This is a genomic window from Citrobacter sp. Cf136 (assembly GCF_030333815.1).
GTDB classification, from domain to species: Bacteria; Pseudomonadota; Gammaproteobacteria; order Enterobacterales; family Enterobacteriaceae; genus Citrobacter; species Citrobacter freundii.
In genome coordinates this window covers 286,095-343,765 of record NZ_JAOWFE010000032.1, presented here as the reverse complement: position 1 = coordinate 343,765, position 57,671 = coordinate 286,095, and the positions used below count along the sequence as shown (strand labels likewise).

Below are 57,671 nucleotides of genomic sequence, written 5' to 3'. Positions count from 1 at the left end.
CGATAAAAATTTCCTCGTCTTTTTCTTTTGCTCTTTCCTGTTTGCGATGCCACTGGCGTTCTATTACATCTTCGCCAACGGCTACCTGACAGAAGTCGGAATGAAAAACGCCACCGGTTGGATGACGCTGGGCCAGTTCTCTGAAATCTTCTTTATGCTGGCACTACCGTTTTTCACCAAACGATTTGGCATTAAAAAGGTATTGTTGCTTGGTCTTATTACTGCGGCGATCCGCTACGGATTTTTCGTTTACGGTGGTGCGGAAGAATATTTCACTTACGCCCTGCTGTTTCTCGGCATTCTGCTGCACGGTGTCAGTTACGACTTCTATTACGTCACGGCCTACATCTATGTCGATAAAAAAGCGCCGGTTCACATGCGCACTGCAGCGCAAGGGCTTATCACCCTCTGCTGTCAGGGATTCGGCAGCCTGCTCGGTTACCGTCTGGGCGGCGTGATGATGGAAAAAATGTTTGCTTACCAGGAACCGGTTAATGGTCTCACCTTTAACTGGGCTGGCATGTGGGGATTTGGCGCGGTCATGATTGCCGTCATTGCCGTGATGTTTATGATTTTCTTTCGCGAATCTGACAAAGAAATCACCGCCATTAAGGTGGACGATCGCGATGTAGCGTTGAAACAAGGGGAAGTAAAATGAAAGCAGAACGTATTCTCGGTGCTCTTTATGGGCAGGCGTTAGGGGATGCGATGGGCATGCCGTCGGAACTGTGGCCAAGAACCCGGGTTAAAGCCCATTTCGGTTGGATCGACAGTTTTTTGCCTGGTCCGGCGGAAAATAATGCCGCCTGCTACTTTAACCAGGCAGAGTTTACTGATGACACGTCTATGGCGCTGTGTCTGGCAGATGCCCTGCTTGAGTGCGACGGAGAGATTGTACCCGACGTTATTGGTCGCAATATTCTGGCCTGGGCAGAGCGTTTTGATGCCTTTAATAAAAACGTGCTCGGCCCGACCTCAAAAATTGCGCTCAAAGCCATTCGCGACGGCAAACCTGTCGCCGAACTGGAGAATAATGGCGTGACCAACGGTGCGGCAATGCGCGTTTCGCCACTGGGATGCCTGCTACCCGCCCGCAATCTTGATGCCTTTATCGATGATGTGGCACTGGCCTCCAGCCCGACGCATAAATCGGATCTGGCTATCGCGGGAGCCGTTGTCGTCGCGTGGGCGGTATCTCGCGCCATCGACGGAGGAACATGGTCGGAGATTGTCGACGCACTACCTGCCATTGCCCTGCACGCGCAGCAAAAACGAATCACCACCTTTAGCGCATCGCTTTGTGCACGCCTTGAACTGGCGCTGAAAATCGTCCGTAACGCCGACGGCATTGAGTCCGCCAGCGAGCAGTTGTATCAGGTTGTGGGGGCAGGAACCAGCACCATTGAGTCTGTGCCTTGCGCCATCGCGATGGTCGAACTGGCGCAGACCGATCCCAACCGCTGCGCCATTCTGTGCGCGAACCTCGGCGGCGATACCGATACCATCGGAGCGATGGCAACCGCCATTTGTGGCGCGCTGCACGGCGTCGACGCGATTGACCCGGCATTGAAGCAGGAGTTGGATGCGGTTAATGAGCTGGACTTTACCCGCTACGCCAACGGGTTAATACGACTGCGTGAGCAGCGGGAGGCGCTATGAGCACCATGCGCCTGCAACAACTTCTCTCGCAGTTACGTACACAGCGGCCAGTAACGGTGGTGGGTGCAGCGGTGATTGATGTCATTGCCGATGCGTATGCCCTCCCCTGGCGAGGCTGTGATATCGAACTCAAACAGCAAGGCGTGAACGTTGGCGGCTGCGCACTCAATATTGCCGTAGCGCTCAAGCGTTTAGGTATCGACGCCAGTAATGCGTTACCGCTGGGTCAGGGGGTGTGGGCCGACATTATCCGCAATCGGATGGCAAAAGAGGGGCTGCACAGCCTGATCGACAACGCCGAAGGCGATAACGGCTGGTGTCTGGCGCTGGTGGAACCGGATGGCGAACGTACCTTTATGTCCTTTAGCGGCGTTGAGAATCAGTGGAATGCCGCCTGGCTGGCAAAGCTGGATATCCCGCGTCATAGCCTGGTGTATCTCTCGGGTTATCAGCTAGCGTCCCCGTGCGGTGAATTGCTGGTGCAGTGGCTGGAAGGACTGGAAGAGGTGACACCGTTTATCGATTTTGGCCCGCGCATCGGCGACATTCCCGAGCCCTTACTGGTACGAATTATGGCCTGCCGTCCGCTGGTGTCACTTAATCGTCAGGAGGCGGAAATTGCTGCCGAGCGATTTGCATTGAGTCAGGATGTGGAAGGTTTTGGCGCAGAATGGGTGCAGCGTTTCACCGCACCGGTGGTAGTGCGTCAGGATAAAGACGGCGCATGGTATTTCAGCGCACAGACATCCGGCTGCGTACCGGCATTTGCAACGGCGGTCATTGATACTATCGGCGCAGGAGACAGCCATGCCGGCGGCATGCTGGCCGGACTAGCGTCTGGCTGGACGCTGGCCGACTCAGTGCTGTTAGGTAACGCGGTGGCGTCCTGGGTAGTTGGGCATCGTGGCGGCGATTGCGCCCCATCACGCGAGGCGCTACTCCTCGCACACAAAAACGTATAGATCGCTACGACAGTAACTGATGCTGTATTCAATAGGCCGTTGCTGCTGGTCAAGCGCTACCTGCTTGATCACCAGTACCGGCACTTTACTATCCATTTGAATGTGCGCCTGGAACTCTGCATCCGGCATTCTGGCGCTAACGCGTGAGCGCGTACGCTGTGGGAAAATATGCTGGCTACGAAAATAGTCATACAGAGAAACACCAATGGCATCCACATCATGAATTAGATGTGCGGGTACCCAAGACTCTTCAATAGATACTGCGTCTTCGTCAACGTAACGAATGCGTTTGAGCAGAAAGACATCACTTCCTGTGACAACTGCCAACTGCTGTGCCACCTCTTCCGGGCAAGGTACAATTCTTTTGTTAACCCACAACGTATCCGGTTTTTTACCGCGCAACACCACCTGCTGAGAAAAACCGCGCGCTTCTTTGAGCGAATACTCGAAGATATTGTTGATTTGCGTTCCGTAACCGCGGGCACGTGTTACTACACCCTCTTCTTCCAGGGCCTGCATCGCCTTGCGTACCGTAATCCGAGAAACGCCGGTCAACTGGCTGAGGTCGCGCTCGCCGGGCAGGATATTGCCGTGCTCCAGGATCCCACTGCGCACAGCATTCTTCACCGTCTGCGCAAATTTCATATACAGCGGCGTGTTATCCGCCGCTGAAATACGTTCATTCAGTTGTGCGATAAGCTGGGTATGCGCTTGTTCCATTTATCTTTTCCCTGGCCGCCGTTTCTGCAGCCAGTATACCCATTACCACCACGCGTGAAAATGATGCACCGGACCAATTCCCTCGCCAACTTCCAGCGTGTCTGCCTGTGCCAGCGCCGCTGAAAGCCACAGTTTGGCTTCCTGTACGGTATCGGCCCAGTTGTTATGGCGCGGACGCAGGGCTGCCAACGCCGCCGATAGCGTACAGCCGGTGCCATGGGTATTTTTGGTCATCACCCTCGGCGCGGTAAAACGCTGCTCGCCTTCGCGAGTAAAGAGCCAGTCGGGGCTTTGCGCGTCATCCAGATGACCGCCCTTCATCAACACCGCCTCGCAACCCAGCGCCCGTAGCGCTCTTCCCTGCTCTAACATCTCCTGCTCAGTCTGCGCATGCGATGCCCCGAGCAGTGCAGCAGCTTCGGGTAAATTAGGGGTGATAATCGAAACCTGTGGCAGCAAACGGGTACGCAGCGTTTCTACCGCCGAGGGTGACAGCAACGGATCGCCGCTTTTTGCCAACATCACCGTGTCCAGCACCACATTTTGTACCCGATGGCGACGCAAACGTTCGGCGACCGCTTCAACAATATCCGTCTCCGCCAACATACCAATTTTTGTGGTGTCGATACGCACATCACTCAACACAGAGTCCAGCTGCGCAGCGACAAAGTCAGGTTCAATACGATACACCGACTGCACCCCGCGCGTATTTTGCGCCACCAACGCCGTAATAACGGAACAGCCGTATGCGCCCAGCGCCGAGAAGGTTTTTAAATCGGCCTGAATACCCGCGCCACCGCTTGGATCGGTTCCGGCGATCGTTAATGCGTTAATCCGTTTCATGCTTACTCCTGGGCGCTCAGGTTATAGAGGACGTCGAGAAATGCCGGGACAAAGCTGCCCGGTCCGTTTGATTGCTCGGTGGCGATTTGCCCGGCCTGTTTCATCCAGCTACAGGCGGAGGCGACGTTATCAAGTCGGTCACCACACAAGGCACAACTGGCTGCAACAACCGCTGATAGCGCGCATCCGGTGCCCACCACGCGAGTCATTAACGGGTCGCCGCCGTCCACGCCAACGGTACGCTGACCATCGGTGACGTAATCCACTTCGCCGGTAACCACGACAATGGTCCCAATCTGACGAGCCAGCGCCTGCGCTGCCGGAAGCGCAGCGACAGCTGTATCGGTTGTATCCACGCCGCGTCCCCCACCGTTCATGCCGGCGAGAGCAAGTATTTCCGAAGCGTTGCCACGAATAGCAGCAGGCTGTAGCGACAGTAAATCCAGACAAAAGCGGCGGCGAAACTCAAGCGCGCCTACGGCAACGGGATCGAGCGTCCACGGGGTTTTAGCATGATAAGCCCGCTCAACGGCGGCGCGCATCGCCGTGGCCCGCTCCTGAGTTAAGGTGCCGACATTAACCAGCAATGCACTGGCAATAGCGGCGAATTGGCTGGCTTCTTCAGGTTCGATCACCATCGCCGGCGATGCGCCCAGCGCCAGTAATGTATTGGCAGTAAAGCTTTGCACGACCTCATTGGTCATACAGTGTGTGAGCGGGGATAGGGTTCTAAATTGGTGCAAAGTGTGAGCCGCGAGCGCGCGGCTGTGCAGGTCAGGCTGCATGGTTCAGCTCCTGCCCGCGCGAAGAAGGGACACGGGCAGTGTCAGACTTCCCTACGCTGGCATTATCCAGATCAGGTGGTACGGGTATTTCTCAGCCTTCACCAGGAAGGGCACCCCGAGTCGTTGAAACACAAACGTAATATGCTGGTTTCAGTAACAGGATACTGCCTGTGCTTAGCGATGTAAATTGGCGTACTACCCGCCCTCACAGTGAAACTACTGGTCAAGGTTGCTGCAATTCTGTACTTTCATTTACACTTTTTACGAAATGACTGGAGTGATCACAAAATAGTGCTTGTCAGACATCCGGTATGCCAGGAATGATACATGACTGATTTTGATGACCCGAAGAGGTAGAGAGGATGGGTATGAAGAATAAAATGTTGCTGGGTGCACTTCTGCTTGTAAGCAGCGTCGTCTGGGCCGCGCCAACCGCAACAGCTGCCCCCACCGGTATCGATAAATATGAACTGAGCAGCTTTATTGCTGACTTCACCCATTTCAAACCCGGTGACAAGGTCCCACCACTGTATCTCACCGAAGAATACACCATTAAACAGTGGAATCTACGCAATCTGCCCGCGCCGACGGCAGGCACCCACTGGACCTACATGGGCGGCGCGTATGTGCTGGTCAATGATGCCGATGCTAAGATCATTAAAGCTTACGATGGCGAGATTTTTTATCACCGGTAAAATAAACGCACCCAGTATAGTTGGGTGCGTGAATTTCCTGCTTTGCTTACTTTTTAATTATAGTCAATAACGACCTTTACCCGACTCATTGTTTCTCCCGCAGTGACTTTCCCTGCATACGTTCTGGTGCGGGCGTAAATATTGATTGGTACTGTATTCCCTTTCACAGTGTCAGAACGATACAGGTTACTTCTGCCATAGCCAATACTGGTTGAACCGTCCATTGATAACTGAAATCCTACCGACCCTGCGCTATTCGCCGCAGTACCATAATCGTTGGTCAGGGTTATCGAATCCTCCGCCAACGGACTCATCGGTTCAAAATAAAATAATAGATTAACAGGCGTAAACTTCAGATTCCCGGCCCCACTTGCCTGACAGGTGAATATTACCGGGTGAAGCTCAAATTCTTTCTTATCAAGATCATTAATATTTATCCTCCCCAGATCAATTTCCTGATTACCAAAATAGCAGGTTGTGATATCGACCATAATCGTAACATTTAAATTATAATTTAATTTTTTTGAACTACAGTTATCCTTATTTCCCTGACAGTATTCAAGGCTCAACTCAGTAACGAGAGGGATAGTCGCACCAGGGGCGATGATCGTTGCGGCCCCGCGGTCTGGGGCCGCAACAATTGAATAGTTAAGTACTAAACCCGCCATGTCAAAAAAATCTGACAATGTATACTTTGCTTTATTTGCAACAATATCCTTTGCTTGATAACTCACTGAAAAGGAAACAATATAATATTGACTGCCTACCTTAAAAGCATATTCACTGCTATGCAAGATGGCCATTGCGGCCTTCAACCATGCCCTTTCCTGTGACTTACAGTCCAGTACAACAGTGCCATCCTGGCCAGAAGCAAAAACGCTACCATCAAGTACACCGGACATCGAATCTGGGGTGAAAGAATATGCTCCCGTAATATTTGGCGGAGGAACAAAATCACATTTATCAGCCTGTGCCCAAAAAGAGCATAATGTTAATACCGTTAACAGTATCCATCTCATCATCATTATCCTTTTATTGACATGAGTATGTCTTACTGACATCAATTTCCTGATTGAAGGAGATTGTGCAGTAACGTCCTTGTTGTTTATCAATGGCAACTTTTATTTTTGCAGGTACGTCATTAGTACGAATAAACAACATACTGCCTTGCCCAACCAGACCAATATTTTCGCCCTGTTCGCTTTCCACTTCATAACCAAAGGTTAATGGGGAACCATCCGGTCGCAGTGCTTTAAAATACCAGGGCTTACGCTGGTCGGTATCAAATTGCGCTTTGACCACTGCCCCACGATATGGCGCAACACTTTTACGGTTACCCTGTAATTCTGTTTCACTATTGGTATTAGAGACATCCAGTGTCAGCATATTCTCACGGTACGCACTCATCCCATCATATACCACCGTACCTTTACTGTTGGTCTCCCGATATTTCTGCCCATTGATATAAGCACCTTCAAGTCCGGGGGCATTTATGATGGCGAAAGTCTCAGAAAGGTGGTTTGCCAGGTTTATACCACCAGCCCACGCCACAACCCCACCGGAGATGCTGCCACTGCTTTGTTTATATTTTGTAGATTGACTATAACTACCGTTAACCGTTGCAACAGGAGCACGCCACGTAACGTTTGCCCCAGCGCTGGTTTCGCTGTCTTGTCGCTGATGGCTCAGGTTTAAACCATAGTTAAATTGATCGCGATCGCCTGCAATCCCACTGATACCGGTATTATTTGATGCGAAACCATCATCATCAAATGTGGTCGAGTTCGAGAGATATACCTGTCGCCGTGGCGTGGATATGCCATCTCCCCAGTTAAAGGGTATGGAGATAAAGATGTTGAAACGTTTATCTTCATTATGATCTTCATCGTAGGTTTGGCTAGCAGAAAGCGTATAGCTAATCCGTTGCCAACTATTGGTGTAGCTCAGTTGATAATCTTTATTACTACCGCTACGTCCCCAGTAGTCACGCCATAATGTGCTTAGCGATACGGCTCCCCCCCCCTCAGGAAGCGACTGATTGATGTTGGCTGTAAAACTGTTTTTACGACCGAAATCATACTGATAATAATCAGCAATATCGTAGACATCATTTTCATCACGATGATAACTGTTTTTGTTATTCGCCCATACGTGATCGTTAAATGTACGATAGTCACGAGAAGAATATCGGTATGCCGCTAAACTAAATCGCGTCCCTGTCTGCGTAAGATATTTATTCCACGCAACCTGGTAACTCTGGCCATCAAAAATGTCACCATTATCCTGTTTACTATGTGACTGCGTGGCGTCAAAAGAAACAGCGCCAATGCGCGTATTCCAGCCAGTTCCCAGCGTAAAAGCATTATAGTTATCCCCCAGCATTGTACCGCCATACAGCGTTAATAGATTATTAAAGCCATACTGATAACTGGCCTGAACGAAATCACTTTGGTTGCTGGCGCCTTCAATATGGCTGCGACCCGCGACAAAATCATACTTAGACACGCCAGGCTGTAACATATTAGGTACAGACGAATAAGGAACCAGATAGGTCGTAACGGTACCATCCGCTTCTTTCACGCTAACGTCGAGGTCCGACCCGCCGCCTGCTAACTGCAAATCGGCAATCGAGAAGGGGCCCGGCGGTACCTCTTTTTGATAGACAACAAAACCATTTTGTTCAATAGTGACAAGGGCATTACTTTGTGCAATCCCTTGAACTAACGGCGTAAAATTCTGTTTTGAGTTCGGCAGCATCTGCATATCGCGATACAAGCGCACCCCGCAAAACCGAACGGTATCAAAAATATCTGATGATGTGTACATATCGCCCGCGCGCAATGTGCCCAATATTTCTGGGATGCCGCGCTCCAGATAAAGCGTATTACTCTTCCACTCACCATTACTATCATCAGTCTTATTGTAACTGGCATCAGAATGTAGTTGCCAACCAAATAAATTCAACCCGCTATTAAAACGAGCAAAAGTATTTTTACTGTTACCGGAGTCTTTATAATCGCTATAGTATTGGCTCACATAATAGGAAGTATACAGCGCATTAATCCCCCGGTCCCAGTTTTCAGGCTCGACGTAACCGTATTCAAGTTCATTGACAAAAGCCTGCGGGACATTGAGATCAAGGCGAAATCGGCTCACATCAAAAGTCGAAGTTCCCCCTTTAAGTGCAGTTTTTAAAGGCACACATTGTGCTTCTTTATCGACTTTAATCCCTTCAGACTTAATCCCAAGACGATGAATGAGATCCCATGTCAAACACGTGTCATCAGGTTCATCTTTGACATTCAACTCATATTTTCCACGCCATTGGTTGTTAAGATAGATATCTAGATCATAGGTTCCAGAAATCGGTTTTTCACCATCAAATCTAAAATCACTGACCTTTTCACCCTTTAATCCCCCCATCATAAAATGGGTATCAAATGTTTCTTCTTCAGCAAATAGCTGACCCGAGAACAACAGAAAAAATATCGTGGAAGCAAGTGGAGTTATCCTTAACATGGCCACACCTCATATTATTTAACTCTGAGCGTATCGCTAACATAATTACCGCGATCATCAATAATGGTCACAACATACTGATTGCTGCCATTATTTCTCAGTTGGAGCAGTTGACTGGATAACGGTGGTAATAAAATAGTTTTACCATTTAGCTGATTTCTGTTCGCTTCAATCTTGGGAATGGTAATCCAATTCGCAGTAGCATTATTTAAATTTAGCCCACCGTTGCTGCGAGAAAAACTTAACTTTTTAATACTATTTTGTGTGACTGACTCGACGCTCTTAGGTCGGTACAGCAATTTCAATCTGTTTTGCATGGCAAATTTTAGCGTATTCTTCCCATCTTGATTATTTGTATTTGGGGGTATATCCAGCACATTAAAATAAAAAAGACTTTCTTTATCACTTGGTAAGTTATTGGCAATTTTTTTGATTTTTATTTGCTGCCCTGAATTACCTTTAACACGGATAACTGGCGGAGTCAGCAAAAATGGTACATCTATTTTTTCCGGAGGTAATGTAGTATCGCCATCATCAATCCAGGATTGTACCAGTGATGCCCTGGTACTCTCATTCATCAACTGAACGATAATCTCTTTTTTCTCTGCCGGATATATAACACGGGTGCCATAAATCACGATATCAGCGTGTGCCGGGAGCGTCAAGGCTATCAGGCCTGAAAGTAAAATCCGTTTCATAATACACTACCTTATTGATAGCGCTATATTGTCGAGTCATCCCGACAATATAGCCATTTAGAATTAATCAGTTTCAACAGTAAATTTTATCGTAGATTTTACATCGCCAGCGTTAACAACCTGAGCCAGTCGTGCCCATCGGGCATCAAATTTTAAGGTGTACTTGACACCTTCATTTCCAATGGACTCACCTTTCAACCCGCTAACATCCACAACCTGGTGTTTCTCGTTGATATTAACGAAACTCGTGGTGGTGTTATAAAAATCAACAGCGAACCCTACGCCGGTAGTATCGTCCCCATCATCCTGTAATAGTCCCGGATGTTCCGAGAATTTAGTTGGTGAAAAGGTAATATTTTTTAACTCTACCGTAGACGGACAAATAATTTCAATTGAATCTGCATCGGTATTCCAAACTTTTGTATTGCTAATAGCTCCGATACCAATTTTATACACATCAGAAGTTGAAATTGTACCCATGTCAATAATTGCCGAGTCACCACCATTGGAATTAAAATGACAAGAAGACCCTTCTACAGTCGCTTGAATGATTAACTGTCCCTCATCAGTGATATCCGCAGCATGCGCCATTCCGACAGATAAAAATGGTAACATTGCCGAAAAAATAATGGATCTTTTCATAGGTCATTCCTTATTAATTTTAATAAACACATCCTTTTAACAACTTCGAAATCAAAATGTCACGAGAATAATTTTACCGCAATGTGAAATGATGTTTTATTTGATTTAAAGCAAATTTCACTAAGCATTATTTAAGAATTAGATAATACATATTTAAATTATTCACGATAATAATAAATAACGGAAAGCAAATGTAATAGAAGGGAAAATTAAAGAAGCGGCAGTATTACGCTGGGTAAAACTGCCGTTTGACAAGATTCATTCTGAGGTCATTAATCGTAGGTATTGAGCACTATTTGCCGTGTCGTATCACCCGGTAACATCACACGTTTCGTATTGACCCCTTGGTAGTTTGGTTTGTCGTTTCCAGCCGTCAATCGAGCCGCATCTGACTGGCAATCATTTTGAGGCTCGCCACCTGTCATATCGATATGGCATGTGGACTCAACAACATGCCCGATGATTGTTAGCTTTCCATCGATTGTATCAGAAGCCAAAGCCTGCAAACTCATTCCATAAGCCAGAGTAATAACTCCCAAGAATAAACTTTTCTTCATTGTGTTCATTATTCCTGTAAAGGGTGGAAAACAGCATACAAACTGCCTGCACTGTGAATTATGGGTTAACTACCTTGTTTGAACCAATTGAAATTGTAGATTAATGAGATAGATTTGATCAATTACAATGATGCATTGAGATAATTTATTCGGAAAAAGGTATGAATTATACACGCAGAATGAACAATATCGTAATATTTTTAAATTTAATATATTCACCGCATCAATAATACATTAATGCGGTGAATATCTGTAACGCTATAAATTACACCGCGCGGAAAGCAATCTCGCCCGGAATAACTTCTCCCTGCCAATACAGCTGTGCCGCCACACGCCCTGCAAGGTCGCGGTAAATGGCGGTAAATTCGCTGTCTGGACGGCTGATAACCGTCGGCGTACCGCGATCGAGGTCTTCACGCAGAGAAATATGCAGCGGCATTTGTCCCAGCAGTTGGGTGTGGTACTGCTCGGCCAGTTTCTGCGCGCCACCGGTGCCAAAGATTGGCTCATGGTGACCACAGTTGCTGCAAATATGCATACTCATATTCTCAACAATACCCAATACCGGCACTTCGACTTTTTCGAACATCACAATGCCTTTTTTCGCATCGATCAGCGCGATATCCTGCGGCGTAGTGACAACAACCGCGCCCGTTACCGGAATGTTCTGCGCCAGCGTCAACTGGATGTCACCAGTGCCCGGCGGCATATCCAGTACCAGATAATCAAGATCCGGCCATAAGGTTTCCTGCAACATCTGCAACAGCGCTTTACTGGCCATCGGGCCGCGCCACACCATCGCGTTATCGTCAGTGACCAGATAACCAATGGAGTTCGTTGCCAGACCATGAGACATGATCGGCGCCATGTGGGTACCATCTGGCGAGGTTGGACGCTGGTTTTCCGCGCCAAGCATTGTCGGGATAGACGGACCATAAATATCGGCGTCCAGAATCCCCACCTTCGCCCCTTCTGCAGCCAGCGCCAGCGCCAGGTTCACGGCGGTAGAGGATTTACCCACGCCACCTTTACCTGAACTGACGGCGATGATGTTTTTCACACCATTAATACCTGGCTGGTTTTTCACGCGTTTCAGCGTCGCGATGTTATGCGACAGTTTCCAGTCGATCGCTTTCGCGCCGGTAATACGCAGCAGATCGGCGCTACATTGCTCTTTTAAGTCCTCAAACGCGCTATGCCAAACGAACGGCATGACCAGCTCAACGTGCAACGTGTCATCCATCCAGGCGACGTGGTGCAACGCTTTAAGCGTCGTCAGATTATGCTTCAGGGTTGAATGCTGAAAATTCGCCAGCGTCCCGGCAACCATGGCGCGCAGGGTCTCTGGTGATTTGGCCTGGGATTGTGCGTTCATCCCGACTCCTTTTTGTTGTTCTGAATATACAATAGTCACCAGGTAGTTTACTCCAACCGCAACAATTATTCATTTACGGATAAATGCCCTTATCGCTTGGCGCAGTAATTACCATTTTGGTACTATCAAAGCCCTTTTCACTACAAAAGAAGTAATTGCCCACTATGACTCAAGTCGCGAAGAAAATTCTGGTAACGTGCGCGCTGCCGTACGCCAACGGCTCAATCCACCTCGGCCATATGCTGGAGCACATCCAGGCTGATGTCTGGGTCCGTTACCAGCGAATGCGCGGCCACCAGGTTAACTTCATCTGCGCGGACGACGCACACGGTACGCCAATCATGCTGAAAGCACAGCAGCTTGGGATCACGCCAGAGCAGATGATCGGTGAAATGAGTCAGGAGCATCAGACTGATTTTGCAGGTTTTGACATCAGCTATGACAACTACCACTCGACGCACAGCGAAGAGAACCGTGAGCTGTCTGAGCTGATTTACACGCGCCTGAAGGAAAACGGTTTTATTAAGAACCGTACAATCTCCCAGCTTTACGATCCGGAAAAAGGCATGTTCCTGCCGGATCGTTTTGTTAAAGGCACCTGCCCGAAATGTAAGTCTCCGGATCAGTACGGCGATAACTGTGAAGTCTGCGGCGCAACCTACAGCCCGACCGAACTTATCGAGCCGAAATCCGTTGTGTCTGGCGCGACGCCGGTGATGCGTGACTCCGAACACTTCTTCTTTGATCTGCCGTCATTCAGCGAAATGCTGCAGGCGTGGACGCGCAGCGGCGCGTTACAGGAGCAGGTCGCCAACAAAATGCAGGAATGGTTCGAATCCGGCCTGCAACAGTGGGATATTTCCCGCGATTCCCCGTACTTCGGTTTTGAAATCCCGAATGCGCCTGGCAAATACTTCTACGTCTGGCTGGACGCGCCAATTGGCTATATGGGTTCATTCAAAAACCTGTGCGATAAGCGCGGTGACACCACCAGCTTTGATGAATACTGGAAGAAAGATTCCGACGCCGAGCTGTATCACTTCATCGGTAAGGATATCGTTTACTTCCACAGCCTGTTCTGGCCTGCCATGCTGGAAGGCAGTAACTTCCGTAAGCCGACCAACCTGTTCGTCCACGGTTATGTGACGGTGAACGGCGCGAAGATGTCTAAATCTCGTGGAACCTTCATTAAGGCAAGCACCTGGCTGAAGCACTTCGATGCCGACAGTCTGCGCTATTACTACACGGCGAAACTATCTTCACGTATTGATGACATCGACCTGAACCTGGAGGACTTTGTCCAGCGCGTTAATGCCGATATCGTCAACAAAGTAGTCAACCTGGCATCCCGTAATGCAGGCTTTATTGCTAAGCGTTTTGACGGCATTCTGGCGACTGAGCTGGCCGACCCGGCGCTGTATAAAACCTTCACCGACGCCGCAGCAGCGATCGGCGAAGCATGGGAAAGCCGTGAATTTGGTAAAGCTATTCGTGAAATCATGGCGCTGGCCGACGTGGCAAACCGCTACGTTGATGAACAAGCACCGTGGGTTGTGGCTAAACAGGAAGGCCGCGATGCCGACCTACAGGCAATTTGCTCCATGGGCATTAACCTGTTCCGTGTGCTGATGACCTACCTGAAGCCGGTTCTGCCAACGCTTGCTGAACGTGTGGAAGCGTTCCTTAACTGCGAACTGAGCTGGGATGCCATTGCGCAGCCACTGCTCGGTCACAAAGTCAACACCTTTAAAGCGCTTTACAATCGCATCGACATGAAACAAGTTGAAGCGCTGGTGGAAGCGTCGAAAGAAGAAGTGAAAGCCGCTGCCGCACCAGTAACCGGTCCGCTGGCGGATGACCCGATTCAGGAAACCATCACCTTTGACGATTTCGCCAAAGTTGACCTGCGCGTAGCGTTGATTGAAAACGCCGAATTCGTGGAAGGTTCCGACAAACTGCTGCGTCTGACGCTGGATCTCGGTGGTGAGAAACGAAACGTCTTCTCTGGTATTCGTTCTGCGTATCCGGATCCACAAACCCTGATTGGCCGCCAGACCATTATGGTTGCTAACCTGGCTCCTCGTAAGATGCGCTTCGGCATTTCTGAAGGGATGGTAATGGCCGCAGGTCCTGGCGGGAAAGATATCTTCCTGTTAAGCCCGGATGAAGGTGCAAAACCAGGCCAACAGGTGAAGTAAGTCAAGTATCTCAAGCGCTGCAACCGCAGCGCTTTTTTTTTGCTACGTGAGTGCTTCCTCTAATCTTAACCCTTAATCCATTTTCGGACTGCTCAGTTGTTAATATTAGATTTATTCTATACTGCTCTGGGATCAAGATAGTCCGGGCTTACCAGATTCGTGGAGGTTATTGTTTAACATCCGATATTCATGAAATGGAGTTTTACATGAAAGCGTTACATAAATTTTTCACTCTCGCCGTGGTATCGGTTGTGTTTTTTTCCCTGGCAGGATGCGGTGATAAAGTAGAGACAAAAACATTTAATGCCAACCTCAACGGTTCGGATATCACTGTCTCTTACACCTATAAAGGTGATAAGGTCCTGAAGCAAATCTCTGAAAGTAAAATCAGCTATGCGTCAGTCGGTGCCAGCAATAAAGAAGAAGCAGCAAAAGTATTCGACGCATTAAGCGCCAAATATCAAAACATTACTGGTATAGAAGAAAAACTCACCTATTCAGATACCTACGCGCAAGAGAATGTCACTATCGATATGGAAAAAGTCGATATAAAAGCGTTGCGGGCCATTTCAGGGATGAAACTATCTGAAAACGCCGATAAAAACATCAGCATGAAGCAAATGCAAACGGTAATGGAATCGGCGGGTTTTAAAGAAGTGAAGTAAAGCTTCGGCGACCCGATGTTGATCGTGGTCGCCAGCGCTGCTTTACGCTTTCTTTTTATGCTCTCGCGACGTTAAACCACGCAGGAAATAACGCAGGAACTGATCGCCGCATTCGCGATAATTCTTATGGTCCGGCGCGCGCATCATGGCGGTAATTTCCGGCATCGACACACGGAATTTCTGCTCGGTCATAATTGCCAGAATATCATCGGTTTTCAGTGAAAAAGCGATACGCAGTTTTTTCAGCACCGTATTATTGTTAACACGACGCTCAAGCGCCAGTTCCGGTGCAGAATCATCTTTACCACGCAGATGATAAATCAGACCGTTTAAAAAACCGGAGAGAATGATATCCGGGCAGCGAACAAACCCGTCTTCATCTTCTTTTGTCGTCCAGGTATCGAAATTTGCGGAGATGGATTCCATGTCAGCAAGCGCAAGAATACGCACCATGTCGTTATTGTTCGCTTTCAGGGTGTAGCGCAGGCTACGAAGAATATCGTTACTTAGCATAGAGCCTTCAACTGTCGGTGATGCAATGGCGCGCAGTGTATCAGTTTTACAGTCCAATCGCCTCTTTTAGACTTTTAAGATAACGACGACTCACCGGAACGGTCAGCCCGTTACGCAAAATCAGTTCCGCCTGGCCGTTGTCTTCCAGACGGATCTCCTGCAATTGCGCCATATTTACCAGATATTGTCTATGACAACGCAGCAGAGGAGTACGGCTCTCCAGCGTCCTGAGCGTCAACTCAGTGAAGCCTTCTTTACCATCACTGCTGGTCACATATACGCCACTCATACGGCTGCTGATAAACGCCACATCATCCATTTGCAACAAATAAATTCGGCTGTGACCGCTGCACGGAATAAACTTCAGCGCCTGCTGATTTTCTGGCAGCAGTGATACATCCTGCTTCGTGCGCTCCTGACGCAAACGGATCAGCGTTTTTTCCAGCCGAGCTTCTTCGATCGGCTTGAGCAGATAATCAAACGCATGTTCTTCAAAGGCTTTCACCGCATACTCATCAAAGGCGGTCAGAAAAACAATGTACGGACGATGCTCGGGATCAAGCATGCCAACCATTTCCAGGCCGCTGATTCGCGGCATCTGAATATCAAGGAACAGAACATCCGGACGCAATTTATGTACCGCGCCAATGGCTTCCACCGCATTCGAACATTCGCCGACAATCTCGATGTCGCTTTGCTCCTGCAACAGGATCCGCAGATTCTCCCGGGCTAACGGTTCGTCATCGACAATTAGCACTTTGATCATGCCAGTTCCTCCAGAGGAAGTCGTAAAGTGATTCGGGTAAAGCGGTCAGGTTCACACGCTACGCTAATGCCAAAATCATCGCCAAACCGCTCGCGCAGTCGTTTATCGACCAGATTCATACCCAGTCCACTGGCTTCTGATGTTGGCTGATACAGCCCGGCATTGTCTTCGATATCCAGCATCAGATATTGCCCTTCTCGACGGGCGGTAATCGATACTTCACCGGTATCTAATAACTGAGAAGTACCGTGTTTGATAGCATTCTCCACGATGGGTTGCAGAGTAAAAGCGGGTAATTGCTGATGCGAAAGTTCTTCTGGCACCGTCAAGGTCACCTGAAGACGCGATTGGAACCGTGCCTTTTCAATTTGCAGATAAGCATTAACGTGTTCAATTTCATCGGCCAGCGTCACAATTTCCGACGGGCGTTTTAAATTTTTCCGAAAGAACGTCGACAGATACTGCACCAGTTGGCTGGCCTGCTCGCTATCACGTCGGATCACAGCTTTGATGGTGTTGAGCGCATTAAACAGAAAATGGGGATTGACCTGGGCGTGCAGGAGTTTTATTTCCGACTGCGTGAGCATCGCTTTTTGCCGCTCATACTGTCCGGCCAGAATCTGCGCCGAAAGCAGTTGGGCGATCCCTTCCCCCAGCGTGCGGTTGATTGAGCTAAAGAGACGGTTTTTGGCTTCATACAGTTTGATGGTCCCCATCACCCGCTGGTTTTCACCCCGCAAGGGGATCACCAGCGTCGAACCTAATTTGCATTGCGGATGCAAAGAGCAGCGATAAGGGACTTCATTGCCGTCAGCATAAACCACCTCTCCGGTTTCAATCGCCCGCTGGGTGTACGAGGAAGAGATAGGTTTGCCCGGCAGATGATGGTCATCACCAATACCGGTAAATGCCAGCAGTTTCTCACGATCGGTAATCGCCACCGCACCGATATCCAGCTCTTCATACAGCACCTGAGCAACCTTCATGCTGTTAACCTCGTTGAACCCCTGGCGCAAAATCCCTTCCGTTGAAGCGGCAACTTTGAGCGCGGTGGCGGAAAAAGCGGAGGTATATTTTTCAAACATCGCCCGTTTATCGAGCAAAATACGCATAAATAAGGCGGCGCCGACGGTATTGGTCACCATCATAGGCGCGGCAATATTGCTGACCAGTCGATAGGCATCATCAAACGGCCTGGCGATCAATAAGATGATCAACATCTGCACCAGTTCAGCAACAAAGGTAATGGCGCCCGCCGTCAGCGGGCTGAATACTTTATCGGTACGACCACGACGGGTGAGCACGCTGTGCACCAGTCCGCCGAGCAACCCTTCCACAATGGTCGAGATCATGCAGCTAAGCGCCGTCATTCCGCCCATTGAATAACGATGTAAACCACCGGTCAGACCGACTAAGCCGCCAACCACAGGGCCGCCAAGCAGCCCGCCCATTACCGCACCAATAGCGCGAGTATTCGCAATGGAGTCATCAATGTGCAGCCCGAAATAGGTGCCCAAAATGCAGAAAATGGAAAAGGTAACGTAGCAAAGCAGTTTGTGCGGCAGCCGGATAGTCACCTGCATCAGCGGAATAAACAAACGCGTTTTGCTCATGAGCCACGCGATAACGAGAAACACGCACATCTGCTGAAGCAGCAGCAACACCAGATTAAACTCGTACATACCCGCCAACCACACATCTCTTAAAAGCGCGTAACATACATGGGCTGCGCGTAACTTTCTTTGAAGTGTTGCAAAAAAAAAGGAATTTGTGAGAACGATCACTCGAAAGCGCGAGCATGACTACAAACTCACCCATTTATTGATCAAAAAACAGACAAAACTACCTGGTTCGCAAAAGAGCGTCTAAAGTAAAACTGGGACCTCGCAAGCATAAGTGAGACGACGATGGCGCTTTACACAATAGGTGAAGTGGCTTTGCTTTGTGATATCAACCCTGTCACTTTACGCGCGTGGCAGAGGCGTTACGGATTACTGAAACCGCAACGGACAGACGGCGGACATCGCCTGTTTAACGACGCGGATATCGATCGGATCCGTGAGATAAAACGCTGGATCAACAACGGTGTCCAGGTCAGCAAGGTTAAAATGTTGCTCAGCAATGAGAGCATTGATGTGCATAACGGTTGGCGTGAACAACAAGAGACGCTGTTGAGCTATTTGCAAAGTAATAATCTGCATAGCCTCAGACTGTGGATTAAAGAGCGTGGTCAGGATTATCCCGCACAAACGCTCAACACCCATTTATTCATTCCGTTACGCCGACGTCTGCAATGTCAGCAGCCGATCCTCCAGGCGTTACTGGGGATCCTCGACGGCGTACTGATCAACTACATCGCGATTTGTCTTGCCTCAGCACGCAAGAAACAGGGCAAAGATGCTCTGGTGGTTGGCTGGAACATTCAGGATACGACCCGCTTATGGCTGGAAGGTTGGGTCGCCAGCCAGCAGGGGTGGCGCATTGACGTCCTTGCCCATTCGCTGAACCAACTGCGACCGGAGCTGTTTGAAGGTCGCACCTTGCTTGTCTGGTGCGGCGAGAACCAAACGCCCGCTCAGCAACAACAGCTGAATGAATGGCGCGCGTTGGGTCACGATATTTATCCACTCGGTATTTAATATTCTATTAACAAACGTGTACAATCCTTGAATTCACATAAGGAGTGCATAATGAGCGCAGCTAAAATCGGTGTCATTACCCTCTTCCTGCTGATGGCCATCGGCGGTATCGGCGGTGTCATGCTGGCAGGTTATACCTTTATTTTACGTGCCGGGTAAGATGTCTCGCTAATTTCTCAAAACCGCGGTCAACAATTACCGCTGCCAGCGCGACCAACAGCGCCCCCTGAATTACATAGGCGGTATTGAACCCACTCAGCCCGATAATAATCGGCGTACCCAGCGTGTTCGCTCCAACGGTTGAGGCGATGGTTGCAGTGCCTATATTAATAATCACCGACGTGCGAATCCCGGCCAGAATAACCGGGGCCGCCAGCGGTAACTCTACTTTACGCAGCCGCTGCCCCTGACTCATGCCCATTCCACTGGCGATATCCATCACGCTGGAAGAAATGCCGCCAAGTCCCGCCAGGGTTGCCTGCAAGATCGGTAATACCCCATACAAGATCAGCGCAATAATTGCCGGTTCAGGACCAAATCCCATCACTGGTACAGCGATCGCCAACACCGCAACTGGCGGAAAGGTCTGCCCCATGGCGGCAATGGTTTCCACTATCGGCCTGAATTCCGCGCCCCAGGGTCGGGTTACCGCAATTCCCGCCCCAACGCCAATCAATACGGCGATAAGGCTTGAGATCCCCACCAGTGTAAAATGGGCCAGCGCCAACGCTGTAAAACTTTCCTGCTGATACACGGGACGTGGCAGCTCAGGAAACAGCGAACTAAACAGGGTCTGACTGTGAGGCAATCCAACCAACAGGATCAGAAACAACGCAACAAGCCACAGCAGTGGATCAGCAAGACGTTTCACGGGTCGGCATCTCCGAAAGCAAATCGCGAAAATGGAGCGTTCCGCAGGGTAACCCCTGCAGCGTCACGACCGGTAAAACGTCGCAACCGCGCGCCACGAACACCGATAACGCATCACGAAGCGTCATCTCATCCACCAGCGGCTCGCCGTCTGAGTGTTCTCCTCGACGGATAAAATCGCCTACCGTACGCAGCGACAACAGACGTACGCCCAGTTCACTGCGGCCAAAAAAGGTTTGTACGAAATCATTCGCTGGCGCAGTGAGCATCGACAGCGGCGTGCCTTGCTGCACGACCTTTCCTGCATCCATCAGCACCAAATGTTCCGCCAGTCTTAGCGCCTCGTCGATATCATGCGTCACTAACACAATGGTACGCCCGAGCAGACGGTGAATACGCGTCATCTCCTGCTGCAGCGCACCGCGGGTGACCGGGTCCAGCGCGCCAAAAGGCTCATCCATCAATAGCACCTGCGGATCCGCCGCCAACGCACGCGCAACCCCGACCCGCTGCTGCTGTCCGCCGGAAAGCTGATGCGGATAACGGTGGCGCAAACTTTCCTCAAGACCCAGCAGCGCCATCAGTTCATCTGTTCGGTCATCAATACGTGAGCGCGACCACTTTTGCAGTTGCGGTACGGTGGCGATGTTCTGCGCGACGGTCCAGTGGGGAAACAAGCCAATAGACTGAATCGCGTACCCCATGCGCCGTCGTAGCTCCAGCACCGGCAGGCTACGAATTTCTTCTCCGGCAAAGCGGATCTGCCCGCTGTCGTGTTCAACCAGCCGATTGATCATCTTTAGCGTGGTGGACTTCCCCGAACCTGACGTGCCGATTAGCACCGAAAAGCTGCCCTCCCCTAACTGCAGGTTAAGGTCATCAACGGCTTTTTGCTGACCATAGGTTTTACTGACGTGGCGAAATTCAATCATTATTCGATACCTTTAGCAGCGCGAGACCTAAATCAAACAGCGCATCAATCAACACTGCCAGCACAACGACTGGGATCACGCCCAACAGCACTAAATCGACGGCGCTACTGAGCAATCCCTGAAAGACCAGCGCGCCAAATCCCCCTGCTCCAATCAGCGCAGCAATCACCGCCATTCCCACGGTTTGCACCATCACTACCCGTAAACTGCGTAAGAAGACCGGCAATGCCAGCGGGAACTGCACCGAGACAAATCGCTGGAAAGTGTTCATTCCCATTGCTCGAGCGCTTTCCAGTACATCCCGCGGTACCTGATTCATCCCAGCCACAACGCCACGTACCAGCGGTAACAACGCATACAGCACCAACGCAATAAGCGCAGGCGTCATACCGGTTCCCGCGACGCCGAACTTGCCCAATAAAGGAAAGTGCTTCACCAACCCGGCAAGCGGCGCAATTAACAGGCCAAACAGCGCGACGGAGGGAATGGTCTGGATGATGTTGAGTAGTGCAAATACCGGCCCCTGACGGGTGACAGAGAAAGCACACCAGATGCCCAGTGGCACACCAATAAGCAGCGCGGGCACCACGGTAGCGAACAGAATTGTCAGATGCTGCGCCAGCGCGTCGTTGAAGACATCCTGGCGGTTGGCATATTCTTTAAGCAGAGAAAGATCGTTAAACGTGCCGGAGGACAAAAGCACCAGCGGCACAATGAATATTTGAGCATGCAGCGCCCAACGCCACAGTGCCTGAACGGTGATGCGACGAATAGCGTCACTGGCGGCCAGCAGCATCAGCCCCACGCCCAACCAGAATCCACTGCCCAGACTGGTTCTGGCCAGCGGACTCCCCGTCTTCGCCAGATACGTTGCCGTTGTACCTGCGGTTACCAGCGCGGCGATCACCAACAGTTGGCAAACGATAAGCGCCAATATATTACCGGACCTTCCCGGTACAACGCTCAGAAGACACAGCAGCAAACAGGCCACCGCCAATCCCCATGCCGTGTCGGAGCTGATATCCCAGAGTTGACGACCTTCGCCGGACACCAGACGATTAGGGGCATAGCTAATGAAAGGCAGCGCTGCCGCCGCGAAAGTAAGAAGCACCAGCAACAACAGCACCCGATTGACTGAAATATTCGACAAAACACCCACCCGCTGCAAACGCCGTTACTTCACCCATCCTTTTTGCTTCAGGTAATCTGCTGCGACTTTTTTCGCATCCAGCCCCTCCACGGCAATACTGGCATTCAGCTGCTGCAACGTTTTTTCATCCAGACTGGCAAAAACCGGCTGTAGCCACTCTCCCATTTGCGGATAGTCTTTCAGCACAGATTCACGTACGACGGGTGCTGGCGCATAAATGGGCTGGACACCTTTTGGATCGCTTAAAGTTTGCAGACCGAGCGCCGCAACCGGGCCATCGGTGCCATAAGCCATCGCCGCATTGACTCCAGAAGTCTGCTGCGCCGCCGCTTTAATCGTTACCGCGGTATCCCCCCCAGCCAGCGACAACAGCTGATTTTGATTCAGTTTGAAATCATAGGCTTTTTCAAACGCTGGCAGCGCGTCAGCCCGTTCGATGAATTCCGCAGAGGCGGCAAGTTTGAACGTTCCTCCGTCCTTCAGGTAACGGCCTAAATCAGCAAGGGACTCAAGTTTGTTCTTTTGCGCGACATCCTGGCGTACTGCAATAGTCCAGGTGTTGTTGGCGGGTGCAGGGGTTAGCCAGACCAGCTTATTTTGCTCTGCATCCAGCTTTTTCACTTTGTCGAATCCAGCCTGCGCATTTTTCCACGCGGGATCATTTTCATCTTTAAAAAAGAATGCGCCATTACCGGTATATTCCGGATAAATATCCAGCTCACCGGAGGTGATTGCCCCACGCACCACTGGGGTGGTACCAAGCTGTATTTTATTGACGGTTTTCACGCCATGGCTTTCGAGCACCTGCAAAATAATGTTGCCGAGCAGCGCCCCTTCGGTATCTATTTTTGAACCGACCGTGACGGGTGACGCGGCCTGTAAGGGTAGGCTTATCGCAGCTAACAGCGCCAGCGAACCCACCGATACTTTTGAGATTATCATGCTGTACTCCTCATCCTTTTGCGGCCCTTTTCAGAGACTTGAGGAAAAAGCATAGTCGAAAAATCAGGGCTTAACCTGGCAATTGGGGAGTAAGAGAGGGATTCGTTAGCAATAACGTGATGAGAAATAAGAAGCAGACGCGGCGCGTACGTCTAAAGATAAAGGCCGGAAACCCGGCCTTTACTCGCTAATCAATTACAGCAGTTCAAATTCGCCCTGCTTCACTCTGGCGGAATCCACGCCGATGAAAACGTTAAACTTGCCCGGTTCTGCATCGTATTGCATACGCTGATTCCAGAACTTCAGCGCGTCAATGTCAATCGGGAAGCTGACGGTCTGGGTTTCACCCGGCTTAAGATTCACTTTCTCAAAACCTTTCAGCTGTTTTACCGGACGACTCATGGAAGCGGTCACGTCCTGCAAATACATCTGAATCACCGTCGCACCTTCGCGCTTGCCGGTGTTGGTTACCTGCACGCTGGCCGTCACGGTCCCGTCACGCTTCATCGTTGGAGAAGAGAGCTTCACATCAGAAACCGTGAACGTGGTGTAGCTCAGGCCATAACCAAAGGGATACAACGGACCATTCGCTTCATCAAAGTAGCGCGACGTGTACTTGTTCGGCTTATCTGCGTTATACGGACGACCGGTATTGAGATGGCTGTAATAGACCGGAATCTGTCCGACAGAGCGCGGGAAAGACATCGGCAGCTTGCCTGACGGGTTGTAATCACCAAACAGCACATCGGCGATGGCGTTACCGCCTTCCGTCCCGGCAAACCAGGTTTCGAGGATCGCATCGGCCTGTTGATCTTCTTTAACCAACGCCAGCGGACGTCCGTTCATCAGTACCAGAACCAGAGGTTTACCGGTGGCTTTCAGCGCGGCAATCAGGTCACGCTGACTCTGTGGAATAGTGATATCGGTGCGGCTGGAAGCTTCATGCGCCATACCTTGCGCTTCGCCGACTACCGCAACCACCACGTCAGACTGCTTCGCTGCGTTCACGGCTTCATCGATCATCGCCTGCGGCGAGCGCGGGTCAACCTTCACCGCCTCTTCATACAGATTGAGGAAATCGACAATGCCTTTGTCGTTGGTGATATTCGCCCCTTTGGCGTACAGCACTTTGCCCTGATCGCCGACGGCATTTTTAATCCCCGTCAGTACCGTTACCGACTGATCCGCAACACCGGCAGCGGACCAACTGCCCATCACATCACGCTTGCTGTCGGCCAACGGACCGACGACTGCCACGGTGGCGGATTTTTTCAGCGGCAACGTTTCCAGACGGTTTTTCAGCAGCACCAGGCTTTCTCGCGCTACTTCACGCGCCTCTTTACGGTGCAAACGGCTTTCCGCGTTGGTGTCCTGTGGGTCAGATTCTTTGGCCCCCAGATGACTGTACGGGTCGTTAAACAGCCCCATATCATATTTCACGTTCAGCACGTGGCGCGCGGCGTCATCCAGCTCAGCCATCGTCACTTTGCCGGATTTAATCAAGCCCGGAAGATATTTGCTGTAATACTCATCGCTCATACTCATATTAATGCCGGACTTGATCGCCACACGCACCGCATCTTCAGGATCGGAGGCAGTACCGTGCTTAATCAGTTCCTTAATCGCGCCGTGATCGGAAACGGTAATACCCTTAAAGCCCCATTCATCACGCAGCACGTCTTTGAGCAGCCATGCATCTGAGGTTGCAGGCGTACCGTTTAGCGAATTAAGTCCTACCATTACCGCACCGCTACCAGCGTCCAGCCCGGCTTTATACGGCGGCATATAGTCGTTGAACAGACGCTGTGGGCTCATATCGACGGTGTTATATTCCTTGCCACCTTCAACCGCGCCATAAGCGGCGAAGTGCTTGACGCTGGTCATCACCGAATAGCGATCCGCCGGGCTTTTACCCTGCATCGCTTCAACCATGGTTTTACCCATCGTAGCCGTTAAATACGTGTCTTCACCAAAACCTTCTGAAGCACGGCCCCAACGCGGATCGCGAGAGACATCGACCATTGGCGCCCAGGTCATATTCAGACCATCGTCGGCGGCTTCATACGCGGAAATACGGCCAACGGTTCTGACCGCATCGAGATTAAAAGAGGACGCCAGGCCGAGACTTATCGGGAACACGGTACGTTGGCCGTGCAATACGTCGTAGGCAAAAAAGAGAGGAATTTTCAGGCGGCTGAGTTCCATCACCTGATCCTGCATTTTGCGGATATCCTGGCGCGTGACGGTGTTAAAAATTGCCCCAACCTGCCCGTCTTTGATCATCTCGCGGATGGCTTCTTTCGGGTTATCAGGCCCGACGCTTATCAAGCGTAGTTGCCCAATTTTCTCATCCACGGTCATCTGTTTAAGTAAATCGGTAACGAATGCATCCCGCGCTTCTGGCGTCAGAGGATGGTTACCAAACAGCGTGTCCGCCTGCGCTGGTTGCAACGCCAGACTCACCGCGACACCTACAGAACATAGCCATTTCATGTTGATTCTCTCTTTATTTTTTCCCGACGAGGCAGCGAAAATATAACAAAAACCGCAGTTTGCCGTAAGACTAAACGGGAGCGATAAAGAAAGCTAAGGTTATTCTCCTAATTTTCAAAACCAGCGCAAATCATTAGAAGACGAACCAGAGACAATATGAATGAGAAAGCGTATTGTCATACAAAGCGCTATGCTTGTTCCTGATATTGAGTCCCACCACAAGGAGTGGAGAATGTCTTCCATTACAACAGATAATAAAGCTTTCCTGAATGAACTGACCCGTCTGGTTGGTCATTCTCACCTGCTCACTGAACCTGCTAAAACAGCCCGCTATCGCAAGGGATTCCGCTCCGGCCAGGGCGAAGCGCTCGCCGTCGTGTTCCCCGGCTCGCTTTTAGAGCTGTGGCGCGTTCTCAATGCTTGCGTCGCCGCAGATAAAATTATCCTGATGCAGGCCGCCAATACCGGCCTGACCGAAGGCTCTACGCCGAGCGGAAATGATTACGACCGCGAAATTGTCATTATCAGCACCCTGCGCCTGGATAAACTGCACGTCATCGGCAAAGGCGAACAAGTGCTGGCTTATCCTGGTACAACGTTGTATTCGCTGGAAAAGGCGCTCAAACCGTTTGGCCGTGAGCCACATTCTGTGATCGGGTCATCCTGTATTGGCGCTTCGGTAATTGGCGGCATTTGCAACAACTCCGGCGGATCGCTGGTACAGCGCGGCCCGGCATATACCGAGATGTCGCTGTTTGCGCGTATTGACGAACAAGGTAAATTGCAGCTGGTCAACCATCTGGGTATCGAGCTGGGCCAGACCCCGGAACAGATCCTGAGCAAACTTGATGACGAGCGGATTAAAGATGACGATGTCCGCCACGACGGGCGACACGCGCACGATCACGACTATGTCACCCGCGTCAGAGATATTGAGGCGGACACGCCCGCCCGCTATAACGCCGACCCGGATCGCTTGTTTGAATCATCCGGTTGTGCAGGTAAGCTCGCGGTTTTCGCTGTGCGTCTGGACACCTTCGAAGCCGAAAAAAATCAGCAGGTCTTTTACATCGGTACTAATCAGCCTGAAGTGCTGACAGAAATCCGCCGTCATATTCTGGCAAAATTTGAGCACCTGCCGGTCGCCGGTGAATATATGCACCGCGATATTTACGACATCGCCGAGCAATATGGCAAAGATACGTTTCTAATGATCGACAAGCTCGGCACCGACAAAATGCCGTTCTTTTTCACCCTGAAAGGTCGCACCGATGCGATGCTGGAAAAAGTGAAAATTTTCCGTCCGCATTTCACCGACCGGGCAATGCAGAAATTTGGTCATTTGTTCCCCAGCCACTTACCTGCACGCATGAAAAGCTGGCGCGATAAGTACGAGCATCACCTGCTGTTAAAAATGGCCGGTGGCGGCGTGGCTGAAGCGCAAAACTGGCTCAGCGAATATTTCAAAACCGCTGAAGGCGACTTCTTTGCCTGTACCCCAGAAGAAGGCAGCAAGGCGTTTTTGCATCGCTTTGCGGCGGCTGGCGCGGCAATTCGTTATCAGGCCGTACATGCCGATGAAGTAGAAGATATTCTGGCGCTGGATATCGCACTGCGTCGTAACGACACCGAATGGTATGAGCATCTGCCGCCAGAAATCGACAGTCAACTGGTGCATAAGCTCTATTACGGTCACTTTATGTGCTATGTATTCCATCAGGATTACATCGTGAAAAAAGGCGTGGATGCACATGCGCTGAAAGAGCAGATGCTGGAGCTTCTGCACGAACGCGGAGCACAGTATCCGGCAGAGCATAACGTCGGACATCTGTATAAAGCACCGGAAACATTAACCCGTTTTTACCGCGAGAATGACCCCACCAACAGTATGAATCCGGGTATTGGTAAAACGAGTAAGCAAAAGTTCTGGAAAGAATCGTAGGCCCGATAAGCGTAAGCGCCATCGGGCACGTTGCCGGGGGCGCTTCGCTTGGCCAGCCTACGGTTTAATCGTTCTGCGCGGTTTGCTCACCCGTAGCTGAACCTGCCGCCGCCATCTGCGCCGCTTTTTGCTTTTTGTAGCTCAGCGCTGCCGCCGGAACCGGCATCACCTTGCCGGTTTCAATCCAGGTGCGTAAACGGCTGGCATCGGCAAAGTGGGTATATTTACCGAACGCATCCATCACCACCAGCGCCACCGGTTTGTTATTGATCACGGTGCGCATCACCAGACAGTGGCCTGCCGCATTGGTAAATCCGGTTTTGGTTAACTGAATATTCCAGTTATCGCGGTATACCAGATGGTTGGTGTTACGGAATGGCAGCGTATAAGCCGGGTTGGCAAAGGTCGCCATATCTTCACGCGTAGTGCTTAACTGGCCAATCAGCGGATACTGCTTGCTGGCGATCAGCAGCTTGGTTAAATCACGAGCTGTCGAGACGTTATGAATCGATAAGCCGGTTGGTTCCACAAAGCGTGTCTGAGTCATGCCGAGCGCTTTCGCTTTGGCATTCATGGCTTTAATAAACGCGTTATAACCGCCAGGGTAATGATGCGCCAGACTGGCTGCCGCACGGTTTTCTGACGACATCAGCGCCAGCAGCAGCATGTCTTTACGGCTAATTTCACTGTTCAGTCGCACACGAGAGTAGATGCCTTTCATTTCCGGTGTCTGACTGATATCAACTTTCAGTTTCTCATCCAACGGCAGTCGTGCATCAAGCACCACCATCGCGGTCATTAATTTGGTAATCGACGCAATCGGACGCACAAGGTCCGGGTGGTTCGAATAGATAACTTTGTTGGTATTCAGATCAACAATCATCGCGCTACCGGACGCTATCTCAGGTTGAGAAGCCGCTGCGGTAGTTGCCGTTTTCGCCACGGCTTGGGGTGCAAAAGGAACGGCCAGCACCAGGGCAAGGCTTAATAATGAAACTCGGAATTTCAGCATGATGAGATTTCTGATAATGGTTCACGCACGTCACAACGCACACCGCCAGAGACTAAGTATTATCTCAAGCTAGCTCAGGCATCATAGCGATCCGGCAGGTTTGCCGCCACAGGAGAATCGTCTCGAAATGCTGCGTTGCTGACTTTTACGTCAACAACGCAGCGCAGACAGGTTTATCCGTCAGAATAATCGGTAGCCGTAACCCCACAGGATTACCGTAATAGCCAGTAGAACTTCCAGCACCAACACACCGATCGCCAGCGTCGAACTGGAAAAACTTAACCCTTCCTCGCGTGTGATATTCAGGAATGTCGGTATGCCGAGATAAAGTAAATAGCCGGTGTAAAACAACGCGATGGTCCCCACCAATGCGCACAGCCAGACCAGCGGATAAAGTGCGACCAGTCCGCTTAAAAACAGCGGCGTCGCGACATATCCTGCAAAAACCATACAATGCGCCAGCGACGGGCGCTGCGGGTAATTACGCGCCATCCACCAGATAACCCGCCCCATAACGGCGACGCCCGCCAGCATCACCCCGTAAAACAGAATTGCCATCGCAAATCCGGTCAACAGAGATAGCTTCAGGATATTGCCATCGCCAAAATTCCAGCCGATTTGTGTAGTACCGATAAACGCGCAAACCACCGGGATTGCCGCCATCAGCAGTACATGGTGGGTATAGTGATGCGAAACGCTTTCGTTTTCGCTGTTGATCACGTGCATTTCACGATCGGGATGGGAAAACAGCCCCCAGACATGGTTCATACCGCCCCCTTGTTGTCAGCTCCGGACCTCAACACTTCAAGTATAATTCAGCTTTTGATTATTTTATGTACACAGAAAAAATACCGAAGCGCCGGGTAAAAAGTTTGTTCAGGCGTAGGCATGATAAGCGAAGCGCCATCAGGCATTGGAGAGCTGAGCGACCTTAAGCGCTACTACGCGGCTTTTCCGGCATCAAATAATCATAGGGTGTATGCTATTAGCAGTGGAGGTCATACAATCGTATGGATATAAATCATTATGTTGCGCAATACGGCTATGCTGCGTTAATCATCGGCAGTCTGGCGGAAGGCGAAACCATTACCCTGTTAGGCGGCGTTGCGGCGCATCAGGGCGTCCTGAAATTTCCCCTGGTGGTACTCTCGGTCGCGCTGGGCGGGATGATTGGCGATCAGTTGCTTTATTTACTCGGACGTCGTTTTGGCGGCAAAATTTTGCAGCGTTTCTCGCGCCACCAGGCGAAAATTGATTACGCACAGAAGATAATCCAGCGACGTCCTTACCTGTTTGTAGTCGGTACGCGCTTTATGTACGGCTTTCGCGTTATTGGTCCCTTACTGATTGGCGCCAGTCACCTGCCGCCGAAGATCTTTTTACCGCTAAATATTCTTGGCGCGTTTGTCTGGGCATCGTTATTTACTACTCTGGGCTACATCGGTGGTGAAGTGATAGCGCCGTGGCTGCACAGCCTTGACCAGCATATCAAGCATGGCATCTGGCTGGTGCTGGTTATCGGGATTGTCGCGGGCGTCCGCTGGTGGATGAAACGGCGAAGCACGCGTAAAGCGCAATGAAGATGGCCCGACAGCAGAACACCGTCGGGCCGATTAATCAGGACGCGTGATAACCGCCGCCCAGCGCACTGGTCAACTGAATTGAGGCATCCAGCCATTGGCCCTGCAAAAGCAGACCGTTGCACTGCTCACGTAATGCCGGGATCTTTGCCTTGCTGACCCTGGAGCCCGCAATAATACCCGCATTAAAGCGTGCCTGAGCCAGCCCCACTACGCGCTGAGCGTCATGTTCAATCTGCTGCTGATGCTGATTTTTCTGCGCTAATGTTTCTACCTGCGATGCAGCACGTGCCACGTCATTCACCGCATCCACCACCGCTTTGTTGTAATTCGCCACCGTCAGGTTGCTTTGCGCTTTCGTAATATCGAGATTTGCGTTCAGCCTGCCGCTGTCAAAGATAGGCAGTGTCAGCCCGGCGGTTACGCCCATTTGCTGCGCGGAATGGCGGAACAGGTCACTCAGATGTAACGCATCCTGTTGTAAAAATGCCATCAGATTCACATCGGGATAAAAAGCCGCTTTCGCCGCATCAATGCTGCTCAGCGATGATTCAATGTACCAGTGCGCCGCCTGTAAATCCGGGCGGCGGGCCAGTAGCGAGTAACCCAATTGTGACGGGAGCTGGCTTTCGACCGCGGGCAGTGGGGTCGAATGGAGCTTCAGGGCAGTGGACTGGGCATTGGTCAGCGCGCTCAGCCGTGCTTCAATCACTTTCATTTTACCGCTGACATCATTCAACTGCTGCTCTGTTTTGCTGGAATCAATATCAGTTTCAACGCCTTCCACTGAAGAAGTTAGACCGTTTTGATACAGCTGACGATCGACGGTTATCACATTTTGCTGCTCGCTTTCGATTTGCGTCAGTACGGTTTTCAGCGCCGCCTGCGTCTGCCATTCCCAGTAAAGGCGGGAGACACCGCTCGCCAGCAGCTGCCGGGTTTGCTCGCGCTCAGCCTCACGTGCCTTAACGGCCCCAATACGCGCCGTCACTTCAGCCCGATTTTTACCCCACAGATCCAGATTCCAGCCAGCGGTTAAACCAAAGGTTCCATTGGTGTACCACGGTCCTGTTGTTCCGGCGGCCGGATCGGTAATGGCAAACGGTCCCATCAGCCCCTCAGCTGACATTCTCTGACGCTCAACGTCTGCGGAGAAGTCGATCTCCGGGCCATCCTGTGCTTCCACAGCCTTAGCCTGCGCCTCCGCCAGTTGAATGCGCTGTTCCGCTACCTGCATATCAGGAGAATTTCGCAACGTGCTGTCAATCAACGCATTAAGTTGTGGGTCGTGATATGCCCTCCACCACTGGCTGTCCGGCCAGCCATTTTTTAACGCGGCAGGCAATGTGGTATCGACATTCGCAGCAGGGGTCTGCTGTGACAGAGACTGGCGGTCATCATGCATAGGCGCACAGCCTGCCATCAGAACAAAAAGCGGCAACAATGCCGTGGTGATAAACACAGAATTACGATTCATGGAGATATACAGGTAAGAAAAGATGTGCAGAGATTACGACTTGTCGCTTTTGCTTTTTTAGTTACGCGTGGCAATACATCTTTGGCAATAAAAATATAAAATCAGAAAAATATACACCTCGCGAATAATATAGGTTAAATAGTTTTAATAATTAATAGATGGAGATTTTATGTCACAGAATATCTATGACGATCCTGAGTTCTTTGCCGGATATGCCACGCTGGATCGTTCAGTAAAGGGGCTCGACGGCGCGCCAGAATGGCCGACAATACAAGCGATGCTCCCCTCTCTTCAAGGCAAAAACATTCTTGATTTGGGCTGTGGATATGGCTGGTTTTGCCGCTACGCACGCGATAATCAGGCTGCCAGTGTAGTGGGACTGGATATTTCACAAAAAATGTTAACTCAGGCGCACAGTATGACGCAGGGTAATGGCATCGTTTATCAGCGTGAAGATCTCGAAACGCTTACCTTGTCCCCAAATTCCTTTGATCTGGTTTATAGCTCGCTTGCCCTGCACTATTTGCACGATATAGAACGATTATTCGTAACCATTTACCAGTCATTAACACCGGGAGGTATGTTGGTTTTCTCTGCTGAGCATCCAATTTATACCGCACCGCTTAACCAGGGCTGGATCAAAGATAAAACCGGGCAACTCTCCTGGCCGATTAATCATTATCAGCAGGAAGGTGAGCGCATCAGTAACTGGTTTGCTGAGGGCGTCAAAAAACAGCATCGTAAGCTGGCGACCTGGATTAATGCGCTGATTGGGGCCGGATTCGACATCGTTTGTGTCGATGAATGGGGACCTTCCGCGCAACAGATTGCTGAAAACCCAGCGTTAGATGAAGAAAAAGAGCGGCCGATGGTGTTTCTGCTCAGCGCACGTAAACCTGCATAACAGCGCCTCCAGGCAGAATGATTAATACTTTCCTATACTCAATCTGAACTTACCAAAAAAAGGAAAGTTAATGAAAATTCTGCTGTGGGTTATTCTGATTATTTTTCTGATTGGACTGTTGGTGGTAACAGGCGTGTTTAAGATGATTTTTTGATATTGCTGCCTATCAGCCAGTCCGGATAAGGCATTAGCATTTATTCCGGTCTGGCGCATCAGCTGTGTTCAAAGGGTAATAGCCTGAATCGCACGCGCGATATCCGGCGAACTGTTTAACGCACGAATTTCCTGAAACAGCGCGGTTGCCTCTGAATATTCTTTTCGCAGATACCCTAACCACTGCTTAATCCGCGCTACATGATACAGCCCGGTGTCCCCCTGCTTTTCAAGACGGGTATATTTTTGCAACAGCGTCACGACATCAGGCCACGGCATACGCGGCTCGTTGTATTTCACCACGCGGCTCAGGTTTGGAATATTTAATGCGCCACGTCCGATCATCACCGCATCGCATCCGCTGATGGCCATACAATCCTGGGCGCTCTGCCAGTCCCAGATTTCGCCATTCGCGATAACCGGAATAGTCAGTCGCTGGCGAATCTCGCCAATCGCCTGCCAGTTAATATGTTCTGCCTTATAGCCCTGTTCCTTGGTTCGACCATGCACCGCCAGTTCGCTGGCGCCAGCCTGCTGCACGGCATCGGCAATTTCAAACTGCCGATCGCTGTTATCCCAGCCCAGACGCACTTTCACCGTCACCGGGAGATGAGCCGGGACCGCCTCGCGCATAGCTTTTGCGCCCCGGTAGATAAGCTCAGGATCTTTCAGTAACGTTGCGCCACCGCCGCTGCCGTTCACCAGCTTCGACGGACAACCACAGTTCAGATCGACACCGTACGATCCCAGTTCTACCGCACGCGCGGCATTCTCCGCCAGCCACTGTGGATACTGTCCTAACAGCTGAATGCGAACCAACGTGCCGGATGGCGTCCGGCTGTTGTTATGCAGTTCCGGGCAGAGTCGATGAAATACTTTTGCCGGCAGGAGCTGATCCACCACGCGCACAAACTCGGTGATGCACAGATCGTAATCATTCACTTCAGTCAGCAGCTCGCGCACCAGTGAATCGAGCACGCCTTCCATCGGCGCCAGTAAAACACGCATATCGTCACCCGCAAAAAAAGAGGCGCTATGGTAGCGCCTCCGTTCGGGAGATTAAAGAGGCTCAGCGTGGCAGCAGGCAGTTATCTTCTTTCCAGCCGTATAACCATTCCATACCGCGATAAAATTCCGCCTGCGATTTGTCTTTCCACAACAGATTACGCACCTGACGCTCGACACCTGCGGCATGGTAGACGCGTCCCATTTCTCGCGTTGACCAGACGATGCGTGCGGTACGCGGAATACGCACCGACTCATACAGCGCAAAGGCATCAGCCGCATCGCCGTCACACTGCTGTAACGCTTTACCTAGCGTGACAGCATCTTCCAGCGCCATACAGGCTCCTTGCGCCATATATTGCGCCACCGGGTGCGCGGCATCTCCCACCAGCGTGATGCGGTCGGTTCCCCATTTCTCTACCGGCTCACGATCGGCGGTTGACCAGCGCCGCCATGACGTCGGTTTATCCAGCATCTGACGGGGGCGTGGATGAATACCCGCAAAATAGGAGAGCACTTCCTCTTTGCTACCATCCTTCACCCCCCACTCCTCCTGCTGACGACTGTGGAAGGTCACCACCAGGTTGTACTGTTTGCCGCCGCGCAGTGGATAGTGCACCAGATGACAATGCGGTCCGGCCCACAATACCGGCGCGTTAATGCGCAAATCTTCCGGCATATCATCGCAATCAATCACGGCGCGATAGACCACGTGCCCGGTAACCCGCGGAGCATCGCCAATCAGAGACTGACGAACAACCGATTTTACACCGTCACAGCCCACCAGAATATCCGCCGTCCAGTTGTTGCCGTGCTCGTCAAATACCGTCACGTCATTCTCTGTCTGGCGAATATCAACCACGTTAGTTGAAGTGCGATACTCAACGTTAGGATGCACCAGTGCCGCTTCCCAAACGCTGGCGTGAATATCAACTCGATGGATAACCGCATAAGGACCGCCAAAGTGATCGCGGAACGCCTGCCCGGTTTCTATCCGTACTACCTCTTTCGCATTTACCGCATCCATCATCGTGATGTGGTCGGTAAAAACGGCGCGTTGACGGGCAACTTCCCCCACGCCAAGGCTGTCCAGAGCAGAGAATGCATTCGGCCCGAGCTGAATACCCGCGCCAATTTCACCAATCTCGTGCGCTTTCTCCAGCAACATCACTTTAATGCCCTGACGGGCTAGCGATAGCGCGGTCGCCGCGCCGCCAATCCCGCCACCCACGATAATTGCGCGTGTCACTTTAGCCATTGTCGTTCTCCTTATCAGGCTGGAATTTTGTCTTGTTGATTCTCGGGCGCGGCGGCGATAAACGCCGGAAGTTGGGTACAGGCATCATATACCGCCTGACAGCGCGGATATCCGCTCAGATCGCAACCCATCCGCAACGCATTTGCCCACTGCGGGATCAGACAACAATCCGCCAGCGTCGGTGCGTCCCCCACGCAAAACGTCCCCGAGTGACTCTGGCGCAGCATTTGTTCCACCGCGCTTAACCCTTGCTGGATCCAGTGCGCATACCAGCGTTTTTTATCTTCTTCACTGACTTTTAACTCTTCGCTCAGGTAGCGCAGTACCCGCATGTTATTTACGGGATGGATATCACAGGCGATGGCATAAACAATTTCCAGCACCTTACTGCGCGTCGGGAAGTCAGCAGGCAGCAGCGGCGACTGCGGAAAGTGATGATCCAGCCAGTCGGTTATCGCCAGAGACTGCCCGAGTGATTCTCCGTCATCGGTGACCAGCGTTGGCACCAGCCCCAACGGGTTCATCCGCCGGTAGGCCAGTTCGTTCTGCTGACCAATGCGAATATTGACGCCCACCGTTTGGTAATCGAGCCCCTTCAGCGCCAGCGCAATGCGTACACGATATGACGCGGAGCTATTAAAGAAACTGTACAGCTTCATTATCCACCTCAGACAATCTTCACGGCGATGGGGGTTAAACCGTCTACGTTTCCGGTGATCACATCCCCTTTCACTACCGCCCCTACGCCTTCGGGTGTACCGGTGTAGATCAGATCGCCTGGCTGCAGTTCGAAAAAGCCTGACAGATAGCTGATGGTTTCATTCACAGACCAGATGAGGTGGCGAATATCGCTACGCTGGTGATCGTCGCCGTTGACCTGCAACCAGATTGGGGCATGGTTAACATCCATACTTTCGCTGGCTTTATGCAACGGCGCGATGGGCGCGGAGAGATCAAACGCTTTGCCAATTTCCCACGGACGCCCCATCTGACGCATCTCCATCTGCCGGTCACGGCGGGTCATATCCAGACCGGTGGCATAGCCCCAGATATATTCATGCGCTTTTTCCAGCGGAATATCGCTGCCCTTTTTACCAATCGCCACCACCAGCTCTATCTCATAGTGATAGTTATCGGTCTGCGATGGGTACGGCAGTTCAAGGATCTGACCAACTGCCACCGGGACTACTGCATCAGCAGGTTTACAGAAGAAGAACGGGGGTTCGCGATCCGGATCAAAGCCCATTTCACGCGCATGAGCGGCATAGTTACGGCCCACACAGTAAACGCGGCGCACGGGAAATTGTTCATCGCTGCCAACCACCGGAACGGTAACAGGCGCTTGTGGTTCGAATACATATTGCGTCATTTTCTTTCTCCCAAATTAATAGCGTGCTTCGCGGAACAGCCCCAGCGCTTCCTGAACCGGTCTGTCCGAAAAACTGAATAAGACGGTATCTTCGTGGGTCTGGAACGACACGCCGTGCCAGGTCGGCACCACAAAAATATCTTTTGGCGAAAAGTTGAAGGTCTCGTTACCGATGGTGACCTGCCCACTTCCTTCCACCACGTGATAGATAGTGCTGTCAGTGGTACGCGCCATTCGTGAGGAAAAGCCCTGCGGCAACAGTTGCAGGAAGGTTCCCATCGAAGGCATGGGATAACCGCCGGTTACCGGGTTGACGTAACGCATCTTGTAACCGTCCCACTCATCGGCGTCGCCCATACGGGTCAGGTCATGTAGCGCTTCACGGCTGCGATCGTAGCGATAGTTAAAAATCGGCGATGAGTTACCCTTCTGATGACGCAGCGGCAACATATTGGCCGCGTAGCGCGGTAAGTAATCCCCTTCCTGGCGCGTGACCGGCTGCTGATCTTCCGGGTAGTCTTCCGCAAAGCCGCAGCCCAGCAGGTTCACCAGCGGCAAATCCAGACCGTCCAGCCACACCACCGGTTCACTGCCCGGGTTGCCGTGATCGTGCCAGCGCCACTGCGGCGTCAGAATAAAATCGCCTTCATGCATCTGGGTGCGCTCGCCATCCACGGCGGTAAATGCCCCTTTCCCTTCGACAATAAAGCGCAGTGCAGACTGGTTGTGGCGGTGACTCGGCGCAACCTCGCCCGGCATAATTAACTGCAATCCTGCGTACAGCGTTGGAGTGATTGAAGACTGTCCGCGCAACATTGGGTTTTCCAGTACCAGCACGCGGCGAATCGCCTCTTTCGCGCCAATCAGATCGCCACTTTCTAACAGCAGAGGGCGGATCTCCTGATAGTTCCAGTACGCAGGCGCGCAATGTGCGTTCGGGGTTGGCGGCACCAGGCGGTGCAGCGACTCCCACAGAGGGGTCAGATTCTGCCCGGAAATATGCTGGTAAAACTGCTGACGGCTGTTCTTAACATCCTGATTCAGTTCAGACATAGGGATTCTCCTTATTCATTCACAACACCTGCGCGAGGCAGAGTATTTGAGGCAGAGGCCGACTGGCGGATAACAACCGTCAGCAGCGTAAGCATCACCGCGCTGATGGCCGCCGGGACGGAAATAATGAAAAACAGGTTATCGAATGAGAAATTCATCGCCATCATCACGCCGCCAGAAAGCGAGCCGACAATCGCGCCGCAGCGCCCCACCGCATTAGACCAGCTGACGCCCGTCGCCCGGCTTTGTGTCGGATATAGCGTGGCGGTTAACGCATTTAGACCAACCTGAGAACCGCTGATACCAATGCCGGTGCCAAAAATAGCCAGAGCCATCAACCACAGACCGTTCTCGCTCAGGCCAATCATGACGATGCACACTGCGCCCAGTGCATAACTCACGGCCAGCACGCGGAAAGGATTGTATTTATCCATCAGCATGCCCAGCGCCAGCGCCCCCAGCGTTCCTCCAATCTGGAAGGCGGCAGTTACCCATGAGGCATGCTGCAGATCAATTCCACGATGGTTTAACAGCGTTGGCATCCAACTGGAGAGCAGATAAATAATCAGCAAGCTCATAAAGAACACTACCCATAGCATCAGGGTAATGGGCAGCTGTCGCCCGACGAACAGCTGGCGAATGCTTCCTTTAGCAATCGCGGTGCCCTCGTTGAGATAAAAATGGGTAGTGTCATAACGTTCCCGGGTGATGGCGCTAACGGTTCTGGCAATCACGTTTTGCGGCAGTTGGCGACGAACCTGCCAGCGCGGGGATTCCGGTAGCGCAAACAGCAGAGCCACAAACAGCATGAGTGGTAGAACGCCTCCCAGCACCAGAATGCCGTGCCAACCAATAACCGGCACCAGTTGCGCGCTCACAATTCCACCCATCGCCGACCCCAGGGTAAATCCACAAAACATCATGGTCACCAGCGCGCCACGCCGCCGCGCTGGCAGGTACTCTGACGTCATGGTGATGGTATTTGGCATCGCGCCGCCCAGACCTAACCCGGTAAGAAAGCGCAAAATAACCAGCGTTTGTAGATCGGGAGAAAAAGCCGAAATCAGGCTCAGGGCGCCGAACAGCGCCACGCAGAGTTCAATCACCCGTTTACGGCCAAAACGGTCAGACAATGGGCCGCAGAGCAATGCGCCAGCGGTTAGCCCCAACAGGCCTGCGCCAAACAACGGCGCCAGATCGCCGGCAGTCAGCTGCCAGTGAGTACGAATGTCGGGAGCGATAAAGCCAATAGCTGCGGTATCAAATCCGTCGAGCATGACGACCAGAAAACAGCAAATGATAACGCGCCACTGGGTCTTACCGACGGGAGCGGAATCGATCAGTGCTTGTAGATCACGTTGATGAGTCATAGTGAATGCCTCAGTGCAGGTAGAGTAGATGTCTGTTTTGTTTTAGGTATGTTGCGACTTTGTATGTTTGGAGATGAAATGTACAATGGCTTTTCATGCAGAGGCATAACCTGGAGGTTATAGCAAATGGCAAACTGGGCGCAGAAACTTAAGTTGCAACACCTGCAAACGCTTATCGCGCTGGGCGAACAGGGAAATCTGACTCACGTCGCACGGATGATGAATATCACCCAGCCAGCGTTGTCAAAATGGTTATCACAGCTCGAGGATGAGATTGGCATCACCCTCTTTGAACGTCACAGCAAAGGCTTGCGTCCTTCCGAAGGCGGCAAGCTGTTACTGCAGCATGCCCAACGCCTACTCAATGATATGGAACGTTCGCAATATGAAATCGCCCGTTTTAAGCAAGGCGGCCTGGTGGGAAGTCTGAAGATTGGCTGCTCACCCGTAGCGACCGACTGCGTTTCACTGGCAATACTGGGTTTGCTCAAAGAGTTGCCAACCCTGAACCTTAATATCGAAGAGAAAGTGATGACCCCGCTGCTGCACGATCTGCTCGCGGGTTCGGTGGATGTCGTCGTCGGTCGCGTCGGTGGCCGGGCGCTTCAGTTGCCGCTCAATTACCAGGTGCTGTATACCGAGCCGGTCTGTTTCGTCGCCCGTCCCGATCATCCCTTGGCAAAATATCCCTTGCTCACCTGGCACGATCTGGCGAACTGGCGCTGGATTGTCTGGCCAACAGGAACCCCTATCCGGATAAGCATTGATAACGCGCTGGTTGATAACGGCGTCATGTTGCCGGAAAACATCATTGAATCGGCGTCGATCAACGTCAGTACCAACCTGCTGCAAAGTAGCGATATGATCTCTATTCTTTCTTTGCGTCTGGCACAACGGTATGCCGCCCAGGGGCAGTTGGCTATTCTGAATCTGCCGAAGATTGAACAAAAAGGCAGCGTCGGCGTATTCTGGCGCAACAACGAAACACCTACTACCGCCCTGAATCGTTTTTTGTATTATCTGGCACAGGCTTAGCGCGGAGAGTTAGGGCCATCGCCCGATGTTCCAGATATCTATTTCCTCTATGCTTAGAATTCATGATGTGATCGGTAGCACGTTTTTAAGTTTAATTGTATGATGAATCAGTCTCGTCAAGGGTTTCAACTATGAGCAAAGCACTGAACGTTATCTGGCAATATTTGCGCGCATTCGTCCTGATTTATGCCTGCCTCTACGCAGGTATTTTTCTTGCGTCGCTACTTCCTATCACCATTCCGGGCAGCATTATCGGCATGCTGATTCTGTTTGTCTTACTGGCTTTGCAGGTGTTACCGGCAAAATGGGTTAACCCTGGCTGCTACGTGCTGATTCGTTATATGGCCCTGCTGTTTGTCCCGATTGGCGTGGGGATCATGCAGTACTTTGACCTGCTCCGCGCACAATTTGGTCCGGTAGTGGTGTCCTGTACCATCAGTACGCTGGTCGTTTTCCTGGTGGTGAGCTGGAGCTCGCACATTGTGCACGGTGAACGCAAAATCGTTGGGCAAAAAGGGTCTAAAGAATGATGTCGTATATCTGGTGGTCGTTACCTCTTACGCTGGCGGTATTTTTTGGCGCACGTAAGCTGGCTGCACGATTTAAAATGCCGCTATTGAACCCGCTGCTGGTTGCCATGGTGGTGATTATTCCCATTCTGCTGCTGACCGGCATTCCCTACGATCACTATTTCAAAGGCAGCGAAGTACTGAACGATTTACTGCAACCTGCCGTGGTCGCGCTGGCCTATCCGTTATACGAACAGTTGCACCAAATTCGCGCCCGCTGGAAATCAATCATTGCTATCTGTTTTGCCGGGAGCGTTGTGGCGATGGTAACAGGTACAACAATCGCTTTGTTGATGGGCGCATCACCGCAAATTGCCGCGTCTATCATGCCAAAATCGGTCACCACGCCTATCGCTATGGCCGTGGGAGGCAGTATTGGCGGCATTCCGGCTATCAGCGCCGTATGCGTTATTTTTGTCGGTATCCTCGGGGCAGTATTTGGTCATACGTTGCTTAATGCGATGCGTATTCGCACCAAGGCCGCTCGGGGGCTGGCAATGGGCACCGCGTCGCACGCCCTGGGTACCGCACGCTGTGCAGAACTGGACTACCAGGAAGGCGCGTTTAGCTCTCTTGCGCTGGTTATTTGCGGCATTATCACCTCGTTGGTTGCCCCATTCCTGTTCCCGATTATTCTGGCGGTGGTGGGTTAACCTTCATTTTTTAGTTATTTATTTGCGATGCGTTGCACATTTTTCATTTAAGTTTCATAAGTTGCATACACAATGGGATTTGGATCACATATAAAGCCATAACGGGCCCGTAAACTACGATTCCATTACATTGTTATGAGGCATCGCCATGCATCCACGTTTTCAAACTGCTTTTGCCCAACTCGCGGATAACTTGCAATCAGCCCTGGCCCCTGTTCTCGCGGATGCGCATTTCCCCGCCATGCTGACTGCTGAGCAGGTCTCTTTGCTGAAACGCGAATCGGGACTGGACGAAGACGCGCTGGCATTCGCTCTGCTGCCGCTGGCTGCGGCCTGCGCGCGTACTCCACTGTCCAATTTCAACGTTGGGGCTATTTCTCGCGGCATCAGCGGCAACTGGTACTTCGGTGGGAACATGGAGTTCCTGGGCGCGACCATGCAGCAAACTGTTCATGCCGAGCAAAGCGCTATCAGCCACGCCTGGCTGCGCGGTGAAAAAGGGCTCGCCGCCATCACCGTCAACTACACGCCATGCGGCCACTGTCGCCAGTTTATGAACGAACTAAACAGCGGACTGGATTTACGTATTCATCTGCCGGGACGTGCGCCACACGTGCTGCGCGATTATCTGCCAGATGCCTTCGGCCCGAAAGATCTGGAGATTAAAACGCTGCTGATGGACGATCAGGATCACGGCTTCGCACTGCAGGGCGATGCGTTGACCCAGGCAGCAATCACCGCTGCCAACAGATGTCATATGCCGTACAGCAAATCCCCAAGCGGCGTGGCGCTGGAGTGTAAAGATGGTCGTATTTTTAGCGGCAGCTATGCTGAAAATGCTGCTTTTAACCCAACCCTGCCACCACTGCAAGGCGCGTTGAACCTGTTGAATCTGAACGGTTATGATTATCCAGATATCCAACGCGCCGTGCTGGCTGAAAAAGCCGATGCGCCGTTAATTCAGTGGGATGCGACGTCTGCCACGCTGAAAGCACTGGGCTGCGACAATATAGAGCGCGTGCTACTCGACTAAGTCGTGTTGCCCGATGGCGTAACGTCATCGGGCAACAGTGACTAAAATCCCCTCAATCAGATTGCTGTTTCTTGCGCTACGTCTTCGGGTAAAGTAGCCTGATTGAAATTCCATCCAAATAACGAGTTTTCTGCATGTTAAAGCGCGTGTTTTACAGCCTGTTAGTCCTGCTAGGCTTGCTGCTTTTGACTGTGCTTGGACTCGATCGGTGGATGAGCTGGAAGACTGCTCCCTACATTTACGACGAACTGCAGGATTTACCCTACCGCCAGGTAGGTGTGGTTCTGGGCACGGCGAAGTATTACCGCACCGGCGTCATCAATCAGTATTACCGCTACCGCATTCAGGGCGCATTGAACGCCTATAACAGCGGGAAGGTAAACTATCTGCTGTTAAGCGGCGACAACGCGCAGCAAAGCTACAACGAACCCATGACGATGCGTAAAGATCTGATTGCCGCAGGCGTCGATCCCGCTGACATCGTGCTTGATTACGCCGGGTTCCGAACGCTCGACTCCATCGTGCGTACCCGTAAGGTGTTCGATACCAACGATTTCATCATTATTACCCAGCGATTCCACTGTGAGCGTGCCTTGTTTATTGCGCTCCATATGGGTATCCAGGCCCAGTGCTACGCCGTACCTTCGCCAAAAGATATGCTCACCGTGCGGGTACGTGAATTTGGCGCCCGTTTTGGCGCACTTGCCGATCTCTACATTTTTAAACGTGAACCCCGCTTTTTAGGCCCACTGGTCCCTATCCCTACCATGCATCAGGTACCGGACGATGCACAGGGATATCCGGCAGTCACGCCTGAACAACTGCTCGAATTACAAAAGAAACAAGGAAAATAAGCATGGATGTACAAACCCTTTTCGTCGTGTTGGCCTTTCTGCTCATTCCCGTGTTTTGTTTTCGTGAAGCCTGGAAAGGCTGGCGCTCGGGAGCCGTAGATAAAATTAAAAAGAATGCGCGCGAACCGGTTTTCGCTTATCGCAATCAAGAGCCGCTGCAATTTTGGTCTTACGTACTGGTTTATGCTGGATGCGGGTGCATATCCTTCGGTATGGTTATTTACTTAGTTTTTTATCGATAACGCATTTGCCTTTATATTAGCGCTTGAGAATAGCTAATATTTTGATAATAGTTACCATTTCAAGATAAGGGATTAATGCTGCCCGTCAGCATTTCCCTCAAACTATCTTCTATTTGTGAATCCTTTCACAGAATACTCTTCCTGCAGTGCTTAGCCTTAAGAATAGCCTTTCACTTTTTATATTTTGTTATTAACGGTTTGCCTTAATTTACTCAAGCATTAAGGAAGAAAATATGCCACAACAAAATTATCTGGATGAGCTCACGCCTGCTTTTACCCCATTATTAGCAATAAAAGAGGCTTCCCGCTGTTTATTATGTCACGATGCCCCCTGTAGTCAGGATTGCCCAGCGCAAACCGACCCGGGGAAATTTATTCGCTCAATTTATTTCCGTAATTTTAAAGGCGCAGCCGAAACTATCCGCGAAAATAATGCGCTCGGTGCGGTGTGCGCTCGAGTTTGCCCAACCGAAAAATTATGCCAGCGCGGGTGTACGCGTTCAGGAATTGATAAACCTATTGATATCGCGCGTCTGCAGCGCTTTATAACCGATTTTGAACAGCAGACCGCGATGAAAATATATCAGCCGGCAACAAAAACGCTGGGCAAGGTCGCCATTATCGGTGCAGGTCCGGCAGGATTACAGGCCAGCGTAACGCTGAGCAATCTTGGTTATGACGTAACCATCTTCGAAAAACAGGCTCAGCCAGGCGGCTGGTTGCGCTATGGCATCCCAGAGTTTCGTTTGCCGCATTCGGTTTTGGATCATGAAATTGCCCGTATCGTTGAAATGGGCGTGACCATCAAGTGCAATTGTGAAGTCGGCAATGCCCTTTCCGTTGAGCAACTCAAAGCAGAATATCGCGCCGTACTGGTTACCCCAGGTATGTCTTACGGCTCTACATTGCCTCTTTTTGAGAAAGCGAATCACGTTGAAATTGCCGTCGATTTTCTGCAACGCGCCCGACAAGCCAGCGGCGATATTACCGTCGCCAAAAGTGTATTGATCATCGGCGGTGGCGACGTGGCGATGGATGTCGCCAGTACGTTGAAACTGCTGGGCTGCCCGTCAGTCACTTGTGTCGCGCGTGAAGAACTGGCTGATTTTCCGGCCAGCGATAAAGAATTCAGCAGCACCCAGGCATTAGGCGTGTCGATTATTGACGGTTTCACGCCCGTGGCGGTAAGCGGAAATCAAGTTACCTTTAAGCACGTACGCCTGCCAGGCGAACTCACGCTAGAAGCCGAGCACATTATTCTTGCCGTCGGTCAACACGCTCAGCTTGATAATTTCGCCACGTTAAAGCCACAGCGCAATCTTATCAATACGCAAAACTATCAAACCGCCGATCCGGCTCTGTTTGCTGCGGGCGATATTGTTGAAGGCGATAAAACGGTCGTTTACGCCGTGAAAACCGGAAAAGAAGCCGCTCAGGCCATTCATCACTATTTAGAGGGAGCTTGCTCATGTTAACGAAAGATCTTTCTATTACCTTTTGCGGCGTCAAATTTCCCAACCCGTTCTGCCTCTCTTCCTCTCCGGTGGGCAACTGCTATGAAATGTGCGCCAAAGCCTATGATAGCGGTTGGGGCGGCATTGTTTTTAAAACGATCGGGTTCTTTATTGCGAATGAAGTCTCCCCGCGCTTTGACCATCTCAGCAAAGAAGATACCGGCTTTATTGGTTTCAAAAACATGGAGCAAATTGCCGAGCATCCGCTGGAGGAGAATCTGGCTGCTATTCGGCGACTGAAACAAGACTACCCGGATAAGGTCCTGATTGCGTCGATCATGGGGGAAAATGAGCAGCAATGGCAGGAACTGGCCCGCCTGGTTGAAGAAGCGGGTGCAGATATGATCGAGTGTAACTTCTCCTGCCCGCAAATGACCTCGCATGCTATGGGCAGCGATGTAGGACAAAGCCCTGAGCTGGTTGAAAAATACTGTCGGGCGGTTAAACGCGGTTCGCCCCTGCCAATGCTGGCTAAAATGACACCAAATATTGGTGATATGTGTGAGGTGGCGCTGGCGGCAAAACGCGGAGGAGCCGACGGTATCGCGACCATCAATACGGTTAAATCCATCACTAATATCGACCTGAACAGGAAAATCGGGATGCCGGTCGTCAACGGTAAATCCAGTATTTCCGGCTACTCCGGCAAGGCCGTTAAACCTATCGCCCTGCGATTTATCCAACAGTTGCGCACGCATCCCGAATTGCGCGATTTCCCGATTAGCGGCATTGGAGGAATTGAGACCTGGGAAGATGCCGCCGAGTTTTTACTGTTAGGCGCGGCCACGCTGCAGGTGACCACCGGGATCATGCAGTATGGATATCGGATTGTGGAGGACATGATCAGCGGGCTGTCACATTACCTCGCCGATCAAGGGTTTGACTCACTGGAGGAGATGGTGGGTCTGGCCAATGCCAATATCATCCCCGCCGAGGAGCTTGACCGTAGCTACATTGTCTATCCGAACATCCATCTTGATAAATGCGTCGGCTGTGGTCGTTGCTACATCTCCTGCTATGACGGCGGGCATCAGGCGATGGAATGGAATGAGGAAACCCGTACACCGCACTGCAATACGGAAAAATGTGTGGGATGTTTATTGTGCGGTCACGTTTGCCCGGTAGCCTGTATTGATCTGGGCGAGGTGAAATTTAAACCCGGAGAGAAAGAACATGCGTTAACGTTGTAACGCAGATAAAAAAGCCCGGTGCAGGTTGCGCTGCACCGGGCTTTTTACATTGTACGATTACTTCTTACGCGCGTACTTCAGTGAGTCCAGCGCGACCGCGAAAATGATAATGCCGCCCTTGATAATATACTGCCAGTAAGGGTTTACGCCGATGTAGGTCAGACCGTAGTTGATGACGGTGAAGATAATCACACCGGTCACCACGCCAAACACGGTACCTACCCCGCCGCTGAACGACACGCCACCAACCACGCACGCCGCAATCGCATCCAGCTCATACATAAAGCCGAGGTTGTTGGTCGCCGAGCCGATACGCCCGGCTTCCAATAAACCACCGAAGGCATAGAACACGCCAGACAACGCATAGATAATCAACAGGTTCAGCGCAACGTTTACCCCAGACACTTTCGCAGCTTCCGGGTTTCCGCCGATGGCGAAAATGTTTTTACCGAAGCGGGTCTTGTTCCACAGCACCCACACAAAGGCCACGGCAATCAGCGCGTAGAAGGTGATGTAGGAGAGTCGGAAACTACCCAGTGCAATAAAGCCCTGTGCAAAGGTTGAAAATCCGCTGTCAAAGCCAGAGATTGGCGATGCGCCGACGAAGTCGTAGTACAGGGAGTTGATCCCGTAAACGATAATCATCGTACCCAGGGTGGTAATAAACGGCGTCACGTTCAGGTAAGCAATGATAATACCGTTCACCAGACCGATAATGGCACCAATCACGCAGACAATCAGCACCACTACAATTATCGGCATCGTCGCCATTTCCGGGAACACCTTGTTGGCATTCTCCATCGACTGCAACAAAGTCGCTGCCACCACTGCCGCCAGGCCAACCTGACGCCCCGCCGACAGGTCGGTCCCTTGGGTAACAATCAGTCCAGCCACACCCAATGCGATAATAATACGCACCGAGGATTGCGTGAGAATATTACTCAGGTTCAGTAAGCTTAAGAAAGTGGGATCCTGGAAAATAATAATCGCCAGCAAAACCAAAAGAACAACGTAAATTCCGCCTTCTTTCAGGTAAGTAAGAAAACTTTTCTTATTTAACGCACTCATGAGGAGCCCCTAATCTTAAAGGTGCAAAGACGCAAGACGGAGGATTTCGTTTTGCGTTGTTGTTTTAGTGTCAACAATTCCGGCAACGAGACCATTGCTCATCACCAGAATACGATCGGTAATACCCAGCAGCTCCGGCATTTCAGAGGAAATAATAATAATCCCCTTATCCTTTTTCGCGAGTTCGGCAATTAACTGGTAAATTTCAAATTTCGCGCCAACATCGATTCCACGCGTCGGTTCATCCAGCATCAGAATTTCTGGCTGCGTTAATAACCAACGACCAATAACCACCTTTTGCTGATTACCGCCAGAAAGTGAACCAATTTGCGTACGATGGCCCGGTGTTTTCACCCTCATGGAGTCAATTACCCACTGGGTGTCACTCTTCATGCGGGAATTATCCAACAGACCGACTTTGTTTTTGTAATTTTGGATATTAGAAATTAACGAGTTAAAACCAATGTCCAGATACGCATAAATACCGGTTGAGCGGCGCTCTTCCGTGACCAGCGCAAAACCATGGTTGATGGCTTCATTTGCACTGTGGTTATTAATCTTTTTGCCGTGTAGCGTAATCGTACCCGATGATTTCTCACGAATACCAAAAAGCGTTTCAACAATATCCGTGCGTTTTGCACCCACCAGACCGGCAATCCCGAGAATTTCCCCTTTGTGTAAATCAAACGAGATATCACGAATCGACGGCTGACGCAGCGAGGTCAGGTTACGCACTTGCAGAATGACTTCACCAGGTTTGTTTTCTTTATCCGGAAAACGTTGGTTCAGTGAACGCCCTACCATCATGGCGATGATCTTATCCATATCCAGCCCTTCCAGCGGCTGGGTCGCAATCCACTGGCCGTCGCGTAGTACGGTAATTTCATCACACAGCTGGAAGATTTCTTCCATTTTGTGAGAAATATAAACAATACCGCATCCACGCTCTTTCAGCTTACGGATGATGGTGAACAGATGATTAACTTCTTTCTCGGTTAACGATGACGTTGGTTCATCCATGATGACGATTTTGGCGTCATAGGAGAACGCCTTCGCAATTTCAATCATCTGCATTTGTGACACGGATAATGTGCCGACGCGCGCACGCGGATCGATATCAATATCCAGTTCATCAAATATCGCTTTGGTATCGCGGTACATTTTTTCCTGATCGACAAACATGCCTTTGGTGGGATAGCGTCCCAGCCACATGTTGTCCATCACAGAGCGTTGTAATACCAGGTTTAATTCCTGGTGTACCATCGAAATACCATTCTCAAGCGCTTCCTTAGCAGAATGAAAATCGATTTCTTTACCCTGAAATAAAATACTGCCGGAATCTTTTTGATAGATGCCGAAAAGACATTTCAATAATGTTGATTTCCCCGCGCCATTCTCCCCCATTAAGGCGTGAATAGAATGCGGACGGACTTTTAAATTGACATTATCAAGCGCCTTAACGCCGGGGAAGGACTTGTTGATGCCGGTCATTTCCAACAAGTATTCGCCTGACGACTGAGTATGTGTGCTGACCATAATTATACCTTGTTGGCCTTGCAGAGTGCGTTATTAAGGGCGCAATGAAATTGCGCCCACAGACGGAGTATTTACTTATTGGTGAACTCGGCCAGATTATCTTTATCGACACCTACGTACGGAACGCGAACAATCTTGTTCTCAATTTTCCAGTTAGTGCCATCTGCCGCAGCTTTGCCATCAGCCAGGTTTTTCGCCAGATCAAAGGTGGCTTTCGCCTGGTTATTAGCATCGTTCAGCACGGTACCGGCCATAGCGCCAGATTTCACCAGCGCCAGTGCTTCAGGCAGGGCATCCACGCCAAATACCGGTACGCTGGTTTTATTGTGTGCCTTCAGCGCTTCAACTGCGCCCATTGCCATCGCATCGTTGTTGGCGATAACGACTTCGATTTTGTTCGCGTTCGGACCGGACATCCACGCATCCATCTTATCTTTCGCCTGAGCGGTATCCCACATTGCAGTATCTAACTGCAGTTGCTCAGTTTTAATGCCTTTGTCGTTCAGCTCTTTAATCACGTAAGTAGTACGTGCTTCAGCATCCGGGTGTCCCGGTTCGCCTTTCAGCAGAACAAACTGAATTTTGCCGTCTTTGTTCAGGTCCCAGTTCGGGTTAGCTGCCCAGTGTTTGGCAATCAAATCACCCTGAATAATACCGGACTCTTTAGAGTCAGTACCGACGTAATACGCTTTGTCATAGCTGTCCAGCGCCTTGCGAGAAGGTTCTTTGTTGAAGAACACGATCGGTACGTTCTGTCCGCGTGCTTTTTCAATGACCGTGCCTGCAGCTGCCGGGTCAACCAGGTTAATCGCCAGTGCTTTAACGCCTTTTGCCAGCAGCACGTCGATCTGATCGTTTTGTTTGGACTGGTCGTTCTGCGAGTCGTTCATCAGCAGTTGTACATCTGGCGCCGCTTTGGCATCTTTTTCAATAGCCTTACGTACCACTGACATAAAGTTATCGTCATACTTATAGATAGTCACACCAATACGGGTATCAGCAGCGTGCGCAGCCGCGCCGAATAACATGCTTGCCATTACAGCAGACAGGGTCAACACCTTCTTATTCATGGTATCTCCGGTTTTATTATGCAGGGTAGTACTTGAGATAAATGCTCGGCAGGCAGAACGTTACTGAAGTGTTACTGAACGCCGAAGCTCACTTTTAAAAATATTTCTTCCGTGTCTGGCAACGCTCCCAAAACAGGCTTTAATTATCGTTTAAGGCAGCTATACCTCGATGAAAGTGATTATTCACCGTTACATAGTAGTTACAGCGCAACAAACAGTGTCATCATAGCTATCGCATTGTTAATATACTGTGAATTTACTCACATATTGAAAGCGGTTACATCGCGATGCGTTATAAGTTAGTGATCGGTGCCGCATTCTGCCGCAGCGCCACTGAATGGCGACGTACCAGCGTCGGCATAAAGCAATGCGTCGCCTGCGGATCCAGCGTGCCAGCCGCGCCCTGTAGTGCAAGCTCCGTCGCCATTTTTGCCATAGAGGCAATGGGATAGCGCACGGTGGTTAGCTGCGGATCGGTGTAACGCGCGATGGGAATATCATCGAAGCCAATGATTGAAAGGTGTAATGGAATAGCGATACCGTTATCTTTTAGCGCTGTCAGCGCGCCAGCGGCCATATTGTCGTTATAAGCGAAGACTGCCGTCAGTTGTAAATTGCGCCCCAGCAGTTCCACCATCGCAGACTCTCCGCCCTGCATATCGGGCGAACCGGTGCCGACCCAACTTTCTGCCGCAACAATCCCCTGCTCTTTCAGAGCAGTTAACCACCCTTCTTTGCGCATGGTGTCATCTTCAATGCGATGGCTTGATGCCAGATAACCGATGCGTTGATGACCATTATTCAGCAACATACGGGTCGCCATTTTAGCGCCGCTGATGTTATCCAGGCAGACGCAACGGTGGGCGTAACCCGGTACCAGGCGATTGATCAGCACCATGCCGGGGATTTGATCCATAAACTCGGCCAGTTCCCGATCGCTCAGTGCTTTAGAGTGTACAATCAATGCGTTACAGCGTTGGCGAATCAACACCTCAATGGCATGACGTTCTTTTTCCGCCTCATGGTAGCTGTTGCCAATCAGGACATACTTCTGATGCTGCTGGGCAACCATATCCACGGCTTTTACCAGCGCGCCAAAAAACGCATCTGATACATCCATGACGACAACACCAATCGTATCGCTTACCTGCGTCGCCAGCGCTTGTGCGTTGGCATTAGGTCGATAGCCAAGCTGAGTGACTGCTTTCATTACCGCTTCACGCGTATCGGGACTCACCAGCGCACTGTTGTTCAGTACGCGGGAAACGGTCGCTACAGAAACGCCAGACTGCCGTGCCACATCACGAATGGTTACCATATTCACTGCCCTGTTTTAGATTGCGGCTGCCCGCAGACACCCCAGGCTGGGTATTTTGTCAGCACAATGAAACGGACTGCGTGAGTGATGTCACAGGAATGAAAGCGCTTACATCCATTTTGTTAATGAATGTGATCCAGATCGTTATCTGGATGTTCGCGGTAATGATGTCCCTGCAGCACGCAGGGTTAATTGACGCCACAGCCATTCCACCGGGCCCTGGCGGTAATAACGTAGCCATATCACGGAGAAAAGTAAGTTAATGACCCAGACCGGGATGACGAAATACAGCAGCTCCAGCCGGTCGAATTTCATAAATAAGCCGAATTGATAGAACAGCGTGGTACAGATTAAGGTTTGTAACAGATAGTTGGTTAACGCCATGCGTCCCACACAGGCGACGGCAATGACCCATTTTAAACGGCTAAGCTGCGGCCAGAAACCGTACATCAGCGCGGCGTAACCAATGGTCTGCATCGGCGCTCCCAGCTCTCGCGGGGCTTGTAACAGGAAAGCACACCAGCGGTAGGCCCAGTCCAGATTCCACTGAGCGATGATAGCAGGCAGGTTTATCGCCATCCCAACGATGACCAGCAGCACGCCGGTACGTCGATAGTGCTGCAAACTGTACTGCCCTTTTAGCCAACCGCTGCGCATTAATGCCGCGCCGAGCAGCATCATCCCCGCCAGTTGCCAGCCGTACTGAGCACCCAACGCCAGCAAGCTATTGGACATCATATCCACGCGATTGCTGATTGCTTCCATTCCGCCGTTCACTTTCCAGTATTTTTCATACAGCAACGCTGAAGCATCCGGCGTCCAGGCGCGGCTGGTTTCGCTCCCGGAGATCACACCCAACAGCAGCAGTACGCCAACGCCCACCAGATACAGCAGCACACCAGTGTTAAATAAGCTTTTTACCGACGGCGCATCCCGGATCAGCCGCCAGCAAATCAGGCCGATCAAGCCATATGCCAGCAGGATATCGCCATCCCAGAAGAGTAAACCGTGAATAAAACCCAATAGCACCAGCAGCGTAAGCCGTGACTGGATCCAGCGTTTACCGCGTGGGAGCAGCATTTGCAGACCGGCACCGAACAGCAGCGCAAACAGCGTGAGGAATTTTACCTGCGCAAAGAGATCGAGCAGCGCCCAGGTCCAGGCATCGGATAAGGTGATGTCGCCATACCACGCAGGATTGAGATATGCCGCCTTTGGCAAGCCAAAGGCGCTAATATTGAGAAGTAGGATACCAAGAATGGCGACGCCACGAATAAAATCCAGCGTGACATTACGCTCCATGGTTCCTGCCCTAATCAGTTGTGATGACGTACTGCGCGCAGGAATTCCTGACGCGTGTTCTGGCTGGACTTAAACAATCCACCAAGAGAAGTGGTGGTGGTCGCACTGGTCGCATCACGAATGCCGCGCGCTTTCACACAGTAATGCACCGCATCAATCGACACCGCCACATTATTCGTCCCGAGCAGCGTTTGCAGCGCGGTGAGAATTTGCTGGGTCAGGCGTTCCTGTACCTGTGGGCGCTGGGCGAAGAACTGCACAATGCGGTTAATCTTCGACAGACCAATAACCGAATCTTTCGGAATATACGCCACCGTCGCTTTGCCATCGATAGTGACAAAGTGGTGTTCGCAGGTGCTGGTCAACGTAATATCGCGGACCGTGACCATCTCGTCCACCTTCATTTTATTTTCAATGACGGTGATTTTCGGGAAGTTGGCGTAATCGAGGCCGGAGAAAATCTCATCGACATACATTTTCGCAATGCGATGCGGAGTTTCCATCAGACTGTCATCGCTCAAATCGAGATTGAGCAATTGCATAATCTCGGTCATATGGCCAGAGATAAGACGTTTGCGTGTTTCGTTATCCATCTCTTGCACGGGCGGGCGCAGCGGGGTTTCGAGACCACGCGCAACCAGCGCTTCATGAACCAGTGCCGCTTCTTTACTGAGTGATGACATTTCTTCTTCTCCTGCAGGTGGGGCGCCTCTGCCCTGCATGGGGCAAAGTTTTTAGGCTGTATCACAGCCAGAACATTGTGCGTGAGGCGGCGCACATAATCCAGTATTCACCGCGATAATTATTGAAATTGGCACAGCCTTTCAGCTGTAGCAACTTCACTTTCTGTTCAGCCCGGTGACGTCGAGTGTTAATGTAAAGTTATATAGATGATGAAGTATGTTTGCTCAATGCGGAAGTGAAAGTTACTCACAGTGCAATGAATAATCTGTATTATGGTGAGTTCGCAAACACATACAGGTTCAACACAACAAGGAGCCACGCATGGAAATGCTTGAAGAGCACCGCTGTTTTGAAGGCTGGCAGCAACGCTGGCGTCACGACTCCGCCACGTTAAATTGCGCCATGACCTTCAGTATTTTTCTTCCACCACCCCGCGATAACGCCCCGCCTCCGGTGCTGTACTGGCTGTCGGGCCTGACCTGCAATGATGAAAACTTCACCACCAAAGCCGGCGCACAGCGCATCGCGGCTGAGCTCGGTATTGTTCTGGTGATGCCAGACACCAGCCCGCGCGGCGAGCAGGTTGCCAACGATGATGGCTACGATTTAGGCCAGGGCGCGGGATTTTACCTCAATGCCACTCAGCAGCCATGGGCAACGCATTTTCGTATGTATGACTATCTGCGTGATGAGCTTCCGGCACTGATTCATTCGCAGTTTAACGTCAGCGATCGCTGCGCCATCAGCGGGCACTCTATGGGGGGGCACGGCGCATTGATTATGGCGCTGAAAAATCCCGGGAAATACACCAGCGTTTCAGCCTTTGCGCCGATCGTAAACCCTTGTCGCGTTCCGTGGGGCGAGAAGGCTTTTAGCGCTTATCTGGGTGAAGATAAAACACAATGGACTGAGTGGGATAGCTGCGCGTTAATGCTGGCCAGTAAGCCCACAGACGCGATTCCGACGCTAATTGATCAAGGAGACAGCGATCAGTTTCTTGCCGATCAGTTGCAGCCAGCAGTGCTGGCCGAAATAGCCCGTCAAACCGCATGGCCAATGACGCTACGCATCCAGCCAGGTTACGACCACAGCTATTACTTTATTGCGTCGTTTATTGAGGATCACCTGCGCTTCCACGCCCAGTATTTGCTGAAGTAATTTCTGAGTTGAGGGCGTAAGCCCTCTTCATTTCTCCATCATTCCTTCACTTTTTCTCCTTTTTTCTTCCTTCACTATCTTATTGATTAAAAAAGTATTTCACCCCAAATCACATCAAACACAAATGATTTCTATTATCATTTGTGTTTACAAATATTCATACTTTTGTACAATCCTCCCGCTTCTTTACTGAAAAGAGTCCTTAAAAGACAAATACATACAATTGTCATGGCCTTTCACATGACGCGCAGTTTGATTCATTTAAATGGAATGATACAAATGACTATACCTCACGTTAAGGCTGTAGCTGCCGCAGTATGCGTCGCCAGTCTCCCATCACTCGGCCATGCCGCTGAACAAGATACCGTGGTAGTTACCGCTACCGGCTTTGAGCAGAAAATTCAGGATGCCCCGGCTTCGATATCTGTTATTACCAAGCAGCAGATTGAGGACAAAGCCTATCGCGATGTCACCGATGCGCTAAAAGATGTCCCTGGCGTCGTCGTCACCGGCGGGGGGAGCAGCAGCGATATCAGTATTCGCGGTATGGCTTCGCAATACACGCTCTTCCTGGTCAACGGTAAACGCATCAGCACCCGCGGCACACGTCCTAATAGCGACAACTCAGGTATTGAACAAGGTTGGCTGCCGCCGCTTGAATCCATCGAGCGTATCGAAGTCATCCGTGGCCCGATGTCATCACTATACGGCTCCGACGCGATGGGCGGTGTCATTAACGTCATCACCAAGAAAGTGTCGAATACCAAAGCCTGGACCGGTTCTCTGCACGGCGATGCCACTTTCCAGGAAGACAGAGACTCCGGTGATATTTACCAGACCAACGCCTATGCGTCTGGGCCACTGATTGACGGATTACTTGGCGCGAAGGTGACCGGGTTATTCTCCCATCGGGCGGAAGATAAAATCCTCAATGGCTACAATGAACAGCGTATGCGTAACGGGGGCTTAACCCTGAACTTTACGCCAGACGATAAAAACGATATCGATTTCGATTACGCACGTGAATTGCAGGATCGCGACAGTACCCCAGGCAAATCTATGGCTGAGGAAAACTGTCGTAACGGAAGCTGTAAGCCGAACAGCAAAAGCGAAAGCAAGTATGTGCACACCACATATTCACTAACCCACAGCGGTTATTACGACGACTTCAACTCCACCAGCTATGTCCAGCAGGAAGAGAGCGAAAACCCGGGTCGCCAGATGAAGTCCTACAACACGATTTTCAATAACCAGAATCAGGTATTCCTTGGAGCGCATACCCTGACGCTAGGCGGGCAATACCGTTATGAAAAACTGCGCGATAACGGCAACCAGCTGCAAGCGGCTGATGGGCTGAACAAACTGACCCGCTGGAGCTGGGCGTTGTTTGCTGAAGATGAATGGGCCGTTACCGATACCTTTACGCTGACCGGCGGTCTGCGTATGGATAAGGATGAAAACTACGGTGACAACTGGACGCCACGCGGCTATGGCGTATGGCATCTGAGCGATCAATGGACCTTAAAAGGCGGCGTTTCAGCGGGCTACCGTGCGCCAGACCTGCGCCAGTCATCAGCAAACTGGGGACAGGTCACCGGCGGCGGTCGTCTGAACGGAATCATTGTCGGCAACCCGGACCTGAAGCCGGAGAAAAGCCTCAGCGAAGAAATCGGCTTACTGTGGGATAACGGCGATAACCTCAACGCGGGCGTCACCCTGTTCAATACCGACTTCAAGAACAAAATCACTGAAGTGCGCCGTTGTAACAGCAGTTCCGATCCGGCCTGCACCATCGGCAATACCCATTATGACTTCGTCAGCGATCGCGTTAACGTCGATAAAGCCAATATGCGTGGCGTAGAATCCACCTTCGGCTGGAAAATAACCTCTGACATCAACTGGACCGCGAACTACACCTACACGGAATCTGAGCAGAAAAGCGGTCAGTTCTCCGGCCAGCCGTTGAACAAAATGCCGAAGCATATGTTTAACACGACGCTGGACTGGCAGGCCACGCAGGATCTCGGTTTCTGGAGCCGCCTGAATCTGCGTGGAAAAACGTCTGAATACCTGAGCCGTACTTCCATGGCACAGGGTACGCCGTCCTATACGCAGGTCGATGTGGGTTTACGTTACTATGCCACCAAGGATCTGTTGATGACCGCTGGCGTGTATAACGTGCTGGATAAGCAAATCGATTACGATACCTACGACACCGTTCTCGATGGTCGTCGTTACACGGTTGGCATGACTTACAGCTTCTAAGTTTGACGCAATAAAAAAACCCCGGCACTCATCATGTCGGGGTTTTTGTTATGCTTTTTATACTGTTATTTTTTTACGCGACCCGGGAATTTCATTTCGCTGTAGCGAACAAAATGGGTTCCTTTGGTCAGCTTATAGCCAAACCAGATAATCAGGAACAGCGGGATACCAATATAGGTAGCCATCACGCCGCCCCAGTCAATGCTGTCTTTCAGGAACGCTTCGTAGTTCTGGCCGAGAGTGATAATCAGGCACAGCACAAAGGCGAAGATCGGACCCAGCGGGAAGAAGCCAGAACGGTACGGCAGATCCTTCACATCGTGGCCCTGCAGCACATAACCGCGACGGAAGCGATAGTGGCTAATGGCGATCCCCAGCCAGGCGATAAAGCCCGTCATTCCGGAAGTATTCAGCAGCCACAGGTATACGGTCTGATTGCCAAACATCGAGGTCAGGAAGCACAGCCCCGCCACCACGGTGGTCGCATACAGCGCGTTACGCGGTACGCCGCCGCGAGACAGTTTGCCGAAAATACGTGGCGCTTTACCGTCACATGCCAGGGTGTAAAGCATACGCGTGGAAGCGTACATCCCGGAGTTACCTGCAGACAGCACCGCCGTCAGGATAACAGCGTTCATCACCGCTGCCGCAGACAGCAGACCCGCATGCTGGAATACCAGCGTGAACGGGCTAACGCTGATGTCTTTCACATCGTTACGCAGCAGGCTTGGATCGGTGTACGGAATAATCAGGCTGATAATCAAAATCGCGAACACATAGAACAGCAGGATTCGCCAGAATACCTGACGTACCGCACGTGGAATGTTCTTTTCAGGATCTTCAGATTCACCTGCCGCGATACCGATAAGCTCCGTCCCCTGGAAGGAGAAGCCGACGATCATCGCCACACCAATCATCGCAGCAAAACCACCGGCAAACGGTGCATCACCGGTCGTCCAGTTGCTCCAGCCCACCGGCTGAGCGCCTTTGAAGATACCGAAAATCATCATTACGCCAACTACGATGAAGATAATGACGGTGGTAACTTTGATCAGTGAGAACCAATATTCCGCTTCACCAAATCCGCGAACGGAAATGTAGTTCAGCAGGAAGATCACGCCGAGGAACAGCGCACTCCAGATCCAACCCGGCGTGTCCGGGAACCACCAGCTCATCACCAGCTGTGCGGCCACCAGGTCAACGGCAATCGTTACCGCCCAGTTGTACCAGTAGTTCCAGCCCAGCGCGAAGCCAAAGCCTTCTTCTACGTAGTTCTGACCGTAGGTGGAAAACGAGCCAGAAACCGGCATATAGGCCGCCAGTTCACCGAGGCTGGTCATCAGGAAATACACCATCAGACCGATCAGAATATAAGAGAACAACGCGCCGCCAGGACCCGCTGCAGAAATAGTTGCACCAGATGCAACGAAAAGA

At 51.1% G+C, this 57,671-nt stretch carries 55 protein-coding genes and 1 riboswitch (2 of these 56 cut by a window edge); of the genes, 22 read left to right on the top strand and 33 right to left on the bottom strand.

Features of this window, described 5'->3' with window-relative positions:
- The 3 genes in view from OGV98_RS05910 to OGV98_RS05900 are tightly spaced (each overlapping or abutting the next) and all read left to right on the top strand, a layout consistent with a single transcriptional unit that may run on beyond the window.
- Positions 1–658 carry the 3' portion of a nucleoside permease gene (locus tag OGV98_RS05910; protein WP_003027315.1) on the top strand. It extends 620 nt beyond the left edge of the window, so only the last 658 of its 1,278 coding nucleotides appear in the window; the start codon falls outside the window, past its left edge; the stop codon is at positions 656–658.
- Complete coding sequence (locus OGV98_RS05905) at positions 655–1,659, top strand: ADP-ribosylglycohydrolase family protein (protein ID WP_060854713.1); 1,005 nt, start codon at positions 655–657, stop codon at positions 1,657–1,659. Before OGV98_RS05910 ends, OGV98_RS05905 begins: the two co-directional genes overlap by 4 nt.
- Complete coding sequence (locus tag OGV98_RS05900) at positions 1,656–2,621, top strand: PfkB family carbohydrate kinase (RefSeq protein WP_200017688.1); 966 nt, start codon at positions 1,656–1,658, stop codon at positions 2,619–2,621. The genes OGV98_RS05905 and OGV98_RS05900 overlap by 4 nt, the downstream gene beginning before the upstream one ends.
- On the opposite strand, the gene OGV98_RS05895 is transcribed toward OGV98_RS05900, so the two are convergent.
- From OGV98_RS05895 to thiM, 3 genes are read right to left on the bottom strand one after another with little or no spacing between them, the layout of a single operon-like run.
- Entirely contained in the window at positions 2,595–3,341 is a 747-nt protein-coding gene (locus tag OGV98_RS05895) for a GntR family transcriptional regulator (RefSeq protein WP_003027325.1), read from the bottom strand. The two genes, OGV98_RS05900 and OGV98_RS05895, sit on opposite strands and share 27 nt — an antisense overlap.
- Positions 3,342–3,383: 42 nt before the next feature.
- The gene (gene thiD, locus OGV98_RS05890) at positions 3,384–4,184 is read right to left on the bottom strand and encodes a bifunctional hydroxymethylpyrimidine kinase/phosphomethylpyrimidine kinase (RefSeq protein ID WP_003027328.1); all 801 of its coding nucleotides are present in this window, start codon (positions 4,182–4,184) and stop codon (positions 3,384–3,386) included.
- A gap of 2 nt (positions 4,185–4,186) precedes the next feature.
- Positions 4,187–4,969 (bottom strand): hydroxyethylthiazole kinase, encoded by a 783-nt coding sequence (gene thiM / locus OGV98_RS05885; protein ID WP_171862577.1) that lies wholly within the window; start codon positions 4,967–4,969, stop codon positions 4,187–4,189.
- Between the two features lie 31 nt (positions 4,970–5,000).
- Positions 5,001–5,097: riboswitch (TPP riboswitch) on the bottom strand.
- A 234-nt stretch (positions 5,098–5,331) separates the two neighbouring features.
- On the opposite strand from thiM, the gene OGV98_RS05880 reads away from it, so the two are divergent.
- The gene (locus OGV98_RS05880) at positions 5,332–5,664 is read left to right on the top strand and encodes an RcnB family protein (protein ID WP_286551089.1); all 333 of its coding nucleotides are present in this window, start codon (positions 5,332–5,334) and stop codon (positions 5,662–5,664) included.
- 53 nt (positions 5,665–5,717) lie between these two features.
- Here the strand turns inward: OGV98_RS05880 and OGV98_RS05875 are convergent, their stop codons facing one another.
- The 6 genes from OGV98_RS05875 to apbC all read right to left on the bottom strand — a co-directional run bounded on the left by OGV98_RS05875 (position 5,718) and on the right by apbC (position 12,455).
- Positions 5,718–6,725, bottom strand: a complete 1,008-nt coding sequence (locus OGV98_RS05875) for a fimbrial protein (protein ID WP_136345868.1) — start codon at positions 6,723–6,725, stop codon at positions 5,718–5,720.
- On the bottom strand, positions 6,697–9,183 hold the full coding sequence (locus OGV98_RS05870; protein WP_202581163.1) for a fimbrial biogenesis outer membrane usher protein: 2,487 nt from the start codon (positions 9,181–9,183) through the stop codon (positions 6,697–6,699). Before OGV98_RS05870 ends, OGV98_RS05875 begins: the two co-directional genes overlap by 29 nt.
- A 14-nt stretch (positions 9,184–9,197) precedes the next feature.
- Positions 9,198–9,881 (bottom strand): fimbria/pilus periplasmic chaperone, encoded by a 684-nt coding sequence (locus OGV98_RS05865; RefSeq protein ID WP_048240680.1) that lies wholly within the window; start codon positions 9,879–9,881, stop codon positions 9,198–9,200.
- Between the two features lie 63 nt (positions 9,882–9,944).
- Complete coding sequence (locus OGV98_RS05860; RefSeq protein ID WP_032936683.1) at positions 9,945–10,523, bottom strand: fimbrial protein; 579 nt, start codon at positions 10,521–10,523, stop codon at positions 9,945–9,947.
- A gap of 272 nt (positions 10,524–10,795) precedes the next feature.
- The gene (locus tag OGV98_RS05855) at positions 10,796–11,089 is read right to left on the bottom strand and encodes a DUF2574 family protein (RefSeq protein ID WP_225990940.1); all 294 of its coding nucleotides are present in this window, start codon (positions 11,087–11,089) and stop codon (positions 10,796–10,798) included.
- A gap of 256 nt (positions 11,090–11,345) precedes the next feature.
- A complete protein-coding gene (gene apbC / locus OGV98_RS05850; protein ID WP_003027343.1) occupies positions 11,346–12,455 on the bottom strand; it encodes an iron-sulfur cluster carrier protein ApbC in 1,110 nt (369 codons plus the stop codon).
- 164 nt (positions 12,456–12,619) lie between these two features.
- Between apbC and metG the strand changes: the two genes are divergently transcribed.
- Positions 12,620–14,653, top strand: a complete 2,034-nt coding sequence (metG, locus tag OGV98_RS05845) for a methionine--tRNA ligase (protein WP_202581162.1) — start codon at positions 12,620–12,622, stop codon at positions 14,651–14,653.
- A 206-nt stretch (positions 14,654–14,859) separates the two neighbouring features.
- A complete protein-coding gene (locus OGV98_RS05840) occupies positions 14,860–15,318 on the top strand; it encodes a YehR family lipoprotein (protein ID WP_202581161.1) in 459 nt (152 codons plus the stop codon).
- 42 nt (positions 15,319–15,360) lie between these two features.
- On the opposite strand, the gene OGV98_RS05835 is transcribed toward OGV98_RS05840, so the two are convergent.
- Genes OGV98_RS05835 through OGV98_RS05825 form a run of 3 tightly spaced genes read right to left on the bottom strand, consistent with a single transcriptional unit; the run spans position 15,361 to position 18,279 of the window.
- A complete protein-coding gene (locus OGV98_RS05835) occupies positions 15,361–15,831 on the bottom strand; it encodes a YehS family protein (protein WP_003027346.1) in 471 nt (156 codons plus the stop codon).
- A gap of 46 nt (positions 15,832–15,877) precedes the next feature.
- The gene (btsR, locus tag OGV98_RS05830; protein WP_003840155.1) at positions 15,878–16,597 is read right to left on the bottom strand and encodes a two-component system response regulator BtsR; all 720 of its coding nucleotides are present in this window, start codon (positions 16,595–16,597) and stop codon (positions 15,878–15,880) included.
- Complete coding sequence (locus tag OGV98_RS05825) at positions 16,594–18,279, bottom strand: sensor histidine kinase (protein ID WP_003027348.1); 1,686 nt, start codon at positions 18,277–18,279, stop codon at positions 16,594–16,596. Before OGV98_RS05825 ends, btsR begins: the two co-directional genes overlap by 4 nt.
- Positions 18,280–18,504: 225 nt before the next feature.
- Here OGV98_RS05825 and mlrA point away from each other — a divergent pair, with 225 nt between their 5' ends.
- Together mlrA and OGV98_RS05815 are read left to right on the top strand one after the other, a co-directional pair.
- A complete protein-coding gene (gene mlrA / locus OGV98_RS05820) occupies positions 18,505–19,236 on the top strand; it encodes an HTH-type transcriptional regulator MlrA (protein ID WP_003027351.1) in 732 nt (243 codons plus the stop codon).
- Positions 19,237–19,287: 51 nt separating this feature from the next.
- On the top strand, positions 19,288–19,395 hold the full coding sequence (locus tag OGV98_RS05815) for a protein YohO (RefSeq protein WP_003027354.1): 108 nt from the start codon (positions 19,288–19,290) through the stop codon (positions 19,393–19,395).
- On the opposite strand, the gene OGV98_RS05810 is transcribed toward OGV98_RS05815, so the two are convergent.
- The 5 genes from OGV98_RS05810 to bglX all read right to left on the bottom strand — a co-directional run bounded on the left by OGV98_RS05810 (position 19,376) and on the right by bglX (position 25,623).
- The gene (locus OGV98_RS05810) at positions 19,376–20,107 is read right to left on the bottom strand and encodes an ABC transporter permease (protein ID WP_202581160.1); all 732 of its coding nucleotides are present in this window, start codon (positions 20,105–20,107) and stop codon (positions 19,376–19,378) included. The genes OGV98_RS05815 and OGV98_RS05810 overlap by 20 nt on opposite strands.
- Complete coding sequence (locus OGV98_RS05805; RefSeq protein ID WP_049002963.1) at positions 20,091–21,038, bottom strand: ABC transporter ATP-binding protein; 948 nt, start codon at positions 21,036–21,038, stop codon at positions 20,091–20,093. Before OGV98_RS05805 ends, OGV98_RS05810 begins: the two co-directional genes overlap by 17 nt.
- Complete coding sequence (locus tag OGV98_RS05800; RefSeq protein ID WP_121540239.1) at positions 21,031–22,197, bottom strand: ABC transporter permease; 1,167 nt, start codon at positions 22,195–22,197, stop codon at positions 21,031–21,033. Before OGV98_RS05800 ends, OGV98_RS05805 begins: the two co-directional genes overlap by 8 nt.
- A gap of 15 nt (positions 22,198–22,212) precedes the next feature.
- On the bottom strand, positions 22,213–23,130 hold the full coding sequence (gene osmF / locus OGV98_RS05795; RefSeq protein WP_003840148.1) for a glycine betaine ABC transporter substrate-binding protein OsmF: 918 nt from the start codon (positions 23,128–23,130) through the stop codon (positions 22,213–22,215).
- A 195-nt stretch (positions 23,131–23,325) separates the two neighbouring features.
- Positions 23,326–25,623 (bottom strand): beta-glucosidase BglX, encoded by a 2,298-nt coding sequence (bglX, locus tag OGV98_RS05790; RefSeq protein WP_049015356.1) that lies wholly within the window; start codon positions 25,621–25,623, stop codon positions 23,326–23,328.
- Between the two features lie 232 nt (positions 25,624–25,855).
- On the opposite strand from bglX, the gene dld reads away from it, so the two are divergent.
- Entirely contained in the window at positions 25,856–27,565 is a 1,710-nt protein-coding gene (gene dld / locus OGV98_RS05785) for a D-lactate dehydrogenase (protein WP_003027361.1), read from the top strand.
- Between the two features lie 64 nt (positions 27,566–27,629).
- Here the strand turns inward: dld and pbpG are convergent, their stop codons facing one another.
- Entirely contained in the window at positions 27,630–28,577 is a 948-nt protein-coding gene (gene pbpG / locus OGV98_RS05780) for a D-alanyl-D-alanine endopeptidase (RefSeq protein ID WP_003027363.1), read from the bottom strand.
- 180 nt (positions 28,578–28,757) lie between these two features.
- Positions 28,758–29,345 carry a Yip1 family protein gene (locus OGV98_RS05775; protein WP_003840142.1) on the bottom strand — a complete coding sequence of 196 codons (588 nt, stop codon included), beginning with the start codon at positions 29,343–29,345 and terminating at the stop codon, positions 28,758–28,760.
- Between the two features lie 242 nt (positions 29,346–29,587).
- Between OGV98_RS05775 and OGV98_RS05770 the strand changes: the two genes are divergently transcribed.
- Entirely contained in the window at positions 29,588–30,157 is a 570-nt protein-coding gene (locus OGV98_RS05770) for a DedA family protein (protein WP_003027365.1), read from the top strand.
- A 37-nt stretch (positions 30,158–30,194) separates the two neighbouring features.
- On the opposite strand, the gene mdtQ is transcribed toward OGV98_RS05770, so the two are convergent.
- The gene (gene mdtQ, locus OGV98_RS05765) at positions 30,195–31,634 is read right to left on the bottom strand and encodes a multidrug resistance outer membrane protein MdtQ (protein WP_003840138.1); all 1,440 of its coding nucleotides are present in this window, start codon (positions 31,632–31,634) and stop codon (positions 30,195–30,197) included.
- Between the two features lie 169 nt (positions 31,635–31,803).
- Here mdtQ and OGV98_RS05760 point away from each other — a divergent pair, with 169 nt between their 5' ends.
- Complete coding sequence (locus OGV98_RS05760) at positions 31,804–32,538, top strand: class I SAM-dependent methyltransferase (RefSeq protein WP_096889776.1); 735 nt, start codon at positions 31,804–31,806, stop codon at positions 32,536–32,538.
- Between the two features lie 70 nt (positions 32,539–32,608).
- Positions 32,609–32,692, top strand: coding sequence for a small membrane protein YohP (gene yohP / locus OGV98_RS23595; protein ID WP_015572324.1), 84 nt, complete (start codon positions 32,609–32,611; stop codon positions 32,690–32,692).
- 68 nt (positions 32,693–32,760) lie between these two features.
- Here the strand turns inward: yohP and dusC are convergent, their stop codons facing one another.
- From dusC to mhbT, 6 genes are all read right to left on the bottom strand, one after another.
- A complete protein-coding gene (gene dusC, locus OGV98_RS05755; RefSeq protein WP_048232377.1) occupies positions 32,761–33,699 on the bottom strand; it encodes a tRNA dihydrouridine(16) synthase DusC in 939 nt (312 codons plus the stop codon).
- 61 nt (positions 33,700–33,760) lie between these two features.
- Entirely contained in the window at positions 33,761–34,954 is a 1,194-nt protein-coding gene (locus OGV98_RS05750) for a 3-hydroxybenzoate 6-monooxygenase (protein ID WP_003840133.1), read from the bottom strand.
- 14 nt (positions 34,955–34,968) lie between these two features.
- A complete protein-coding gene (gene maiA, locus OGV98_RS05745; RefSeq protein ID WP_003840131.1) occupies positions 34,969–35,613 on the bottom strand; it encodes a maleylacetoacetate isomerase in 645 nt (214 codons plus the stop codon).
- Positions 35,614–35,621: 8 nt separating this feature from the next.
- Complete coding sequence (locus OGV98_RS05740; RefSeq protein WP_049003057.1) at positions 35,622–36,323, bottom strand: fumarylacetoacetate hydrolase family protein; 702 nt, start codon at positions 36,321–36,323, stop codon at positions 35,622–35,624.
- Positions 36,324–36,338: 15 nt separating this feature from the next.
- The gene (gene gtdA / locus OGV98_RS05735; RefSeq protein WP_003840127.1) at positions 36,339–37,376 is read right to left on the bottom strand and encodes a gentisate 1,2-dioxygenase; all 1,038 of its coding nucleotides are present in this window, start codon (positions 37,374–37,376) and stop codon (positions 36,339–36,341) included.
- 11 nt (positions 37,377–37,387) lie between these two features.
- Entirely contained in the window at positions 37,388–38,746 is a 1,359-nt protein-coding gene (mhbT, locus tag OGV98_RS05730; protein WP_044702085.1) for a 3-hydroxybenzoate transporter MhbT, read from the bottom strand.
- Positions 38,747–38,872: 126 nt separating this feature from the next.
- Between mhbT and OGV98_RS05725 the strand changes: the two genes are divergently transcribed.
- The 8 genes from OGV98_RS05725 to preA all read left to right on the top strand — a co-directional run bounded on the left by OGV98_RS05725 (position 38,873) and on the right by preA (position 45,836).
- On the top strand, positions 38,873–39,781 hold the full coding sequence (locus OGV98_RS05725; protein ID WP_003840122.1) for a LysR substrate-binding domain-containing protein: 909 nt from the start codon (positions 38,873–38,875) through the stop codon (positions 39,779–39,781).
- A gap of 131 nt (positions 39,782–39,912) precedes the next feature.
- On the top strand, positions 39,913–40,311 hold the full coding sequence (locus OGV98_RS05720; protein ID WP_003027379.1) for a CidA/LrgA family protein: 399 nt from the start codon (positions 39,913–39,915) through the stop codon (positions 40,309–40,311).
- Entirely contained in the window at positions 40,308–41,003 is a 696-nt protein-coding gene (locus tag OGV98_RS05715; RefSeq protein WP_003027380.1) for a CidB/LrgB family autolysis modulator, read from the top strand. Before OGV98_RS05720 ends, OGV98_RS05715 begins: the two co-directional genes overlap by 4 nt.
- Positions 41,004–41,151: 148 nt before the next feature.
- The gene (gene cdd, locus OGV98_RS05710; RefSeq protein WP_003027381.1) at positions 41,152–42,036 is read left to right on the top strand and encodes a cytidine deaminase; all 885 of its coding nucleotides are present in this window, start codon (positions 41,152–41,154) and stop codon (positions 42,034–42,036) included.
- A 134-nt stretch (positions 42,037–42,170) separates the two neighbouring features.
- Entirely contained in the window at positions 42,171–42,890 is a 720-nt protein-coding gene (gene sanA, locus OGV98_RS05705; protein WP_003027383.1) for an outer membrane permeability protein SanA, read from the top strand.
- A gap of 2 nt (positions 42,891–42,892) precedes the next feature.
- Complete coding sequence (locus OGV98_RS05700) at positions 42,893–43,132, top strand: DUF2542 family protein (protein WP_202581159.1); 240 nt, start codon at positions 42,893–42,895, stop codon at positions 43,130–43,132.
- A 233-nt stretch (positions 43,133–43,365) separates the two neighbouring features.
- Positions 43,366–44,607 carry an NAD(P)-dependent oxidoreductase gene (locus tag OGV98_RS05695; RefSeq protein ID WP_049003060.1) on the top strand — a complete coding sequence of 414 codons (1,242 nt, stop codon included), beginning with the start codon at positions 43,366–43,368 and terminating at the stop codon, positions 44,605–44,607.
- The gene (preA, locus tag OGV98_RS05690; protein WP_057101368.1) at positions 44,601–45,836 is read left to right on the top strand and encodes an NAD-dependent dihydropyrimidine dehydrogenase subunit PreA; all 1,236 of its coding nucleotides are present in this window, start codon (positions 44,601–44,603) and stop codon (positions 45,834–45,836) included. The genes OGV98_RS05695 and preA overlap by 7 nt, the downstream gene beginning before the upstream one ends.
- Before the next feature lie 57 nt (positions 45,837–45,893).
- Here preA and mglC read toward each other — a convergent pair whose 3' ends face one another.
- The 6 genes from mglC to folE all read right to left on the bottom strand — a co-directional run bounded on the left by mglC (position 45,894) and on the right by folE (position 52,813).
- Positions 45,894–46,904 (bottom strand): galactose/methyl galactoside ABC transporter permease MglC, encoded by a 1,011-nt coding sequence (mglC, locus tag OGV98_RS05685; protein ID WP_003027393.1) that lies wholly within the window; start codon positions 46,902–46,904, stop codon positions 45,894–45,896.
- A gap of 15 nt (positions 46,905–46,919) precedes the next feature.
- Positions 46,920–48,440 (bottom strand): galactose/methyl galactoside ABC transporter ATP-binding protein MglA, encoded by a 1,521-nt coding sequence (mglA, locus tag OGV98_RS05680; protein WP_003027396.1) that lies wholly within the window; start codon positions 48,438–48,440, stop codon positions 46,920–46,922.
- 71 nt (positions 48,441–48,511) lie between these two features.
- Positions 48,512–49,510: a galactose/glucose ABC transporter substrate-binding protein MglB gene (gene mglB / locus OGV98_RS05675; RefSeq protein WP_044711411.1), complete on the bottom strand. Its 999-nt coding sequence runs from the start codon at positions 49,508–49,510 to the stop codon at positions 48,512–48,514.
- Positions 49,511–49,802: 292 nt separating this feature from the next.
- Positions 49,803–50,828 (bottom strand): HTH-type transcriptional regulator GalS, encoded by a 1,026-nt coding sequence (gene galS, locus OGV98_RS05670; RefSeq protein ID WP_003027402.1) that lies wholly within the window; start codon positions 50,826–50,828, stop codon positions 49,803–49,805.
- Between the two features lie 144 nt (positions 50,829–50,972).
- Entirely contained in the window at positions 50,973–52,130 is a 1,158-nt protein-coding gene (gene yeiB / locus OGV98_RS05665) for a DUF418 domain-containing protein YeiB (RefSeq protein ID WP_061548540.1), read from the bottom strand.
- 14 nt (positions 52,131–52,144) lie between these two features.
- Positions 52,145–52,813 carry a GTP cyclohydrolase I FolE gene (gene folE / locus OGV98_RS05660; protein ID WP_003027410.1) on the bottom strand — a complete coding sequence of 223 codons (669 nt, stop codon included), beginning with the start codon at positions 52,811–52,813 and terminating at the stop codon, positions 52,145–52,147.
- 322 nt (positions 52,814–53,135) lie between these two features.
- Between folE and fghA the strand changes: the two genes are divergently transcribed.
- Positions 53,136–53,972 carry an S-formylglutathione hydrolase gene (gene fghA / locus OGV98_RS05655; protein ID WP_032949649.1) on the top strand — a complete coding sequence of 279 codons (837 nt, stop codon included), beginning with the start codon at positions 53,136–53,138 and terminating at the stop codon, positions 53,970–53,972.
- A 279-nt stretch (positions 53,973–54,251) separates the two neighbouring features.
- Positions 54,252–56,237: a ligand-gated channel protein gene (locus OGV98_RS05650; RefSeq protein ID WP_032949650.1), complete on the top strand. Its 1,986-nt coding sequence runs from the start codon at positions 54,252–54,254 to the stop codon at positions 56,235–56,237.
- Positions 56,238–56,302: 65 nt separating this feature from the next.
- Here the strand turns inward: OGV98_RS05650 and lysP are convergent, their stop codons facing one another.
- Positions 56,303–57,671: the 3' portion of a lysine-specific permease gene (lysP, locus tag OGV98_RS05645; RefSeq protein WP_003027419.1), read on the bottom strand. 101 nt of this gene lie beyond the right edge of the window; only the last 1,369 of its 1,470 coding nucleotides appear in the window; its start codon lies beyond the right edge, outside the window; the stop codon is at positions 56,303–56,305.

Excerpts from the sequence above, each read along its gene's own strand:
- OGV98_RS05905 (WP_060854713.1), top strand. The coding sequence starts at position 655 with ATGAAAGCAGAACGTATTCTCGGTGCTCTTTATGGGCAGGCGTTAGGG.
- OGV98_RS05900 (WP_200017688.1), top strand. The coding sequence starts at position 1,656 with ATGAGCACCATGCGCCTGCAACAACTTCTCTCGCAGTTACGTACACAG.
- OGV98_RS05895 (WP_003027325.1), bottom strand. The coding sequence starts at position 3,341 with ATGGAACAAGCGCATACCCAGCTTATCGCACAACTGAATGAACGTATT.
- thiD (WP_003027328.1), bottom strand. The coding sequence starts at position 4,184 with ATGAAACGGATTAACGCATTAACGATCGCCGGAACCGATCCAAGCGGT.
- thiM (WP_171862577.1), bottom strand. The coding sequence starts at position 4,969 with ATGCAGCCTGACCTGCACAGCCGCGCGCTCGCGGCTCACACTTTGCAC.
- OGV98_RS05880 (WP_286551089.1), top strand. The coding sequence starts at position 5,332 with ATGGGTATGAAGAATAAAATGTTGCTGGGTGCACTTCTGCTTGTAAGC.
- OGV98_RS05875 (WP_136345868.1), bottom strand. The coding sequence starts at position 6,725 with ATGTCAGTAAGACATACTCATGTCAATAAAAGGATAATGATGATGAGA.
- OGV98_RS05870 (WP_202581163.1), bottom strand. The coding sequence starts at position 9,183 with ATGTTAAGGATAACTCCACTTGCTTCCACGATATTTTTTCTGTTGTTC.
- OGV98_RS05865 (WP_048240680.1), bottom strand. The coding sequence starts at position 9,881 with ATGAAACGGATTTTACTTTCAGGCCTGATAGCCTTGACGCTCCCGGCA.
- OGV98_RS05860 (WP_032936683.1), bottom strand. The coding sequence starts at position 10,523 with ATGAAAAGATCCATTATTTTTTCGGCAATGTTACCATTTTTATCTGTC.
- OGV98_RS05855 (WP_225990940.1), bottom strand. The coding sequence starts at position 11,089 with ATGAACACAATGAAGAAAAGTTTATTCTTGGGAGTTATTACTCTGGCT.
- apbC (WP_003027343.1), bottom strand. The coding sequence starts at position 12,455 with ATGAACGCACAATCCCAGGCCAAATCACCAGAGACCCTGCGCGCCATG.
- metG (WP_202581162.1), top strand. The coding sequence starts at position 12,620 with ATGACTCAAGTCGCGAAGAAAATTCTGGTAACGTGCGCGCTGCCGTAC.
- OGV98_RS05840 (WP_202581161.1), top strand. The coding sequence starts at position 14,860 with ATGAAAGCGTTACATAAATTTTTCACTCTCGCCGTGGTATCGGTTGTG.
- OGV98_RS05835 (WP_003027346.1), bottom strand. The coding sequence starts at position 15,831 with ATGCTAAGTAACGATATTCTTCGTAGCCTGCGCTACACCCTGAAAGCG.
- btsR (WP_003840155.1), bottom strand. The coding sequence starts at position 16,597 with ATGATCAAAGTGCTAATTGTCGATGACGAACCGTTAGCCCGGGAGAAT.
- OGV98_RS05825 (WP_003027348.1), bottom strand. The coding sequence starts at position 18,279 with ATGTACGAGTTTAATCTGGTGTTGCTGCTGCTTCAGCAGATGTGCGTG.
- mlrA (WP_003027351.1), top strand. The coding sequence starts at position 18,505 with ATGGCGCTTTACACAATAGGTGAAGTGGCTTTGCTTTGTGATATCAAC.
- OGV98_RS05815 (WP_003027354.1), top strand. The coding sequence starts at position 19,288 with ATGAGCGCAGCTAAAATCGGTGTCATTACCCTCTTCCTGCTGATGGCC.
- OGV98_RS05805 (WP_049002963.1), bottom strand. The coding sequence starts at position 21,038 with ATGATTGAATTTCGCCACGTCAGTAAAACCTATGGTCAGCAAAAAGCC.
- osmF (WP_003840148.1), bottom strand. The coding sequence starts at position 23,130 with ATGATAATCTCAAAAGTATCGGTGGGTTCGCTGGCGCTGTTAGCTGCG.
- bglX (WP_049015356.1), bottom strand. The coding sequence starts at position 25,623 with ATGAAATGGCTATGTTCTGTAGGTGTCGCGGTGAGTCTGGCGTTGCAA.
- dld (WP_003027361.1), top strand. The coding sequence starts at position 25,856 with ATGTCTTCCATTACAACAGATAATAAAGCTTTCCTGAATGAACTGACC.
- pbpG (WP_003027363.1), bottom strand. The coding sequence starts at position 28,577 with ATGCTGAAATTCCGAGTTTCATTATTAAGCCTTGCCCTGGTGCTGGCC.
- OGV98_RS05775 (WP_003840142.1), bottom strand. The coding sequence starts at position 29,345 with ATGAACCATGTCTGGGGGCTGTTTTCCCATCCCGATCGTGAAATGCAC.
- OGV98_RS05770 (WP_003027365.1), top strand. The coding sequence starts at position 29,588 with ATGGATATAAATCATTATGTTGCGCAATACGGCTATGCTGCGTTAATC.
- mdtQ (WP_003840138.1), bottom strand. The coding sequence starts at position 31,634 with ATGAATCGTAATTCTGTGTTTATCACCACGGCATTGTTGCCGCTTTTT.
- OGV98_RS05760 (WP_096889776.1), top strand. The coding sequence starts at position 31,804 with ATGTCACAGAATATCTATGACGATCCTGAGTTCTTTGCCGGATATGCC.
- yohP (WP_015572324.1), top strand. The coding sequence starts at position 32,609 with ATGAAAATTCTGCTGTGGGTTATTCTGATTATTTTTCTGATTGGACTG.
- dusC (WP_048232377.1), bottom strand. The coding sequence starts at position 33,699 with ATGCGTGTTTTACTGGCGCCGATGGAAGGCGTGCTCGATTCACTGGTG.
- OGV98_RS05750 (WP_003840133.1), bottom strand. The coding sequence starts at position 34,954 with ATGGCTAAAGTGACACGCGCAATTATCGTGGGTGGCGGGATTGGCGGC.
- maiA (WP_003840131.1), bottom strand. The coding sequence starts at position 35,613 with ATGAAGCTGTACAGTTTCTTTAATAGCTCCGCGTCATATCGTGTACGC.
- OGV98_RS05740 (WP_049003057.1), bottom strand. The coding sequence starts at position 36,323 with ATGACGCAATATGTATTCGAACCACAAGCGCCTGTTACCGTTCCGGTG.
- gtdA (WP_003840127.1), bottom strand. The coding sequence starts at position 37,376 with ATGTCTGAACTGAATCAGGATGTTAAGAACAGCCGTCAGCAGTTTTAC.
- mhbT (WP_044702085.1), bottom strand. The coding sequence starts at position 38,746 with ATGACTCATCAACGTGATCTACAAGCACTGATCGATTCCGCTCCCGTC.
- OGV98_RS05725 (WP_003840122.1), top strand. The coding sequence starts at position 38,873 with ATGGCAAACTGGGCGCAGAAACTTAAGTTGCAACACCTGCAAACGCTT.
- OGV98_RS05720 (WP_003027379.1), top strand. The coding sequence starts at position 39,913 with ATGAGCAAAGCACTGAACGTTATCTGGCAATATTTGCGCGCATTCGTC.
- OGV98_RS05715 (WP_003027380.1), top strand. The coding sequence starts at position 40,308 with ATGATGTCGTATATCTGGTGGTCGTTACCTCTTACGCTGGCGGTATTT.
- cdd (WP_003027381.1), top strand. The coding sequence starts at position 41,152 with ATGCATCCACGTTTTCAAACTGCTTTTGCCCAACTCGCGGATAACTTG.
- sanA (WP_003027383.1), top strand. The coding sequence starts at position 42,171 with ATGTTAAAGCGCGTGTTTTACAGCCTGTTAGTCCTGCTAGGCTTGCTG.
- OGV98_RS05700 (WP_202581159.1), top strand. The coding sequence starts at position 42,893 with ATGGATGTACAAACCCTTTTCGTCGTGTTGGCCTTTCTGCTCATTCCC.
- OGV98_RS05695 (WP_049003060.1), top strand. The coding sequence starts at position 43,366 with ATGCCACAACAAAATTATCTGGATGAGCTCACGCCTGCTTTTACCCCA.
- preA (WP_057101368.1), top strand. The coding sequence starts at position 44,601 with ATGTTAACGAAAGATCTTTCTATTACCTTTTGCGGCGTCAAATTTCCC.
- mglC (WP_003027393.1), bottom strand. The coding sequence starts at position 46,904 with ATGAGTGCGTTAAATAAGAAAAGTTTTCTTACTTACCTGAAAGAAGGC.
- mglA (WP_003027396.1), bottom strand. The coding sequence starts at position 48,440 with ATGGTCAGCACACATACTCAGTCGTCAGGCGAATACTTGTTGGAAATG.
- mglB (WP_044711411.1), bottom strand. The coding sequence starts at position 49,510 with ATGAATAAGAAGGTGTTGACCCTGTCTGCTGTAATGGCAAGCATGTTA.
- galS (WP_003027402.1), bottom strand. The coding sequence starts at position 50,828 with ATGGTAACCATTCGTGATGTGGCACGGCAGTCTGGCGTTTCTGTAGCG.
- yeiB (WP_061548540.1), bottom strand. The coding sequence starts at position 52,130 with ATGGAGCGTAATGTCACGCTGGATTTTATTCGTGGCGTCGCCATTCTT.
- folE (WP_003027410.1), bottom strand. The coding sequence starts at position 52,813 with ATGTCATCACTCAGTAAAGAAGCGGCACTGGTTCATGAAGCGCTGGTT.
- fghA (WP_032949649.1), top strand. The coding sequence starts at position 53,136 with ATGGAAATGCTTGAAGAGCACCGCTGTTTTGAAGGCTGGCAGCAACGC.
- OGV98_RS05650 (WP_032949650.1), top strand. The coding sequence starts at position 54,252 with ATGACTATACCTCACGTTAAGGCTGTAGCTGCCGCAGTATGCGTCGCC.